This window comes from Bradyrhizobium sp. (assembly GCF_004799445.1).
GTDB lineage: Bacteria > Pseudomonadota > Alphaproteobacteria > Rhizobiales > Xanthobacteraceae > Bradyrhizobium.
Map to the genome: position 1 here is coordinate 1 of NZ_SSNA01000158.1, position 40,542 is coordinate 40,542.

Consider the following 40,542-nt stretch of genomic DNA (forward strand, 5'->3'; position numbering starts at 1 on the left):
CTAGTGGCGTTGCGCGGCGCGGTCCGAGCGGCTGTAATGCCGGGTCATGAGCACCAAGTCTCGCCACTCGATCTATGGCGGCCGGATCAGGGGCGCGGAAATCCGCGCCAGGAGCGCACGGGAGGCCGCCAAAAACGCCGCTCGCGAGGCCAACCGCGCCGAAGCCGAAGCCTGGTCGATCCGGATGGAAGGCTATGGCGGGCCGGCGCAGCCGTCGCCGACCATCGCGCAATGTCTGCATGGCGGGCTCGGCTGGCTCGAGGTCGAATGCAACCGCTGCAACACGCGCGCGAGCCTGCCGCTCGACGCCATCCGCCGCCCGCGCGACACGCCGCTGTGGAAACTCGAGGCATCGCTGAAATGCCGGTCGTGCCGCAAGGGGCGTTACGCGCCGCCGGTGCACATGATCAAGCTGACCGAGACGCGCGAGATCGCGCCTTATGTCTGGGTGCATCCGGATGAGGAGCGGTGAGCATCCGCGTCACACCTTCGAAGCCGCCAATTGCATCAACTCAGCCCTTTGCATTGCACACCCCGCATCGCGCTCGAACATAATAATAATTTTAGCCGTCCGGCTGGGCCTTCGCCGCAACCACCCGGCCGTGGCCGCCGTTGGTTCGTCAGCCAATTTTGGTGAACCACAGAGTTGAGGAGGATCTTATGAGGAAACAGTTTCTCGCAAGCGCGATGGCCGTCGCTCTGGCAACGGGAATGACGACCAGTGCGATGGCCTTCGGGCACGGCGGCGGCGGGTTCCACGGCGGCGGTGGCTTCCATGGCGGCATGGCTGGCGTACATGGCGGCGGCTTCCGCGGCAGCTTCGGTGCAATGCATGGTGGCAACTTTGCCGGCATGCGCGGCTTTTCCGGACGCGGCTTTCATGGTGGCTGGGGCGGCCGGCGCTTCGTCGGCGGCTACGGATATGGCGGCTATGGTTACGGCCCCTCCTACGATGATGGCTATTATGGCGGCCTCGGCCTGGTAGGCTTGGGCCTCGGGCTGGCCGGGCTCGGCTCTTGCTCGCCCTATGACTACGGCTACGGCTACGGCTATTGCGGACCGGGCGTCGTCGGCTGGTAAGTAGCCGCGCCGTCGTGACAGGTTGATATCGCATGGGCTGCCCGGTACCGGGCAGCCCTGATAATATAATTTACCTGTTCTGCTGCGCCTTCGCTGCAACCATCCGCGTGCGGCTGCCGTTGGTTCAGCAGCCGATATTGGTGAACGATCGGGTGCAGGAGGTTCTCATGAGAAAACAGCTTCTCGCGGGCGCGATGGTCGTGGCTCTCGCAACAGGTATGACGACCAGTGCGATGGCCTTCGACCGCGGTGGCGCCGGTGGCTTCCACGACGGTGGTTTCCATCGCGGCGGTTTCCATGGCCATGGCCGCCATGCCGGAATCCGCGGCTTCGGGCATGGCCGGCATCCTGGCTGGAGCGGCCCGCGCGTCGTCGGCGGCCATGGCGGCTGGGATTACGGCCCCAGTCATTATGAAGGCGTTGCCCCCTTCGGCCGTCTTGTCGGGCCGCCCGCCACGGGCGGATCGACTTTCTCCGTCGGCTTGTAAATGACGCCGGCATCGCGGCGCGGTGATCACGGCATTTCACAACCGTTCGCGGCACGGTGATCTCACGACGATCCCCTTACGGTCATCTACGGCTGCTCTGTTCGGGCAGCCCTTTTTTATGCGGCTATGCCCGGTGCCCGACGTGAAGACGAAGCGCCATCTGTCTTTTTCAGGTGAACGCGCATCGACGCGCCGGAGAATCTTCAAATGGGACGAGCGAGCACAGACGCCGCGCAGCTCGCCTCTTTAAACATTTATTTAATCAAACATTTTTTTGACCGCGGCCTTCGCCTCACTAAACATTTCTTTAATTCGGTTGGCGGTCGACCTGAGGTAAAGCTCAATCATCGGCTGGGGCCCCCAGCGCATTTGTGGACTACCAACACCTCAGCCGCAGCCCTTTTGCCAAGAGGGGATTGGCTAGGAATCCAACGGTCCATCTTGCGTCGTTCCAGTTGATGCACCAACAGCGGCGAGGTGCCGTGTCCTGCCAAGAGCGCGGAACCTCGCCGAAGTTGTTTTGGCTTTGCCGAGTCGCGATCGCGCGAAATTCTACTGCCGCGGCAACAGCCGCTCGTCCGGCGGCGCGATCTCGGTGACGAGATCGCGAACAAGCGCCTTCTTCGGCAACGGCGCCAGCGCGGTGACGCCTTCCTTCAGCCGCACCGTGCAGGCGTAATCGACCTTGCCGTCGATCAGCATCATGCATTCCTTGCAGGCGTTGGCATTGATGCAGGAGAATCGAAACGCCAGCGACGGGTCGGCCTCGCAGCGGAGCGCGCGCAGGCCGTCGAGCACGGACTGACCTGGCTCGAAGGCAACCTCAAAACTTTCGACGCGCGGCACTTCGCCGGGCGCGCCGCGCTGGATCGCGAGGGTTGCCTTCACGCCGCCGCCCTCCCGCTTGACGGCGCGGCGCGGCGGAGCTCCAGCGCGCTATCGCCCGACAGCGCGACGATCTGATTGACGCACCAGCCGTCGTCGAGACCCGGATGATCCTCACGCTGATGCGCGCCGCGGCTCTCGGTGCGCGCCAGCGCCGGCACCGCGACCGATTGCGCCACCAGCAGCATGTTGCGAAGATCCAGCCAGTCGACCAGCACGGGATCGAACGCGGAGGCGGAGGAAAACGGCACCTCGCCGATCTCGCTTGTCATGCGCGCGATCCCAGCCAGCGCCGATTGCAGTTTCGCTTCGGTGCGGAACGGCCCGACCTGATCGGCCATCAGCGCCTTCAGGTCCCTCACCAGCGCCGCCGCATTGGGCGCGTCGCGCCGCTCCGCGCTACGCAACAGATCGAGCGCGGGACGGGCGGCCTGCGCGGACCAGCGCGAGGAATTGCGCTGCGCATGGCGCGCGGCGTTGCGGCCGGCGCTTGCGCCGAATACCAGCGCCTCGGTGATCGCGTTGCCCGAAAGCCGGTTGGCGCCGTTGGCGCCGCCGACCGCCTCGCCGCTGGCGTAAAGACCGGGCACCGCCGTCCGCAGCGTGTCGTCGACCCGCACGCCGCCCATGTGGTAATGCGCGATCGGCGCGACTTCGACCGGCCGCTTGGTCAGATCGATGCCGTTGGCGGCGAGCCGGTCCACCACCGGGCCGAAGGCGCTGCGGATCTCGGCCTCGGGCAAATGCTGGAAACTGAGATAGGCGCCGCCGGCGGGGCTGCCGCGGCCGGCCTCGACTTCCCGGGTGATGGCGTAGGTGGCGAGATCCCGCGTCAGCACGTAACGGCCGTCGCTGCGGGTGTCCAGCGTCGCATAGTCCTGCTCGAATTCACGCATCTCGGCGTTGAGCAGCTTGCCGCCGAGCTTGTAGCGGAACGGATCCCACATGATCGGGTCCATGCCGACCAGCCTCGGCGCGAGGTGACCGATCGGAAAGAACTGCACGAACTCCATGTCGATGAGTTCGGCGCCGGCGCGCAGCGCCAGCGCATAGCCGTCGCCGCCCATGTTGGACGAGGCGCTGTTGCGCCGGTAAAGCCCGGTCAGGCCGCCGGTCGCGATCACCACGGCCTTGGCCGCGAGCGTGACGGCCTCTCCGCTCGGCAGATGCAGCGCGGTCGCGCCACAGGCCACCCCGTCATGAAGGGCGATATCGACGATCATCAGTTCGCCGATCCGGCGGATGCCGCGCGACAGGTTGAGCTGCGCGCGCAGCGCGCGCGACACCGCAGGCCCGGTGGAGAGAAAATCGACATAGGCGCAGCGCGGCCGGTCATGGCCCGGGGCCTGCGCCTGCTTGATGTGGCCGTCCTCGCGCGCCCAGCCGACCTTCCAGCCGTCCATCTCGCGCAGCCGATGCGGTCCGTCCTCGCACAACAAGGCGGCCAGCCGCTCGTCGCACAGGCCGCGGCCGGCCGCGAGCGTATCGGCCAGATGATGCTCCCAGTGATCCGGCGTCTGCTCGGCAAGCGCGGCGGCGACCGTCATCTGCGCCATCACGGTGGCGCCGCCCCGCCCGATCAGGCTGCGGTCCGCCAGCACGACCGAGGCGCCCGCCTTCGCGGCCTCGAGCGCGGCATACATGCCGGCGCCACCGGCTCCGATCACCAGCACGTCGGTCTCGATATGCGCCGGCGCGGCGCCTTTATTTGCTTGAGCGGTCATAATGGTTCCAGTGTCGGATCGCTCACGCTTCTAATGCACATCCCGGGGATAGACCACTTCCATAGCGGTTGGCTGCCATTCCAGCGGCAGAGGTCATCGCGATTTCAGCGCTGATGGAGCAGGCTGCGGCTGTTCAATTATTCAGCACCGCTGTCGCCGAGGCTCTGCAACTGTCGCGCTCTCTTTCAATCAGGAGCTGCGCCGCGACCCCTGCCGCGATGATGCTGGGCTCCTTGTCCCTGATGCCGGGCAGACCGATCGGGCAGACCAGCCGCGCAATCTGTTGCTCGGAGATGCCGAGTTTCTGAGCCTGGCCTGCGAACCGCGCCCGCTTGGTGGCGGACCCGATCAAGCCGACAAAGCCGAGGTCAGGGCGGCGCAGCGCCGCCGCCGCGATGGAATAGTCGAGCGGGTGAGAATGGGTCATGATCACGGCGAAGGCGCCGGGAGGCGCGGCATCGAGCTCGCGCTCGGGCGCGTCGGTGCGGATCGTGGTCACGTTGGCCGGCACATAGTCCGGAAAATGACCCTCCCTTGTGTCGATCCAGCGCACCGAAAACGGCAGCTGCGACAGCGCAAGCACGACCGCGCGGCCGACATGGCCGGCGCCGAACAGCAGGACCGTCTTCCGCACCTCACCGAACCGCTCGACGAAGCGCTGCTCGATCGGGCCTTTTGCGGCTTCCGCGCCGTCGACATCCCGGATCTCGCGCGCGATCCGGCCCTGCCCGGTCATGCGGCTGATGGTGGCAAAGACTCCAGCCTCCTCCGCGGCCGCGAGTTCGCCAACGCGGTCGAGATCGCCAGCATCGAAGGTCTCAATCAGGGTGGTGACCGATCCGCCGCAGCATTGGCCGAGATTCGGACCCAGTGGCCATACCCGCACCGACGCGGAAGGGGTTTCCGCCGACAGCGCGGCCTCCGCCACCGCGAGCGTCTCGTATTCGAGCCGGCCGCCGCCGATGGTTCCGAAAAAGCCGGCGCCCGGTTCAACCACCATGCGCGCGCCGACCTCGCGCGGCGCCGAGCCATCGACCTTGATCACGCTGATCAGGGCCGCGCGACGATGCTGCTCAAGCGATTGCCGGATTCGTCGCCACACCAACTGCATTCAGGTCGGTCCGCTGCCGGGGATGCCGTGACCGGGGAGACCATGGCCGTTCGCCAGCGCCGCCGCGGCGTCGAAGTCTCCCACCGCCTTGAGGATCGCTTCCGGCGTCGCCGGCGCGTCCAGCAGCACCGGCTTTCCGGGGTTGACCGAATGGATCGCGTCCGCGATCGCGGCGAACACCGAGGTCGCCAGCATCAGCGGCGGCTCGCCGACGGCCTTGGAACGGTAGATGGTCGGCTCGTGGTTTTCGTTGTCGAACAATGCAACGCGAAAATCATCCGGCACGTCGGAAGCGACCGGAATCTTGTAGGTCGACGGCGCGTGCGTCAGCAGCCGGCCGTCTTCGCCATAGACGAGTTCTTCGGTGGTCAGCCAGCCCATGCCTTGCACGAAGCCGCCCTCGATCTGGCCGATGTCGATCGCCGGATTCAGCGAACGGCCGACATCGTGCAGGATATCGACGCGCTCGACCTTCATCTCGCCGGTGGTGACGTCGACGATCACCTCGCTGCAGGCAGCACCATGGGCATAATAAAGGAACGGCCTGCCCTTTCCTTTGGCGCGGTCCCAATGCAGCTTCGGGGTCTTGTAGAAGCCGGCTGCGGACAGATGGATCCGTGCGCCGTAGGCTTTCCTGGCAAGCTCGCCGAACGAGACGCTCTCATTGCCGATGAACACCTGGTCGTCGCGGAATTCGACGATTTCCTCCGGCACGTTCCAGCTAGTGGCGGCAAACTTCGCCATCCGCGCCTTGATCTCGCGGCAGGCGATCTGCACCGCCATGCCGTTCAGGTCGGTTCCGGCGGAAGCGGCCGTCGGCGAGGTGTTCGGCACCTTGTCGGTCGATGTCGCCGTGATGCGCACGCGCTCAAGCCCGATGCCGAATTCCTCGGCGGCGATCTGCGCCACTTTCTGAAACAGGCCCTGCCCCATTTCGGTGCCGCCATGGTTGAGATGCACCGAGCCGTCCTGATAGACGTGAACCAGCGCGCCGGCCTGATTGAGCACCGCGAGCGTGAAGGAGATGCCGAACTTCACCGGCGTCAGCGCGATGCCGCGCTTGAGGATCGGCGAGGAAGCGTTGAACGTCTCGATCGCGTTGCGGCGGCGGCGATAGTCCGAGGTCCGCTCCAGCTGCGCGATCAGCCGGTGGATCACCTCGTGATCTTCGACGGTCTGGCCGTAGGGCGTGACGTCGCCACCGCTGCGGTAGAAATTGGCCTTGCGCACATCGAGCGGATCGAGGCCGAGCTGCCGGGCGATCGCATCGATGACGCGCTCGATCGCCAGCACGCCCTGCGGCCCGCCGAAGCCGCGAAACGCCGTGTTGGAGACGGTGTTGGTCTTGACCCGCCTGGAGAGGATCCGGAACGCGGGCAGGAAATAGGCATTGTCGGAATGAAACATCGCGCGGTCGACGACGCCGGCGCTGAGGTCGGCGGAACATCCGCAGCGCGCGGCAAGCTCGAGGTTCACCGCTTTGATGCGGCCTGCCGCATCAAAACCGGCCGACCAGTCGACCCGAAAATCATGCCGCTTGCCGGTCATCGTCATGTCGTCGTCGCGGTCGAGACGAAGCTTGCACGGCCGGCCGGTGGCGTGCGCCGCCAGTGCTGCGATCACGGCCCATTGGGTCGCCTGGGTTTCCTTGCCGCCAAAGCCGCCGCCCATGCGCCGCACCTCGCAGGTCACGTAGGAGTCGGCGACCCCAAGCACGCGGGCGACCACGTGCTGGACTTCGGAAGGATGCTGAGTCGATGAATAGACCAGCATGTCACGGTCCTCGCCCGGCACCGCGAACGCGACCTGGCCCTCCAGATAGAAATGCTCCTGGCCGCCGATATGGAAAACGCCCTGCAAGCGGTGCGGCGCGCGGGCGATGACTGCGTCGGCGTCGCCGCCGACAAAAGCGTAATCGGGCAGCACGGTCTCCCCGGAAGCCAGCCCCTGCTCGACCGTGACATTGGGCGGCTCGCGGGCGATATCGATGACCGCCAGCGTCGCCGCGCGCCGCGCGACGTCGCGCGTGGTGGCGATGACGGCGAAAATCGGCTGGCCATGGAACATCACGCGTTCAGCGGCAAACGCCGGTTCGTCGGCTCTGGCGGGTGAAATATCGTTCTTGCCGGGAACATCGTGGGCGGTAATGACCGCATGGACGCCGGGGAACGCGCGCACCTTCGCGAGATCCAGCCGCACGATGCGGCCCCGCGCGACTGGCGCGCCGCCGATCGCCACGTGCAGCGTTCCCTCGGGTTCGCGGATGTCGTCGATGTAGTCGGCAGCACCCTGCACGTGCTTGAACGCGCTGTCATGCGGCATCGCCCGATGCACGTGACGCAAGGACGGGTTGGGTGGTTCAATCCGCGACATCGACAGCCTCCCGGGAATCGAGGATGCGGGTCACGGGGCTGGATACGCCGGCGATCTCGGCCAGCGCCTTGATCACGATATTCCGCGCCACATTGAGGCGATATTCCGCGCTGGCGCGCATGTCGGTCAGCGGCGTGAAATCATCGCTGATCCGCTCGGCCGCCAGCCGCCAGGTGCCGGCATCGTGCAGCGCCGCGCCGACCAACTGATTTTCGACCGCCGTTGCCCGTTTCGGCGTTGCGGCCATGCCGCCGAAGGCGATGCGCGCCGAGGCGATGCGGCCGCCATCGACCCCGATGCGGAACGCGCCGAGCACGGTGGTGATATCCTCGTCGAACCGCTTGCTGACCTTGAAGGCCCGGAACAATGTGCCGGCAGACAGTTTTGGAACGATCAAGCGCCGGATGAATTCGCCGGGCTCGCGGTCCTGTTTGCCGTAGCCGATGAAGAACTGCTCAAGCGGCAGCGCGCGTACCGCGTCGCCCTTGCGCAGTTCGATATGGCCGCCGAGCGCGATCAACAGCGGCGCCAGATCCCCGATCGGCGACGCGTTGGCGATGCTTCCGCCGACGGTGCCAGCCGCCCGCACCTGGACCGAACCAAACCGCCGCAGGATTTCCGCGATGTCCGGATCGATCGAGGCCAGCGGCGGCGTCGCGCGCGCCAAGGTGACCGACGCACCGATATGCCAGGCATCGGCGGTTTGCTCGATTGCATCGAGGCCGGCCCGGCCGAGATGAATGATCTTGTCGAGGACCGCGAGCTTCTTGGTGATCCACAGCCCGACATCGGTTGCGCCACCGATGATCCTGGCATCGGGATGGCGCTGATAGAGCGAAGCCAGCGCGGCCTCGCTGGCGGGTGCTGCGAAGAAGCTGGCCTCGTTACCGACGAAAACGTCGGCATGGTCGTCCAACTGGCGCAACGCGGCGATGGTGCCGGGCTCGTTGGCGACAAAACTATCCGCCACGGGTCCGGCGCAGGCTTCGCGGGCGGCGTCGACGATCGACCGGTAGCCGGTGCAGCGGCACAGATTGCCCGCGAGGCAATCGTTGATCCCAGCGCGATCGGTTCGCTCGCCGTCGCCATGGAAATGCGCGAACAGGCTCATGACGATCCCGGGCGTGCAAAAGCCGCATTGCGACCCGTGGCCCGCGGCCATCGCGGTCTGCACCGGATGCAGGTTTCCCTCCTGCGCGAGGTCCTCCACCGTGATGAGCTCGCCGCCGTCGAGCTGGCCGAGCGTGGCGATGCAGGCGTTCACCGGTTCATATACCAGGCGGCCGTCGTGCTCCCTGGCGATCACCACGGTGCAGGCGCCGCAATCGCCCTCGGCGCAACCTTCCTTGGTTCCGGTCGCGCGCTCATCCAGCCGCAGCCAGTCGAGCACCGTGGCTTGCGGCACAAACCGGTCGAGCCGAATTGTCCGGCCTTTGCTGCGGAACTGGATGCAGTTTCTGGTCATGTGGGCTCCGGACTCGGGTGCGACAGAAGTATCAGCAGGCTCACGGGTATGCCCGGCAACATGATTCGAGGCATTATTTCAGGCCTGATTTAAGGCTTGGCGATCGAAAGACGTCACGACCGCCGATCCAGACCCGCGCGATATTCGACTTCGACGCAGTATAGATGATCTTTTGCAAGATGTTCTCGCCGGAATCGAGGTCGTCCCACAGCCGGATCGTGCCGCCCGGCGCGGCCGTATCGATCACCATCGCGTCGAACTGATAGCCCGGCGAGAAATGTCCGACCGGCAGGTCAAGCGCGATGGCGCCGCCGGTGGTGGCCAGATAGAAGGCGTCGCGAAAGTCGATCCAGACGCCGGACTGAGCGCTACGCTTCGCCGGCGGGAGGCTGGGGTCAACGCCACTTTCCAGCAGACGCGCGACGAACAGCGCGCTGCGCATATTGTCGAACAGCGACGCGCTCGGGCCGCCTGAAATATCGGTGCCGAGCCCGACATGCAGTCCCTTCTCGAGCGCCGCCTTCAGCGGAAACACCGCACTGGAAAAATAGGCGTTGGACAGCGGACAATGCGCAATGCCCGAGCCGCGGGCGCGGATGGTGTCCATATTGCGCGGCGTGATCAGGTTCGAATGCGCCAGCACGGTGTGGCGGCCAAGCAATCCGAAGCGATCCAGGCTTTCGGTGTCGGTGATGCCGTGACGGTCGAGCACATAGCCATGTTCCCAATCGCTTTCCGAACAATGGGTCTGGACATGACAGCCGCAACTCTTTGCCAGCGCGCCAAGTCCCTCCAGCGTCGCGTCGGTGCAGGAGGGAATGAAACGCGGCGTCACGACCGGCTTGACCAGCGCCGCAGCGTTGGCCGGGTGGCTGCGGATGTAACCGATCAGCTCTTCGGTACCGCGCAGCGCCGCCTCCGGCGACGCGTCACGGTAGAAATCGGGACACTCATCGACATTGTCCATCGCCACCTTGCCGATCAGCGCACGCTGGCCGGCCTCAAGGCAGATATCGGCGAGAATGCGCGTGGCCTCCTGGTGAATGGTCGCAAAATAAAGCGCCGTGGTGGTGCCATTGGCGATGAGGTCATCGACCAGCAGGCGATAGCTTTTTCGGGCAAAGGCCGCGTCGGCGTAGCGGGCCTCCAGCGGAAAGGTGTATTTCTGCAGCCAGACCTCAAGCGGGACGTCGAGCGCGCTGCCGAGTTGCGGGTATTGCGGTGCATGAATGTGCAGATCGATAAAGCCCGGCAGCAGATAGGCGCCTTCCGGCAGGGTCACCAGCTTGCCCGCGGCCTTCTGGCTGTCCTTCTGCTCATTATAATTGTCGTCGTGCGGTCGAAGCACGGAAGCAATGGCGCCGTCATCGCCGATGGAAATCAGCGCGTTCTGAAAATGATCGATGTCGCCGCGTTTGGTGGTATGGAAGCCCGATGCAATGATGGTCTTGCCGCACAAGTGGTCCATGAAGAGTTCTGCGCCTCGCCTTGTCGGTGGGACTATATTGAGTTTGCGGCACCAAGTCGCGGCCGAATCCGGAGCTCGATGAAGGCTGCGCGGTCTGCCTCCAGACAGCTCCAGAGAGCCCCATTTCCGACAGGCCGGGCATGACGGCGCGACCCGAATGATGCTACGACAGCATCACATCCGGCCTATTCATGCCCAATCGGAAACCGCATGCGGACGATTTCGACGACATTATTTCTGCTCACCGCCGTTTTGCTGGCGATGCCGTGCGAGCCGGCGTCGGCCCAATCGGTCGCGCCGCTCGGCCAGCCCATGGTGGCCCCGGCCAGACCACCCGCGGTTCCCTCGTCGCGCGCGGCCGCCTGCCACAACGGCGCAAGCTTCGATCGCTTCCTCGCTGATTTGAAGCAGCAGGCCGTCGCTGCCGGCGTGTCGCAGCGCGCGATCGCGGAAGCCGCGCCCTATCTCGTCTACGACCAGGGCATCGTCAACCGCGATCGCGGCCAGCGCGTGTTCGGGCAGGTGTTCACCGAATTCGCCGGCCGCATGGCCGCGCCCTACCGGATGCAGCAGGGCCAGGCGCGGATCAAGACCTACGCGGCGGCGTTCGCGCGCGCGGAGAAGGAATATGGCGTGCCCCCGGCCGTGATCGCCGCGTTCTGGGGCCTCGAAAGCGATTTCGGCGCCAACATGGGCAATCTGCCGACGCTGCGCTCGCTGGTGTCGCTGGCCTATGACTGCCGCCGCTCCGAGCGGTTTGCCGGCGAGACCATCGCCGCGCTGAAGATCGTCGACCGCGGCGATCTTGCGCCCGAGGAAATGATCGGCTCCTGGGCCGGCGAACTCGGCCAGACCCAATTCCTGCCGACGCATTATTTCAACTATGCGGTGGATTACGGTGGCCGCCGCAATCTCTTGCGCAGCCCGGAGGACGTGATCGGCTCGACCGCGAACTACATCGCCAACGGGTTGAAATGGCGGCGCGGCGAACCCTGGCTGCAGGAAGTGCGTGTGACGGCGACGTCAAATTTTCCCTGGGACCAGGCCGACCTCACGATCCAGCTGCCGCGTTCGAAATGGACGCAGCTCGGCGTGACTTATCCGGACGGCAAGCCGTTGCCGAACGACGACATGCCGGCCTCGCTGCTGCTGCCAATGGGCCGCATGGGGCCGGCCTTCCTCGCCTATGCCAATTTCGCCGCCTACACCGAATGGAACAACTCGCTGATCTATTCGACCACCGCCGGCTATCTCGCGACCCGCATCGCGGGCGCGCCGCCGATGCAGCGCCCCGCCGCGCGGGTGGCGCAACTGCCCTTCAACGAGTTGCGCGAGCTGCAGCAACTCTTGGTGCGCGCGGGCTTCAATGTCGGCAAGGTCGACGGCGTGATGGGCCAGCAGAGCCGCAGCGCGGTGAAGGCGATGCAGATCAAATACGGCCTGCCGGCGGATTCCTGGCCTACGGCCGAACTGCTGGCGCGAATGCGCGGGCCGCGCACGCAACCGGCAGCCGCCGCGGCGTTGCCGCCTCCGCGATAGTCCCCATATGTCCCCGGCCTAAGTCCGCCAACCGAAAAGAGCATCAGATGTCCTTCTACGACTCGACCGTTCCCGCCTTCCTGCAGATTCTCGGCAGCCTCTCCGGCCTGCTCAAAAAGGCCGAGGCCTATTGCGAGGTGAAGAAGGTCCAGCCCGAGGTGCTGCTCGGCGCGCGGCTTTATCCGGACATGCTGCCGCTGTCGAAGCAGATCCAGATCGCCTGCGATTTCGCCGCCAAGAGCTGCGCGCGGCTGACGGGGAGCGAGGTGCCGACCACGCCCGACACCGAAAAGAGCTTCGAGGAATTGGGCCAGCGGCTGGCGAAGACCAGCGACTATCTGAAGACGTTCAAGCCCGCGCAGTTCGAAGGCGCCGACGCAAAGGACGTGACCTTCCCGGCAGGACCGAACACCAACATCACGCTGAAGGGCCAGGAGTTCGTCAACCGCTTCGCGTTTCCGAACTTCTACTTCCACGCCGCGACCGCGCACGGCATCCTCCGGCACAACGGCGTGGAAATCGGCAAACGCGATTTTCTCGGGGTGAGCTGATTGCTCTCCCGTCATTGCGAGGAGCGAAGCGACGAAGCAATCCATGCTTCTCGCGCGGAGGGATGGATTGCTTCGATTCGCTCGCAATGACGATCCAGTTACGGTAAGTTCGACTGCCAAGGCGGATGTCCTCAGGCCATCTCTGCTCCCCAGCCTGCCATTTCAAACAAATCATCCTACGCGCGCCCTTCTGGCCACTGCGCAGCAAGCCCCGTGGTGTCTCGCGGGGCTTGCTTGCGATATCGTGATAGCTGGCTGCTTGCCGCGGGCGGCTGGAAGGCACACATCAGTGTTTCCCGCCTGTCCTGCCATTCACCGAGAGCCACAAAAATGAGTACGCCATCCAAACTTTTCGAACCCTACAAGCTTGGCCCGATCACGCTTCCCAACCGCCTTGTGATGGCGCCGCTGACCCGCAACCGCGCGGTCGAAGGCCTGGTGCCCAGTCCGCTGGCGATCGAATATTACGGGCAGCGCGCCTCCGCCGGCCTCTTGATCACCGAAGCGAGCCAGGTTTCGCAGCAGGGCCAGGGCTATCAGGACACGCCCGGCATCTATTCGAAGGAACAGGTCGCCGGCTGGCGCAAGGTCACCGACCGCGTGCACGCACGTGGCGGCCGCATCTTCATCCAGCTCTGGCATGTCGGCCGCGTCTCGCACACCTCGCTGCAGGTGAATGGCGGCGCGCCGGTGGCGCCGTCCGCGATCCGCGCCAAGGGCAAGACCTTTGTCAATGGCACCTTCACCGACATCTCCGAGCCGCGCGCGCTCGAGCTTTCGGAAATTCCCGGCATTATCGAAAGTTTCAGGCGCGGCGCCGCGAACGCGCTGGCGGCCGGCTTCGACGGCGTCGAGATCCATGGCGCCAACGGTTATCTGCTGGATCAGTTCGCCAAGGACGGCGCCAACAAGCGCACCGACGCCTATGGCGGCTCGATCGAGAACCGCGCCAGACTGATGCTCGAAGTCTCAAAGGTGGTGGCCGCGGAAGCCGGGGCTGAGAAAACCGGCATCCGGATTTCGCCGGTGACGCCGGCCAACGACATCTCCGACTCGAACCCGCAGCCGCTGTTCGACTACATTGTCGATCACCTCAGCACGCTGAAGCTGGCCTACATCCATGTCATCGAGGGTGCGACCGGCGGTCCGCGCGACATCGCGCCGTTCGACTACGCAAGCCTGCGCAGGCGTTTCAAGGGCGCCTATATCGCCAACAACGGCTATGATTTCGAACTCGCCAACAAGGTGCTGGCCGCCAACCAGGCCGACCTGATCGCGTTCGGAAAGCTGTTCATCGCCAATCCCGATCTGGTCGAGCGCCTGAAGAAGGGTGCCCCGCTCAATGCACCCGACAAGGCCACGTTCTATGGCGGCGGCGCCAAGGGCTATACGGATTATCCGACGCTGGAGGCCGCTGACGCGGCGGAGTAAGGACGCACGCCTCACCTTCGTTGAAAAGGCCGGGATCGCTCCCGGCCTTTTCCCTTTCGTCATGCCCCGCGCAGGGCGGGGCATCCAGTAATCGCCGCCGTCCACGATGGAATCGAGAAGCCGCGGCGTACTGGATCGTCCGCTTTCGCGGACGATGACAGCCGGTTGCAGGCTCGCCTCGTTGCTCTAATGTGCTGGACATGATCCAGCCCACGCCAGAGGAAACCATTCGTCGCGCCACGGCCGCGTTCAATGCGGGCCGGGCGGATGAAGCGCGGCAACTCTGCGAACAGGGTTTGATCCGGCAGCCCGGTGAACCCATGCTCGGCCATCTCTTGGCCGCCGTGCTGTTTTCCAAAGGCGAGATCGAGGCGGCGCGCGGTCATATCGCGACCAGCCTGGCACGACGGCCCGACAACCCGGCCGCGCGGCTGCTGGCGGCGCGCATTGCCCGCGCTATCGGCGATTTTGACGGTGCATTGTCGCATCTCGACCGGGCGATCGCGATCGCGCCACAGCGGGAGATATTTCTCGAAAAGGCGCGGACGCTCGATCAGGCCGGCCTTCGGCCGCAGGCGCGGCAGGCATGGCGGGCGATCCTGGACGTCATTCCCGAGAACATCGAGGCCGCGGCCCGGCTGGGGCGGCTGGCGTGGGAGGATGGCGATCATGCCACCGCCGTTTCCTTGCTGGAACGCGCGGCGCAACATGAGGCTCCCGCATCGGTCTGGTTCGATCTTGGCCTCGCCCGCCAGGATGGGCGCGACCCTGACGGCGCCGCACAGGCCTACCGCAAGGCGATCGAGATCAAACCCGACCACGCCGAAGCCGCGCTCAATCTCGGCGTCGTGCTGCAGGAATTAGGCGATCTCGATGGCGCCCTGCGCGCCTACCGCGTTGCCTATCGGCTGCGCCCCGAAAGCTTCGGCACCATCGCGATGGCGCTGACCTCGGCGCCGCACGGCCGGCTGTGGCTCGATGAGGCGTCGTTATACCAATCACTCGGCGGTGGTTAGCCGGCCACGCCGCGCGCGAAAATGTTTGCGGTACACATTGGGCGCAGCCAACACCTCGGCGACGGTCTTTGCGTAGGCCTCCTTGTGAACCGCGTCAAAGCTCTCGAACACGAGCTGCGGCGCCGCGCGCGGCACCGCGAAGACCTGCGCCACCGGCGTGCCCTTCGGCAGCACGCCGGAAAAATCCGGCTGCATCCAGACGGCCGGAAAATTGATCCCGCCGTCGTGAAAGCGATCGGCGTCGACCAGTCCGGTGACCAGGCGAAACGGCAGGTCGTCGCGATTGACCGGATGGGTGGCGAACAGCGACCAGCCGGGCTCAAGCTCGATGGTCCAAAAGCTGTTGAACTTGATCGCGGCCTGCCCGCCCTTGGCAAAGGGCGCACCGGCAAACTGCGCCGCGACGTGAAAGCTCAGGGGCGCCCGGGGATGCCCTGGGGTCGATGGCTCCGGAATGTTCCAGGCCCACGAAAACGAACCGCGATCGACCGTCACGTCGCAGGGCAGCAGGATGAGAACCCCGTAGGCCATCGCGTCGACAAAGGGCGGGCACTGCTTGACGGTGCGAATCTCCCGTCCGTGGATTTCCGAAGCCGCCTTCGCCGGCATCGCCCGCAGCCAATCGGGCAGCGCGCCGCGCGCCGGCACCGGCCGCGGCAGATGGTCCGATAAGGCCGGATCGCAACGAAAGATCATGCGCATGGCCAAACTCCTGTCGCGTGCGGCGCGATACTGCTGATTATATCGTCATTGCGAGCGAAGCGAAGCAATCCGTGGGACCGCAAGCGGAAATGTGGATTGCTTCGTCGCTTCGCTCCTCGCAATGACGATAAGAAGGGCCAGGAGCGCTCCCTCTCCCCGCGTGCGGGGCCGAGACGAGCGAAGCTCGCTCTTAGAGGGTTGGGGTGAGGGGTACTCTCCACAGACTCGGACTCGTGGAGACTCCCCCTCACCCGCCGCGCATAAGCGCGGCGACCTCTCCCCGCAAGCGGGGCGAGGTAACAGAACCGCTCGCACAATGGAAAAAAGGCCGGGATCGCTCCCGGCCTTTGGTTGTTCTCTGGCCGTCATGCCCCGCGCAGGCGGGGCATCCAGTAATCCGTGGACGCCAACGATCAGATCGAGAAGCCGCGGCGTACTGGATCGTCCGGTCAAGCCGGACGATGACAGCAAAGCGCCCTCAGTTCAGCGAGGCGCGCTTCGGCGGCGTTGCCGGCCACGACTTGATCAGCGTGTCGTAGTCGATGGTTTCGCCCTTCGGCTTCTCGTTCGCCAGCTTGCGCTGGGGCGCGATATTGCCGTCCTTGGCCGACTTCGCGAACCAGTGCTCAGCCGTCTCCTTCTTGTTCATCTTCGGCCCGCAGGCGCCCTGCACGCCAGATTTCTCCAGCCGCTCCATCACCGAGTCCTGCGCTGCCGCCAGCGAATCCATCGCGGCTTGCGGCGTTTTCGCACCGGACGACGCATCGCCGATGTTCTGCCACCACAATTGCGCCAGCTTCGGATAATCCGGCACGTTGTTGCCGGTCGGGGTCCACTGCACGCGCGCCGGCGAGCGGTAGAACTCGATCAGCCCGCCGAGCTTCGGCGCGCGTTCGGTAAAGGACTTGTCCCAGATGTCGGACTCGCGGATGAAGGTGAGACCGACATGGCTCTTCTTCAGGGACACCGTCTTGGAGACGATGAACTGCAGGTAGAGCCAGGCCGCCTTGCGGCGATCCACCGGCGTCGACTTCAAGAGCGTCGCAGAGCCGACGTCCTGATAGCCGAGCTTCATGCCGTCCTTCCAGTAGGCGCCATGCGGCGACGGCGCCATCCGCCACTTCGGCGTGCCGTCCGCATTCATCACCGGCAGGCCGGGCTTCACCATGTCGGCGGTGAAGGCGGTATACCAGAAGATCTGCTGGGCGATGTTGCCCTGCGACGGCACCGGTCCCGATTCGGAGAAGGTCATGCCTTGCGCCTGCGGCGGGGCATATTTCTTCATCCAGTCGAGATATTTGACGATCGAATAGACCGCCGCCGGACCGTTGACGTCGCCGCCGCGCTCGACCGAGGAGCCGACCGGACGGCAGCCTTCCATACGGATGCCCCATTCGTCGACCGGAAGTCCGTTCGGGATGCCCTTGTCGCCGTTGCCGGCCATCGACAGCCACGCGTCGGTGAAACGCCAGCCCAGCGACGGATCCTTCTTGCCGTAGTCCATGTGGCCATAGACCCTGACACCGTTGATTTCCTTGACGTCGTTGGTGAAGAATTCGGCGATATCCTCGTAAGCCGACCAGTTCACGGGGACGCCGAGGTCGTAGCCATACTTGGCCTTGAACTTGGCCTTGTATTCCGGATTGGAGAACCAGTCGTAGCGGAACCAGTAGAGGTTCGCGAACTGCTGGTCGGGCAACTGGTAGAGGTGGCCGTTCGGCGCCGTGGTGAACGACTTGCCGATGAAGTCGTTGACGTCGAGCCCCGGATTGGTCACGTCCTTGCCCTCCCCGGCCGTCCATTCCGTCAGATCGACGGCCTGACCGTAACGGAAATGCGTTCCGATGAAGTCGGAATCGTTGATCCAGCCGTCGTAGACGTTCTTGCCCGATTGCATCTGGGTCTGAATCTTCTCCACGACATCGCCCTCCTGGATGATGTCGTGTTTCACCTTGATGCCGGTGATCTCCTCGAACGCCTTGGCCAGCGTCTTCGATTCATATTCGTGCACCGTCAGGGTTTCGGAGACCGCGTTGATCTCCATCCCCTTGAAGGGGGCAGCGGCCTTGATGAACCACTGCATTTCCTTCATCTGATCGTCCTTCGACAGCGTCGACGGCTGAAATTCGGCGTCGATCCATTTTTTGGCGGCAGCCTCGTCCGCGAACGCGGGCGCGGTGATCGCAGATGATGCCGCCATCAGTGCGAGCGCGCTGGTCATCATCAGGATGCGTGTCCTTCTCGCAGGACCTTTGCTCATCTCCAAGTGTCGCATGGTGGTTCCTCCGTTGCAGCGACAGACATATTCAGGCCCGGGTTGGTCCCGGATCTGCTCTTTTTCGCTTGCCTCAGACGGTGCGGAATATTGCAACCGCCGAAACAAGCGAAATCACGGTGGCGAGCCAAAGGCTCGACAATTCAATTCCTTCACCGACCGGCAGCGTCGCGACGGTGTCGGTGCCGGCGAAGCCTATCCACAACAGATGGATCACGGCGGCCATGATCAGCGAAATGAACAGGCGGTCTCCGCGCGTGGTCGGAATCCGCAAGATGCCGACGCGCTCGGCTTCCGGATAGGCGATCGCCAGCCAGGTCATGACCGCGAGCGTTGCCGCCAGCAGCACGAAAAAGATCGCGGTCGGCAGCGTCCAGGCCATCCATGCGATGCTCTCCATGGCGCCCTCCTAGACCCTGCCGAGCGCGAAGCCGCGCGCGATGTAATTGCGGACGAACCAGATCACCAACGCGCCGGGAATGATGGTCAGCACGCCGGCGGCCGCCAGCAGGCCCCAGTCCATGCCGGCTGCGGAGACGGTGCGGGTCATCACGGCCGCGATCGGCTTGGCGTTGACCGAGGTCAGCGTGCGCGCCAGCAGCAATTCGACCCATGAAAACATGAAGCAGAAGAACGCCGCGACGCCGATCCCGCTGGCGATCAGCGGCACCAATATCTTCACGAAGAACCGCGGGAACGAATAGCCGTCCAGGAACGCGGTCTCGTCGATCTCGCGCGGCACGCCGGAGACGAATCCTTCCAGGATCCAGACCGCGAGCGGCACATTGAAGATGCAGTGCGCCAGCGCCACCGCCCATGGCGTATCGAACAGGTCGATCGCCGAATAGAGATTGAAGAACGGCAGCGCATAGACCGCCGCCGGCGCCATCCGGTTCGACAGCAGCCAGAAGAACAGATGCTTGTCGCCGAGGAAGCGGTAGCGCGAAAACGCGTAGGCCGCCGGCAGGGCCACGGAAATCGAGATCACCGTATTGATCACCACATATTTCAGCGAATTGATGTAGCCGGAATACCAGCTCTCGTCGGTGAAGATGCGCACGTAATGGGCGATGGTCGGCTGATGCGGCCACAGCGTCATGGTCGAGACGATCTCGCCGTTGGTCTTGAAACTCATATTGACCAGCCAGTAGATCGGCAGCAGCAGGAAGATCAGAAACAGCGAGAGGATGAGGCGGCGGCCGGGAATCGAATGCATCACGCGACTCCCTTGTCGGGGCGCCGCTCGGTGCCGGCATTGGTCATCACGGTGTAGAAGATCCAGCACACGATGATGATGATCAGGTTGTAGACCAGCGACAGCGCGGCGGCCTTGCCGAGGTCGAACTGCCCGAGCGCGATCTTGACCAGTTCGATGGAAATGAAGGTGGTCGAGTTGCCCGGCCCGCCACCGGTGACCACGAACGGCTCGGTGTAGATCATGAAACTGTCCATGAAGCGCAGCAGCACCGCGATCAGCAGCACGCGGTTCATCTTCGGCAGCTGGATGGCGGTGAACACCGCCCAGCGCGAGGCGCCGTCAATCTGCGCCGCCTGATAATAGGCTTCGGGTATCGACTTCAGCCCGGCGTAGCACAACAGCGCCACCAGGCTGGTCCAGTGCCAGACGTCCATCACGATGACGGTGGCCCAGGCGTCGAAATCGTTGGAGACGTAGTTGTAGTTGATGCCGATGCTGTTCAGCGCATAGCCGAGCAGGCCGATGTCGGGCCGGCCGAAGATCTGCCAGATCGTGCCGACCACGTTCCACGGAATCAGCAGCGGCAGCGCCAGGATCACGAGGCAGGCCGCCACGCTCCAGCCCTGCCGCGGCATCGACAGCGCGACCACGATGCCCAAGGGAACCTCGATCGCGAGGATCACGGCGGAGAAAAACAGGTTGCGCCACAGTGAAGCGAAAAACCGCTCGCCGAGATCGGTCGACGGATCGAGCAGTTCCTTGAACCAGCCGACGCCGTTCCAGAAAAACTGGTTGTTGCCGAAGGTGTCCTGCATCGAGTAGTTCACCACCGTCATCAGCGGCAGGATCGCCGAGAACGCCACCACCAGGAACACCGGCAGCACCAGGAACCAGGCCTTCTGGTTGACGGTCTTGTCCATCAGGCCGTCCCCTCGACCAAGAGGCTGTCGGCGTAAACGTGAACGTGCGATGGATCGAACACCAGGCCGGCGGCGTTGCCAGCAACGGAAAATCCCGGCGGCACTTTCGCGGAGAATTTCGCCTCGCCGATCCGCACCCGCGCGAAACGGACGCGGCCAAGGTCATCGATGCGCTCGATGTCGGCCGCGAGCAGACCCGGCGCCGGCGGCGCGACATCGACGAATTCCGGCCGCACGCCGATCTCGATTTTCGCCCCCGGTGGCAGGCGGTCATAGCTGCGGTTCAGCGCGATGGTGTGGCCGTCGATGCGCGCCTCGCGACCGCTGACCTCGGCGGGCACGATATTCATGCCGGGCGAGCCGATGAAATAGCCGACGAAGGTATGCGCGGGTTTGTCGAACAATTCCGCCGGCGTGCCGCTCTGCACCACGCGGCCGTCATGCATCACGACCACGGTGTCGGCGAAGGTCAGCGCCTCGGTCTGGTCGTGGGTGACATAGATCATGGTCAAATCGAGCGCGCGATGCAGCGCCTTGAGTTTCGACCGCAATTGCCATTTCAGTTCGGGATCGATCACCGTCAGCGGCTCATCGAACAGGATCGCCGCGACATCGGAGCGGACCAGTCCGCGGCCGAGCGAGATCTTCTGCTTGGCGTCCGCGGTCAGCCGCTGCGCCTTGCGCGCAAGAAAAGGCGTGAGGTCGAGCAGCCGCGCGATCTCGGCGACGCGCGCTTCGATCTCCACCTTTGGCACGCCGCGGTTCTTGAGCGGGAATGCCAGATTTTGCCCGACCGTCATGGTGTCGTAGATCACCGGAAACTGGAACACCTGGGCGATATTGCGCTTCTGCGTCGACAGCGGCGTGATGTCGACGCCATCGAACAGAATCTTGCCGCGCGACGGCGTGACGATGCCCGAGATCAAATTGAGCAGCGTAGTCTTGCCGCAGCCCGACGGCCCGAGCAGCGCATAGGCGCCGCCCTGCCGCCAGGTCATCGTGACCGGCTTCAGCGCGAAGGATTCCGCGGCGGCGGCATTGCCGCTGTAGGAATGCGCAAGATCGACCAGGTCAATGCGGGCCATGCTGCATGTCCCTCACGTCGCGCCCGGCGCGGCGACCAGCCGGCCGGCGGCGTCGAACACGAACACGTTGTCCGGATCGAGCACGGCGTCGAGCAGGTGTCCGGGCGGATATTCGTGCACCCCCTGCAACACCGCGACCCAGTTGGAGGCGTCGCGGTTGAGATGCACAAAACTTTCCGAGCCGGTGATTTCGGTCACCGTCACCGTGGCATGAAACGCATGGCGGCCGGCGATTCCGTTGGCGACCTCCAACTGGTGGGCGCGGAAGCCGACCCGGTAGGCGCCATCGTCGAGCTTTGCATAGAGTCCGGCGGCCGGCGCCTGCACGCCGCCGGCATATTGCACCGAGCCGTTTTTCTTTTCAATGCCGACGATGTTGAGCGGCGGGTCGGAAAACACCTGGGCGACGCGCAACGTGTCGGGATGGCGGTAGACGTTCGGCGTCGGACCGGCCTGCAGCACCTCGCCTTCCCACATGCAGATGGTGCGGCCGCCCAGCAACAGCGCCTCGGAGGGCTCGGTGGTGGCATAGACGAAGATCGCGCCGGAAGCCTCGAAAATGCGCGGCAATTCCGTGCGCAATTCCTCGCGCAGCTTGTAGTCGAGATTGGCGAGCGGCTCGTCGAGCAGCACCAGATCGGCGCCCTTCACCAGCGCGCGGGCGATCGCGGTGCGCTGCTGCTGGCCGCCGGACAATTGCAGCGGCGTGCGGTTCAGATACGGCTCGAGCTTCAGCAGCCTCGCCGCCTCCTGGACGCGCTTTTCGATCTCCGCGCGCGGCTTGCCCTGCACCCGCAGCGGCGAAGCGATGTTTTCATAGACGGTCAGCGAGGGGTAGTTGATGAACTGCTGATAGACCATCGCCACCGAACGCCGCCGCACGTCGGCGCCGGTGACATCCTTGCCGTCGACCAGGACGCGGCCTGATGTCGGTTTGTCGAGTCCGGCCAAAAGCCGCATGATCGATGTCTTGCCCGACAGCGTCGGGCCGAGCAACACGCTCAGGGTGCCGCGCTCGAGCGTCAACGAAACGTCGCGAATCGCCGCAATGCCGTCGACCGATCGCCAGACGTGCTCCAGCTCAACGCTCATGGCCGCCCTCCCGCTTCACGCAAGGGGCTCTCGGGAGAGACGCGATGGGCTGATATCCAGTCGTCAAGGGCGGCAATTTCCGAAGACGTCAGTCGCAATCCGAGCTTGGACCGCCGCCATACAACGTCTTCGGCGGTGCAAGCCCATTCGGTTTGCATCAGGTACCTGACTTCGGCCTCCGTCAAGCTGGCGCCGAACGACCGGCCGAGATCGCCAAGGGATTTCGCGGTGCCGAGCAGCTTGCCGGCGCGCGTGCCGTAGGCATGCGCCAGCCGGTTGGCATGGGATGCCGTCAGGAATGGATAGTTGCGCACCAGTTCCGCCGAAAGCGCCGGGACCGCCGAGACATCCATGTCGCCGCCGGGCAGCGGCGCCTTGCCGGTCCAGCCTTCGCGCGCCTTGCTGCCGTTCAGATAGGGGCCAAGCTTTTCGAGCGCCTCTTCGGCGAGGCGCCGATGGGTGGTGATCTTGCCGCCGTAGATCGACAGCAGCGGCGCGCCGCCGGGCGTGTCGAGTTCGAAGACGTATTCGCGGGTAGCGGCCTTGGCATCGCTGGCGCCATCATCATAGAGCGGGCGAACCCCGGCATAGGTCCAGACCACATCCGAAGGCTTGACCGGGTTTGCCAGGTATTCGCTGACGGAATCGCAGAGATACTGGATCTCCTCGGCCGAGGCTTTCACCTTGGCGGGGTCGCCGTCGTAATCGCGATCGGTGGTGCCGATCAGCGTGAAGTCGTCCTGGTAGGGAATCACGAAGACGATCCGGCCGTCGCTGTTCTGGAACATGTAGGCGCGGTCGTGTTGGTAGAGTTTGCGCACGACGATGTGGGAGCCCTGCACCAGCCGCACCTTGGCGCGCGCGTTGACGCCGGAGCCCGCCGCCAGCACCTGTTCGACCCACGGACCGCCGGCATTGACGAGCACGCGGGCACGGATGGTCGAGCGCTCGCCGCCAAAAGTGTTCTCGACCGTGACCTGCCAGATGCCATCGGTCTGCCGGATCTCGACCGCGCGGCTGCGGGTGCGGATTTCCGCGCCGCGGTCGGCGGCATCGCGCGCGGTGAGAACCACAAGCCGCGCGTCGTCGACGAAACAGTCGGAATATTCGAAGCCTTTGGTGAAGCGATGCGGCACCAGCGGCTTGCCGACTTCGTCGCGGGTCAGATCAACCGAACGTGTCGGCGGCAGCAAATGCCGGCCGCCGATATGGTCGTAAAGGAACAGCCCGAGCCGCAACAGCCAGGCCGGCCGCAAGCCGTCATGGTGCGGCAGCACGAAGCGAAGCGGGCGGATGATGTGCGGCGCGATGCCCCAGAGGATTTCACGCTCGATCAGCGCCTCCCGCACCAGGCGGAACTCGTAGTATTCGAGATAGCGCAGCCCGCCATGCACGAGCTTGGTCGACCAGGACGACGTCCCGCTCGCCAAATCATTCATTTCACACAGGAAAACAGAATTTCCCCGGCCGGCCGCGTCGCGCGCGATGCCGCAGCCGTTGACGCCGCCCCCAATGATTGCGAGGTCGAAAATCCGCTCCAAACGACGCTTCCCCCGGCGACTCGCCTTCGCTTCGGCGATTTCGCTTTCGGTTTGGATTAAATCACAACCAAATGTGAAAGCAACGACAAAGTGCCGATGGCCCCTCGGTTTGCGGGACGGAAAGTTGCGCGATCGTTCAGCGGCGAAGCAGCCGGCCATCCATCATGACCAGGCTGGTCATGATCAATATCATCCCGAACAGCTCGAACGGCTTCAGCCTTTCACCAAGAAACACGGCGCCGAGCATGATCGCACTGAGAGGCACCAGCAGCGTGACCAGGGATGCGTTCGTTGCCCCCGCAGAGGCGATGAGATTGAAATACAGAACGCGAATGCCGTGGTGAAGACCGCGAGCACGAGGATCGCCGTCCATATGGGAATGCTCGAAGTGACGATCTGCTCCGGGCTGTAGAGAAAAAGGACGATCGGCGCCATGAGTATTGCTGCGACCGTAAGTTGGCCGGTTGCGACGACGGTCGGCTTGATATCCTTGAAGCGCTTGGCGTAGACGACGGCAAAAGCATACGAGATGGCGGCCCCGATGACCGCGAGCTTCGCCCATGCCGGGCCGCCAAGTCCGGATAGAAGTCCGGGACCGATCATGATGGCCGCTCCGGCCATCCCAAGCGCCACGCCGGCGAGTTTCGCGGCCGAGAGCTTTTCGTCTGATGTCAGCAGGTTCGCAACGAGGATCGTCCAAAGCGGCGTGGTCGCGTAAAACACGGATGCGAGGCCCGCGCCGATTTGCGTTTGTCCGCTGAAAATCAGGGAAAACGGAATCACATTGTTGAGCAGGGCCAGCACCAGGAACGAGCCGGGCCGGTCGAGAACGGGCGCGAAGGAAATGCCGCGCAGCCCCAACCAAAGATGCAGGACCAGCGCTGCGATCGAGACGCGATAGAGGACCAGGGCCAACGGCGGAATCTCGGCGACGGCAATGCGGGCGAAGAAGAAGGAGCCGCCCCAGAGAAAGCCGAGCAGCACAAGCTGCCCCCAATCGCCCACCGACATCGACCGCGACAAGACCGCCGTACGCAACGCTTTTCCTATCGCATCAGATGGAGACCGACTGCGTCGTGTGCAGTTCTATGGCAATAATGTCGGTTATTCTTGCTGAAATTTCTGCCATACATGGAAGGTCTTTTCACGTTCCGGCGAGCGGAAAGAATTTCCGCCGGGATGTCATATCCTGGACCCATGCGGGCGCACGCACGCAGGCCGGATGAGGCTATCGCAATCGGACCAGGGACGACGGAGCGCTTGTCGCGTCGGGGGCTTCGCTATCAGGCGTATCGGAATCATCGCCCGCATGGGGCATCGCCTCGATCACCTGGATGCCTCTGCTGTGGCAGATATTGGCAAGCCCGGCCGGCAGCGCGGCGTCGGTGACGAAGGTCTGGATCTGGCTGATATCGGCGATACGCACCGGTGCACTGCGCGTGAATTTCGTTGAATCGGCCACCAGCATCACGCTGCGCGCGTTGGCGATGATGGCTTGGGCGGCCTGCACCTCGCGATAATCGAAATCGAGCAGCGCCCCCTCTTCGTCGATCGCGGAAGCGCCGATGATGGCGAAGTCGACCTTGAACTGGCCGATCAGGCCGATCGCGGTCGAGCCGATCACCGCGCCGTCGGCGCGGCGCACCGCGCCACCGGCCACGATCACCTCGATACGCGGGTGCCGGTATAGCAGCATCGCGACGTTGAGGTTGTTGGTGATGACCAGCAGATCCTCATGCGAAGTCAGCGCGCTGGCGACCTCTTCGGTGGTGGTGCCGATGTTGATGAACAGCGAGCAGCCGTTCGGGATCAGCGCCGCGGCCGCAGCCCCAATCGCCTTCTTTTCCTCGGCGGCGACGAAACGGCGCGCCTCATAGGCGAGGTTCTCGACGCCGGAAGCAATGATGGCGCCGCCATGAATCCGCGTCAGCGAGCGGTGATCGCAGAGATCGTTGAGATCCTTGCGGATGGTCTGGGCCGAAACCTCGAAACGCCGGGCCAGATCCTCCACCATCACGCGGCCATGGGCGCGGGCGATATTGAGGATTTCAGTTTGGCGGTGAGAAAGGACGGTCACAGCGCACCTTGAGGAGACGAGGCTGTCCCATGGTGCGGCCGTTCCGTCGTCCGGTCAACGCGGCAGATTTGCCTGCCCGGCACCGTTCCACTCGAAAGCCGTTTTACGGTTAAGGCCAGCGCCCGGCATCGCGATGGCGGCGTCGCGCGGGTGACGGGCCTTATGTGACCAGCGTCAATCCGCCGTTTGCAAGCCGGATCGCGGCCCGCTCGGCCTCGCGGGCGTTGCGAAACAGCTCACCTTCTATCCGGTTGAAGCGGTGCGAGGCGGCGAAAAACCGGTAGCCGCCGGTATCGCGCACGACGATTCCCGCCGCCTGCGAGCCGACTTCGATGATGTAAGTGTCTGACATTTCCCATCCCGCGCCTCTCGCTTTCCGAGGGCGCGCATACAACGGCGCCGGTGGGAAAAGGTTCCGCGCTGCCGGCAGCCGGCTTCGCCACCCACACAATCGGCAACAATCACAAATCTGCGACTGCCCGGGAATGTTTGTTGGGGCGCGGTGTGACATCAGATGGGCATCGCCACAGGATTGCCCTAACCACATCGGGAGAGGCGCATGAGAAAATTCGCGATAGGGCTTTTGACACTGGCCGTCTATGCGACGTCGCTGGTGGCGGTTCCCATGGTCACACCAGCCAGGGCGGCGGCGGACAGCAGCAAGCAAATGAAGAAGCACAAGAAGATCCACAGAAGCCCCGGGATCGCCAATGCCAGGTCACCCGCGGCCAACCCGTTTCCGCCGATGGACGAGGATCCCGATCGAAAGGCTGGCGGTGGCGGCGGCTATTGAGCCCGAGCTGCGAATGTTGGGTCTCGCGCGCTGCTAAGCCACGCTGTGCCAAAGCCAGATCGTGAGCAAGCCCGAACGGCCCCGAATCCGGGTTTCGCTCGGCCCGACCAAAACACCGGATTGAAACAAGGCGCAGTCCCGGCCAGCCGCACGGAGCAATTCGTCGCTTAGCGCAAGCTTCGCGCCATGGCTGGCCGCTACTTCCATCAGGCGGCTCGCCACGTTGACGGTGTCGCCGGTCGCCGTGATGTGCTGGTAGCTTCCGCCGCCAAGCCTGGAGGCAACGATTGCCCCAAAGTGCGCGCCGACTTTGAATCCAAGTCTTGACGCTGTCGACGGCGGCAGCGAGGCCAGCCACCGCTCGCTGCTGGTGCAAAGCCCAAGAGCGCAATCCGCCGCCCGCGATGCATCTTCCGTCGCTGCCACCGGCAGGCCGAACAGAATCATGGCGCCATCACCCAGGAAACTGGTGATCATGCCGCCGCAGGCGACCGCTTCCTTGTCGACCAGGGCGTGAAAATCCTTCAACAGCTCACGTATGCTGTCCGGTCCAAGCTCTTCGCTCAGGGATGTAAATCCGGACAGATCGATAAAGACGACTGCCGCATTTTGGCGGACAGGTTCAGCAAGAAAATTCGGATCCCGGGTCAGCCATTGCTGCATGGCCGGCGCCTGAAACTGTTCGAGCAACCCGCTCCTCATGGCGAAATACTGCGCCCGCCGCCCGCCCGACCACAGTTGAAAGGCTCCGAACAAAACCACCGGCGGCGCCGCGGCGGCGACCGGCACGGCCGCGCTCAACCATATTCCCGACGAGAACGCCAGGAAGATCGTCACCGTCCAGATCACGACGACGGCCGCAGCCGCAACAAGGCCCACCGCACTTCGGCGCCACGCCAGCAGACCCACGAGAACTGCCGGCAGCAAGACCGCAGTCACGCCGTCGGCAATGCGCACGGACTGCCCCCGCAATGCGCCATCCCCGGCCATCAGGTGCGTGATGGCCGTGGAAATGACTTCCACTCCTGGCAATCGCGCCTCGAACGGGCTGGAGAAAAAATCCCCGCCGCCAGTAGCGGTAGCACCGATGACGACGATTCGATCTCGAATAGCGTCGGGAGCAATATCGCCGGCAAGCACCGAGGCCGCGCTGATCGTGAGGATGGTCCGGCGCGGCCCGTAAAACGTGATCGGCAGGGCATGATCGACATCGGTGGTGACCGATCGCTGATCCAGCAGCAGATGGTTCGGCTCGATCACAGGTTCCTTTCCGGTCGCCAGCGCGGCAACACGGAGCGGAAACGACAACTCGACCATGTCGCTGGTTCGAAACAGCATCGGGATCGATCGAGGTGTACCGGATGGATCGGTCGCCACGTTGGCGATGCCAACTTGCGCGCGATCCGCGAATTTCTTCAGCGGCAGCAGAAATCTCTCGGCCCTTGGAAGGCGAGCGAGTGGACCCTGGTCATTTTCGGCAAAAATCGACTGACTGGCTTCCGGGAATACTGCGGCGGCCGCAATTACGGCGGGGCGCGCCGCGAGCGACTTCGCCAGGGCGTCATCGGCATCATCGGCGCCGTTGTCGACCAGGAGGAGATCGACCGCAATGACTTTCGGCTCCAGCCGCGCGATCACCTCCACGATCCTCGCAAGATCAATCCGGGGCAGCGGGTAGACGCCCTTCAGCTTCACGATGGCGTCGTCGATCGCGACAATGGTCACGATATCCGGCGGCACCCTCACGCCGCGAACAAGCGTTCGAAGATCGCTCGTCGTGGATTCGACGCGATCAAGAAATCGCAGGTGACCCCGATCGTGTTCGAAATAGATACCGAATCCCCAGATCGCCGCCAAAGCGACAGCGAATATGGCCTGGAGATAGCGACCGCTCATTCGTGGGCTTACTGTCCGAGACGCGCCATCAAGGCAGACACCCGCGGTGAAGGCCAACGCTTCACCGTCAAGGGGCCGGCATCTTCAACATCAACACCTTCGCCGGCTCCCAGGGTCACGCCATGACCGCCCGCGCGTCGTCCAACGGCGACCCGCCCGTCGACGACAAAGACGGACGTCTTGTTTTCGGCGGCATCAACCGCCCATTTCGTGCCGCGCACCGCAGCGATCGCCTGAGGTGTAATGACCTCAAACTTATTTCCACCCGGTTTTTTCGGAACCTCGACCAGCACGGCCCCACCGGTCAGTTCGACCGCATCCACGCGGCCTTTGCCGTTGCGATCCCGCAGCGTATATCGGGCGCCATTTTCGGCGATGATGGTCACCCCGCCCTCGCAATGCAATGTTTGCGCGACAATCGAATTTTCCGACGAGCATCCCTTGTTGGCGGGTTGCGCCGCGGCGATCTCGATTGAGGTAAGCGCGCATGCGAGCAGAACACATCCCGCCTGGAATACCGCTTTCATGACAAAGCCTCCCTACTCTCGCTTGATGAAACATGGGATCACGAGACCCATTTTGCAACGTTGCCGGGCCTAGGGGAACGGAAAGCATCACGGGCGATGCGGCGGAGCAGCGCAGAAGACAAAAGCGATGATGATCGTCATGCCGAAATCGGCGGCGGGTCCTGCTTGATGCGCGAATGCATATCTTGCGCGCTGCTAGAGCCCCGTTTCGCTTGAATTGAAACGGGGCTCCAGATTCTTGATTTGACGCATTTTCTTGACGTGAACCGGTCGGCACTTCGCTTGAAAACGCGTTAAGCCACCTCGATCAGGATTTCGACCAACCGGTCGGGCATGTCGACCATGACGTCGTGGCCCGACGATACCTCATAGGTCTTCCAGCCTGGCGCGGTTTTCAACCTTGCCAGGGTCTGATCGAACACCGGACTGTCGAAGCCCGAGGCCCGGATGTAGGTCTTGCGGGCAATCTTCTCGCGGGCTGCGGCGCCGGTGATCTTCTCGACCACCGCGGCAAGCGGGTGGGCCGTGCATTTGGCATCCACCCAGGCCCGGTCCTTCTCGTTGACCTTGAACGCCGCGGCCGGAACCGGCTTCGCCACCAGATCACCACGGGCCACCGCATCCTCGAGCGCCTTCCTGGGGCCGGGATTGGCGAGCGATATCAGGTTATCGCCGGGCTGCGGAACGAAGGCGTCGAGATAGACGATGGAGGCTACGGATGGGCCGATCTGCTCGGCGGCCTCAGTGATCACGAACCCCGCGGATGAGTGGCCGACCAGGACGACGTCCTTCAAGTCCTCCCATTTCACCAGATTGACGACGTCGCTGACATGGGTGGTCAGATTGACATCCCTGGTCAGGAGATGTGAGCGGTCGGCCAATCCGGTCAATGACGGCGCATAAACCTTGTGCCCCTTCTTCTCGAGCGCGTCCGCGACCCGGCGCCAACACCAGCCGCCGTGCCAGGTGCCGTGAACCAGCACGAAGGTCTTTTGGACGCCTTGAGCCTGCGCCAACTGTGGCAGGCCGCCTGCCGCTACGGCACCGAACCCGGCTATCGCGCCGAGCGCCGCCCTGCGCGTCGTCTGCGTGGCTGTTCTTGAATCTTGCTTTGACATCGGGGATCTCCTCGGCTCGAGCCGTTTCCTCAGGGCAGCACAGGCCGTGATGGCCGGCCGCGACAAATATCGTCACGCCGAAATCGGCGGCGGGTCCTGCTTGATTGCTTGCGGATGTCCCTGCTCGTCGATCGAGACATAGGTAAAATTGCCGTCGGTCACCAGGATCGACTGCATCTCCTTGCGGCGCAGGACCCAGGCCTCGATATGGACGGTGATCGATGTCCTGCCGATCTTGACCAGGTTGGCGTGCACGGAAACGAGATCGCCGACATAGACCGGCTTGCGGAAATTCATTGCCTCGATCGCTACCGTCACGGTGCGCGATTTGGCGAGCTTGGAGGCGCAGACGCCGCCGCCGATGTCCATCTGGCTCAGCAGCCAGCCGCCGAAAATGTCGCCGTTCTGGTTGGTGTCGGCCGGCATCGCCAGCGTGCGGGTGCAGAGATCTCCGCAGGGTTCGGTTTCCGCGAGCGGCGGGGTGTGAACGGCCTGGGTGTCGGTCATGTCCTGAAAAGTCCCCGTCGAATCGATGCGGTGCTACTTGAAACTATCCCAGCCGGCATCCGGCGTGAACCGGCCGCCGAACTTGGTAGCGAGCGCGCGCAACGTCGCCACCACATCCTCCGCACCCCGGCTTCGCGCGTAGTTCAGCGGACCGCCGCGGAACGGCGCATAGCCGGTGCCGAAGATCATCGCGCCGTCGACCATGTCGGGATTGTCGACGATGCCCTCGCGCAGGCACTCGACGCAGACATTCGACATCGGCAGCACCAGCCGGTCGATCATTTGCGGCGTCGGCTGCGCTGCGACCGACGAAGCCGGCGCCTTGTCGGCCTTGCCGTCCTTCCAGACATAGAACCCCTTGCCGGTCTTGCGGCCGAGCTCGCCCTTTGCCACTTTCTCACGCAGCCAGGCCGGCGTCGGCGGCAGCAGATCACCGAATTTCGAGCGCAGCATGTCGCCGACGGCAAGGCAGATATCGAGGCCGACCTGATCGGCAAGCTCGATCGGACCCATCGGCATGCCGAATTTTTCCGCCGCCGCGTCGATGGTGGCCTTGTCGATGTTCTCGTCCAGCATCACCATCGCTTCCAACATGTAGGGCGTCAGCGCGCGGTTGACGACAAAGCCCGGCGAACTCTTGACCGGCAGCGGCAGGCGGTCGATGGCGCCGACAAAGGCCAGCGCCTGCTTCAGCAGTTGCGGATCGCTGCCGTCATGGCTGACGACCTCGACCAGTTGCAGCCGCGAGACCGGATTGAAGAAGTGCAGTCCGACCAGCCGCTCCGGCGCCTTCAATGTCGCCCGCAAGTCCTGCAGCGGAATGCTCGAGGTGTTGGTGGCGAGGATCGCGCCTGCCTTCATCTTCGGCTCGAGGCCGGCATAGACCTTCTGCTTCAGCTCGAGTTTTTCCGGCACCGCTTCGATGATCAGATCGGCGGTGCGGACGCCCTCGCCTTCGAGATCGGGCATCAGCCGGTCCAGCGCGTCACGGATATCGGTGCGCTTGCGCATGATCTTGCCGAACAGATCGGCGGCGCGCTTCACGGCGCCCGCGATCGGCTCGGGCTTCATGTCGGCGAGCGTTACCTTGAGCCCCTGATTGGCGCACCAGGCCGCGATGTCGCCGCCCATCGCGCCGGCGCCGATGACGTGAACGTGGCTGATCGTGTTGCCGCTGCCGGCAAGCTTCTTCATCTGCTCGCGCAGGAAGAACACCCGGATCAGGTTTTGCGCGGTCGGCGTCACCATCAGATGGGCGAACGAGCTCTTTTCGGCGGCCAGCATCGCGGCCTTGTCGCCGCCGTGCTTTTCCCAGAGATCGATCAGGCCGAAAGGCGCGGGATAATGCTCGGGCGACGCCGCCTTGGCGGCTTCACTGCGCATCCGCGAGGCGAGAAAACCTCTTGCCGGGCCTGAATTCAGGACGGTGTTGAGAAGTCCGGGGCGGGCGCGTTTCAGGTGGCCGAACACCGCGTCCTTGACGGCATTGCGAACATGCCGCTCCTGCGTCACGGCATCGACCAGCCCGAGCGATTTCGCCCGCCGAGCGTCGATGGTCTTGCCGGTCAGCATCAAGGTCATCGCCTGCATCGGATTGACCAGATGGGTGAAGCGCGCGGTGCCGCCGAGACCGGGGTGCAGGCCAAGCATTACTTCGGGAAAGCCAAAGCGCGCGCCGTCGATCGCAATCCGCGACTGACAGGCCAGTGCCACTTCCAGCCCGCCGCCGAGGCAAAAGCCGTGGATCACGGCCACGCTCGGAACCTTCAAGGCTTCGAGGCGGTCGATCACCGCGTGCGCCCGGCCGATGGCGGTCTCAACCGGGTGCGGATCGGCGGCGCCGCGGAATTCGTTGACGTCGGCGCCGGCGATGAAGCCGGAGGTCTTCGCCGAGCGAATAACCAGTCCGGTGGGCCGCTCGCTTTCCAGCGCCGCGAGCACGGTGTCGAGTTCCGCGATCACGTCGGCCGACAGCGTGTTGGCACTGGTCCCGGCGCGATCGAACAATAGCCAGGCGATGCCGTCGGCATCCCGCGTCAGCTTGAAATTCCGATAGGGACCGTTCGCATCCGGCTGCGGCCCGAGCTCGAGCACCCGATCTTTGAGGACGTCCATGATTCTGCTGTCCATGGCGTTCCCTATACCGTCTCGATCAACATCGCGCCGCCCAGCCCGCCGCCGATGCATTCGGTGGCGATGCCGCGTTTGGTGCCGAGCCGCTTCATCGCGTTTACCAGATGCAGCACGATGCGGTTGCCGCTGCAGCCGACGGGATGGCCGAGGCTGATGGCGCCGCCATCGACATTCAGTTTCGCGCGGTCGATCTGCCCCGCGGCCCCATCAAGGCCCAAGATCTCGCGGCAGAACTTTTCGTCGTCCCACGCCGCGAGACATCCCAGCACCTGGGTGGCGAACGCTTCGTTCAATTCCCAGGTCTCGATGTCGCCGAGCGACAATTTGTTGCGCTTCAAAAGTTCGGTCGCCGACAGCACCGGGCCGAGCCCCATGATCGAGGGATCGAGCGCCGACCACTGGCTGTCGACGATGACGGCTTTCGGTGTCAGGCCATGCTTTTTGACCGCATCTTCCGAAGCCAGGATGGTCCAGCATGCGCCGTCGGTGATCTGCGAGGAGTTGCCGGCGGTGACCTGGCCCCAGGGCCGCTCGAACACCGGCTTCAATCCCGCCAGTTTCTCCGGCGTGGAATCCGGCCGCACGCCATCATCGTGATCGTAGAATTGGCCGTCGCGGGCGAACGCGGTCTCGACCTCGCCTTTGAGAAAGCCTTGCGCTTGCGCATTCGCCAGCCGCTTGTGGCTTTCGGCGGCATAGGCGTCGGACTGCGCGCGCGTGATGCCGAAGAGATGACCGACCACCTCGGCGGTCTGACCCATGTTGAGCTCGGTGATCGGGTCGGTCAGGCCGCGCTCCAGGCCGATGATCGGCTTGAAATAGGCCGGACGCGCCTTGGCGATCGCGGCCAACTTGGCGAGAACGCCCTTGGCGCCGGCTAACCTCGCGAACCAGCGCACCCCCTGCTGCGGCCACACCAAGGGCGCATAGCTCAAGGCTTCCGCGCCGCCTGCCAAAATCAGATCGGAATTACCCTCGCGGATATAGCGATACCCGGTGTCGATCGACTGCATGCCGGAGCCGCAATTGATCTGCACCGTGAACGCCACCATCGCTTCGCTCATGCCGAGCCGAAGGGCCGCGACCCGGGCCGGGTTCATCTCGTCGGCAATGACATTGACGCAGCCGAGGATGACCTGATCGAACGCCGTCGGCGCGAAGGGTTGCCGGGCGAGCAGTGGCCGGCCGCACTGGACGGCGAGGTCGACCGGCGTGAAAGGTCCCGGCCCGCTGCGCGCCTTGAGGAACGGCGTCCGGCTGCCGTCGATAATAAAGACCGGTCGCGTCATCAGCTCGCCACCCTGGTATCACCGAGCTCCTGAAAGAACTGGTGCACGTCGGCCGGCTTCTTGTAGATCGGCGACAGCGCCTCCGGTGCGAAATCATCGACCTCGATCACCTTTGCGGCGGCTTCGTGGGCCGCGGCGAGCTGGTCGGCCTCCGCCTGGGTAATGACGCCTTTGGTCACCGCTTCCTTCAGGTCGTGAAGACGCGCGGCATGCATTCGCTTGGCGATATCCTCAGCGGCGGTGACGAGCAGGAAGGCCTTCTCCAGCCGCGCGACGCCGCGGTCATCCTCGACATGCGACAGATCCGCGGTCAGCCGATCACGCGCCGCCGACGGCTCCAGCACCAGCTGCGCGCATTGATGCACCACAAGGTCCGACGGGCCGAGCACGCGGGCACCGAACGGCTGGATCAGGAACTTGAGGACGACGGCGACGAACCTGTTCGGCAAATTCGCCAGGATTTCCGCGAAACGATTCTCGATGGTGCGGAAGCCGCTTTCCATGCACCATTCAAGCGCGGCAAAGTCGGCCGCCTGGCGTCCCTCGTCCTGCCAGCGCTTGAGCACGGCCGAGAGCAGATACAATTCGGACAGGATGTCGCCGAACCGCGCCGAGAGCATTTCCTTGCGCTTGAGCGCGCCGCCCAGCGTCAACAGCGCCATGTCGGCGCACAGCGCGAAGGCCGACGAGTAACGCGAGAGCTGGCGGTAAAATCCGCTCGCCTCGCCGGCGTCCGGCGCCGGCGCGAACATTCCAAAGGTCCAGCTGCGACCCCAGGCTCGGAACATGGTCGTAAAACTGTGGCCGACATGCTTCCAGAATGCCGTGTCGAAATCGTCCAGCCCCTTGGCGCGGTCCTGCTCGCCAAGCGCGTTCATTTCCAGCAACAAATAAGGATGCGCGCGGATCGCGCCCTGCCCGAACACGATCAGATTGCGGGTCAGGATATTGGCGCCCTCGACCGTGATGCCGACCGGCACCGAGCGATAAAGATTTCCCAGGTAATTCTGCGGACCGTCGATCACGGCCTTGCCGCCGTGGATATCCATCGCGTCGTCGATCGCGATCCGCATCCGCTCGGTGGCCTGCAGCTTCATGATCCCGGAAATCACCGCCGGATGATGACCCTGATTGAGCGCGGCACAGGTCAGCCGCCGCGCCGCATCGAGCAGATAGGCGGTGCCGGCGATGCGGGCGAGCGGCTCCTCGATGCCTTCGAATTTGCCGATGGAGATGCCGAACTGCTCGCGAATCCGCGCATAGGCGCCGGTGGTTCGCGCCGCATAGGCCGCACCCGCCGCCGACAGCGACGGCAGCGAGATGCCGCGTCCGGCGGCGAGCGCCGTCATCAGCATCTTCCAGCCCTGGCCGAGACGTTCTTGCCCGCCGATGATGTAATCCATCGGAATGAAGACGTCCTTGCCCCAGTTCGGACCGTTCTGGAACACCTGCATCGCCGGCAGGTGACGCTGCCCAATCGAAACGCCGGGAAGATGGGTCGGAATCAGCGCCACGGTGATGCCGAGGTCGTCCGCGGTCCCGACCAGATGATCCGGATCATAGGCCTTGAAGGCCAGCCCCAACAGCGTCGCGACCGGACCCAGCGTAATGTAACGCTTGTGCCAGTTGAGGCGCAGTCCCAGCACTTCGCGGCCCTCGAACGTGCCCTTGCAGATCACGCCGCTATCGATCATCGACGCGGCATCGGAGCCGGCCTCCGGGCTGGTCAGTCCGAAGCAGGGAATGTCGCGGCCATCGGCCAGGCGCGGCAGCCATTGCTGCTGCTGCTCCTTGGTGCCAAAGCGCATCAACAGTTCGCCCGGCCCCAGCGAGTTCGGCACCATCACGGTGACGGCGGCGGTCAGCGAACGCGACGAAAGCTTGCGCACCACTTCCGAATGCGCGTAGGGCGAGAAGCCGAGCCCGCCATGTTCCTTCGGGATAATCATGCCGAAGAATTTGTTGCGCTTGATGAAGGCCCAGACCTCGGCCGGCAGGTCGCGCCATTCCCAGTTGATCTTCCAGTCGTCGAGCATCGCGCAGAGCTCGTCGACCGGGCCGTTGAGGAAGGCTTTCTCCTCGGCCGTCAGCGTCGCCGGCGCCGTGGCGAGCAGTTTCGACCAGTCGGGATTGCCGGTGAAGAGGTCGGCGTCCCACCAGACATCGCCGGCCTCCAGCGCCTCGCGCTCAGTGTCCGACATCGCCGGCAACACGCCGCGGGCCCAGGAAAAGATTGGCTTGGTGATGAAGTCGCGGCGGAAGGAGCTCATGGGCTGTGTCCTTAAGGGTCGGCGCAGCGGCGCGATGCGGCAACTACACTTATGCCAACGGGCGACTCACTCTAGCGAAATGCGTGAGCTTTGGTTGATACTTCGCCCTTGAATAAAATGAAATTGATGCCGGCACGGGTCGGGTGGATAACGGCGGGCGGCCGCAACAGTTCCGAAACGCGATCAGTCACTTAGCGTCAATACGGCTTTAATCCGGCCGCGGCATCTCGAACATGGCATCCTGCCTGATTTCAAAATAGTCGCCCTTGCGGCCGGCACGCACGATGGGCCGCGCCAGCGCGGTCTGATAGACGCCGTCCTTGATGAGGGCCTTGTCGATGTGGACGGCGACGACCTCGCCGAGCACGAGCCAGGCCTGCGCCTTCCTGCCGTCGGCACCCTGCAACTGAACGATCTGCGACAATTTGCATTCAAACGACACCGGGCTTTCCGCAACCCGGGGCACGCCGACGAGCTTGCAGGGCGCCTCCGTCAGCCGGGCGATTTCAAATTCGCTGACGTCTTGGGGGACATGCGCGGCGGTCAGGTTCATCTGCTTCGCCAGATCCCGGGTCGCGAGATTCCAGACGAATTCCCCGGTCTCCTCGATATTGCCGACGCTGTCCTTCCAGGCGGTCGATGAAAATCCGATGATCGGAGGCGTGTAGCAGAACCCGTTGAAGAAGCTGTAGGGCGCGAGATTGACGTGGCCCCTGGTGTCGCGCGACGAGATCCAGCCGATCGGGCGCGGGGCAATGATGGCATTGAACGGGTCGTGCCTGAGGCCATGGCCATTGCGCGGCTCGTAATAATGCAGGTCTTTCGGGCTTGATGCGTCCACGGTCGTATCTTTCTTCAGGTTTGGCCGTCATTGCGAGGAGGCAACGGGTCGCGCGAATGCGCGCCCGATGACAGGCTCCGCGACGAAGCAATCCATACGCGCGTTAGGTGCTCCATGGATTGCTTCGCTCCGCTCGCAATGACGGGATAGATTCTCTCGTTTTCAACTTTTCGCGGTATCAACGTGCGGCGCCAGCCCGGCGAGAACGAAATCGATCATCTGGTCGATCGATGGTCCCGGCTTGTTCATGGATTGCGCAATCATCTGGGGATGGAAGAACCTGACCATCGCCGTGCAGGTGCACAACGCCGCCAGCAGCACGTCTTTCTTCTCGAATTCACCCGACGCCATCCCCTGCCCGATCACCGCACCAATGCTCTCGGTGACGCGCTGGATGTGGGCCACGCAGACCTCCCAGCTTTCCTCCATCGCGATCTCGACCATCTCATGGAGCTTGGAATCACCGACATAGCGCTCCCGGTTCATGCGATGAACGGTGGTCAGCAGCTCGCGCAGGCGGGGCGCCGCCGGACCCGGCGCGTTGGCGATCCGCTGCGCCTCGATCTCGACCTCGCCCATCAGGCTGCGGGCGACGCTTTCGTGGATCGCCTTCTTCGAATCGAAGAAGCGGTAGACGTTGGCCGGGCTCATGTGCAGTTCTTTGGCGATGTCGGCGACCGTGGTCTTCTGGTAACCGATCTGGCGAAACAGACGCTCCGCCACCACGAGAATGCGTTCCCTTGTATCCGGCTCGATATGTTCGGCGATCAGCGTCATTTCGGCACTCGATTCAGTCTATTCGGTTCTTTGTTTCAGCATGACCTTTTCAGGAAAAAGGTACCCGGATCATGCTGCAATGTTCAATTATTCCGCCGCCGCAGCAAGCGGAAATGCGGGTTCGGCGATGCCTGGATGTTGCGGCGCAAGGCCCACATGTTGGCTGCCGCCGCTTTCTTCAAGGCTGTTGCGGAACCAAAGCGCATAGAGGCCCGGCAGGTACAGCAGGGTGAGGAAGGTGGCGACAAACAGGCCGCCCATGATGGTGATCGCCATCGGGCCCCAGAACGCCGAGCGCGACAGCGGTATCATCGCCAGGATGGCCGCGAGCGCCGTCAGCACCACCGGGCGGGCCCGCCGGACGGTGGCTTCCACGATGGCTTCCTTCCGCGTCAGGCCGTGGGCGACGTCGGTCTCGATCTGGTCGACCAAAATCACCGCATTGCGCATGATCATGCCGGCCAGTGCGATCAACCCGAGCAGCGCCACGAAGCCGAACGGCTGGTTCGCGACGTTCAGCCCGAGCGAGGCGCCGACGATGCCGAGCGGCGCGGTGAGGAACACCAGGATCAGCCGCGAAAAACTCTGCAGCTGGATCATCAGCAGGGTCAGCATCACGATCACCATCAGCGGAAACAGCACGAAGATCGAGGCGTTGCCCTTGGCGGATTCCTCGAACGCACCGCCCGGCTCGATCCGGTAGGCCGGCGGCAGGCTGTCGCGGATCTCCTGCAGTTTGGGCCAGATCTGGTTGGTCACGTCAGGGGCCTGCACGCCGTCAGCGACGTCGGCGCGCACCGTGATCGCCATGTCGCGGTTGCGCCGCCAGATGATCGGCTCCTCATGGGCGTATTCGATCCTGGCGATCTGCTGCAGCGGCACCGCCACGCCGTTGCGCGACGTCACGGTGAGGTCGCCGACATGGCCGAGATCGAGCCGCTCGGACGGCACCGCGCGAGCCACCACATCGACCTTCTCGATGCCGTCGCGCATGGTCGTCACCGGCACGCCCGAGATCAGCATGCTCAGCGCCTGCGAGACGTCCTGCGGGGTGAGGCCGAGCGCGCGGGCGCGGTCCTGGTCGACCACGAGCTTGAGGTAGGGCGACTGCTCGTTCCAGTCGAGCTGCGGATCCCTGATGCTTTCATTCTGCCTGACGACGTCGCGCACCTTGTAGGCGATGTCGCGGACGGTCTGGGCATCCGGGCCGATCACGCGAAACTGGACCGGAAAGCCGACCGGCGGTCCGAAGTTGAAGCGATCGACGCGCACGCGCGCCTCGGTCAATGTCCCGCCTTCGACCTCCTTCTCGATGCGCGCCTTGATCCGCTCGCGCGCCGCCACGTTCTTGGCGACGATCACGATCTCGGCGAAGGCCTCGTTCGGCAGCTGCGGGTTGAGCCCGAGCCAGAAGCGCGGCGAGCCCTGGCCGACATAGGAGGTGTAGGTCGCGATGTCCTGGTCGTCTTTCAGCAGCGCTTCCGCCTTCTTGACGGACTTTTCGGTGACGTTGAACGCGGTGCCTTCGGGCAGTCGCAGCTGCAGGAACAATTCAGGCCGCTCCGACAGCGGGAAGAACTGCTGCTGGACGTGGCCGAACGCCACGATCGAGAGCGCGAAGACGCCGACGGTCGCCAGCACCACCTTGATGCGGTGGTTGACGCACCATTGAATCATGCCGCGCAGGATCCGGTAGACGCGGGTTTCGTACACCGCATGCGGATCGTGGTTGTGGCTGACCGTGATGTTCGGCAACAGCTTGACGCCGATATAGGGCGTGAAGATCACCGCCACGAACCAGGACGCGACTAGCGCGATCGCCACGATCCAGAAGATGCCGCCGGCATATTCGCCGACGGCCGAATTAGCAAAGCCGATCGGCAGGAAACCGGCCGCGGTGACCAGCGTTCCCGTCAGCATCGGAAACGCGGTGGATTCCCAGGCAAACGACGCCGCGCGGACGCGGTCCCAGCCCTGCTCCATCTTCACCACCATCATCTCGACCGCGATGATGGCGTCGTCGACCAATAGCCCGAGCGCGATGATCAGGGCGCCGAGCGTAATGCGGTGCAGATCGAGCGACATCGCATTCATGACGATAAAGACGATCGCCAGCACCAGCGGCACCGACAGCGCCACCACGATGCCGGTGCGCCAGCCCAGCGCGACAAAGGAGACGAACAGCACGATCGCGAGCGCCTCAATGAAGGAGTGAACGAATTCGGAGACCGCGTGCTCGACGACCTCCGGCTGGTCGGCGATGCGGTCGACATTGATGCCCAGCGGCACCGCCTTCATGAATTCCGCGGTGGCGGCGGCCACGTCCTTGCCGAGCTCCAGAATGTTGGCGCCCTTGGCCGTGACGACGCC

General features: G+C 64.1%; 34 protein-coding genes and 1 pseudogene. 8 read left to right on the plus strand and 27 right to left on the minus strand.

Features of this window, described 5'->3' with window-relative positions; translation table 11 throughout:
* Positions 1-46 precede the first annotated feature (46 nt).
* From E8A46_RS20815 to E8A46_RS20825, 3 genes are all read left to right on the plus strand, one after another.
* On the plus strand, positions 47-472 hold the full coding sequence (locus tag E8A46_RS20815) for a hypothetical protein (protein ID WP_291565291.1): 426 nt from the start codon (positions 47-49) through the stop codon (positions 470-472).
* A gap of 188 nt (positions 473-660) precedes the next feature.
* Positions 661-1,080, plus strand: coding sequence for a hypothetical protein (locus tag E8A46_RS20820; protein ID WP_291565294.1), 420 nt, complete (start codon positions 661-663; stop codon positions 1,078-1,080).
* Positions 1,081-1,247: 167 nt separating this feature from the next.
* A complete protein-coding gene (locus E8A46_RS20825) occupies positions 1,248-1,568 on the plus strand; it encodes a hypothetical protein (protein ID WP_291565297.1) in 321 nt (106 codons plus the stop codon).
* A 552-nt stretch (positions 1,569-2,120) separates the two neighbouring features.
* Here the strand turns inward: E8A46_RS20825 and E8A46_RS20830 are convergent.
* The 6 genes from E8A46_RS20830 to guaD all read right to left on the minus strand — a co-directional run bounded on the left by E8A46_RS20830 (position 2,121) and on the right by guaD (position 10,594).
* Complete coding sequence (locus E8A46_RS20830) at positions 2,121-2,456, minus strand: 2Fe-2S iron-sulfur cluster-binding protein (protein ID WP_291565300.1); 336 nt, start codon at positions 2,454-2,456, stop codon at positions 2,121-2,123.
* A complete protein-coding gene (locus E8A46_RS20835) occupies positions 2,453-4,177 on the minus strand; it encodes an FAD-binding protein (RefSeq protein ID WP_291565303.1) in 1,725 nt (574 codons plus the stop codon). The genes E8A46_RS20830 and E8A46_RS20835 overlap by 4 nt, the downstream gene beginning before the upstream one ends.
* Positions 4,178-4,310: 133 nt before the next feature.
* Positions 4,311-5,279 carry a xanthine dehydrogenase accessory protein XdhC gene (xdhC, locus tag E8A46_RS20840; protein WP_291565306.1) on the minus strand — a complete coding sequence of 323 codons (969 nt, stop codon included), beginning with the start codon at positions 5,277-5,279 and terminating at the stop codon, positions 4,311-4,313.
* Between the two features lie 9 nt (positions 5,280-5,288).
* Positions 5,289-7,661: a xanthine dehydrogenase molybdopterin binding subunit gene (gene xdhB, locus E8A46_RS20845; protein WP_291565310.1), complete on the minus strand. Its 2,373-nt coding sequence runs from the start codon at positions 7,659-7,661 to the stop codon at positions 5,289-5,291.
* Entirely contained in the window at positions 7,648-9,126 is a 1,479-nt protein-coding gene (gene xdhA / locus E8A46_RS20850) for a xanthine dehydrogenase small subunit (protein WP_291565313.1), read from the minus strand. The genes xdhB and xdhA overlap by 14 nt, the downstream gene beginning before the upstream one ends.
* Positions 9,127-9,199: 73 nt before the next feature.
* Positions 9,200-10,594: a guanine deaminase gene (gene guaD, locus E8A46_RS20855; RefSeq protein ID WP_291565316.1), complete on the minus strand. Its 1,395-nt coding sequence runs from the start codon at positions 10,592-10,594 to the stop codon at positions 9,200-9,202.
* Between the two features lie 261 nt (positions 10,595-10,855).
* On the opposite strand from guaD, the gene E8A46_RS20860 reads away from it, so the two are divergent.
* The 4 genes from E8A46_RS20860 to E8A46_RS20875 all read left to right on the plus strand — a co-directional run bounded on the left by E8A46_RS20860 (position 10,856) and on the right by E8A46_RS20875 (position 15,131).
* Positions 10,856-12,133, plus strand: coding sequence for a lytic murein transglycosylase (locus E8A46_RS20860; RefSeq protein WP_291565376.1), 1,278 nt, complete (start codon positions 10,856-10,858; stop codon positions 12,131-12,133).
* A 47-nt stretch (positions 12,134-12,180) separates the two neighbouring features.
* Positions 12,181-12,684 (plus strand): DUF1993 domain-containing protein, encoded by a 504-nt coding sequence (locus tag E8A46_RS20865; RefSeq protein ID WP_291565319.1) that lies wholly within the window; start codon positions 12,181-12,183, stop codon positions 12,682-12,684.
* Between the two features lie 330 nt (positions 12,685-13,014).
* Positions 13,015-14,115 carry an alkene reductase gene (locus E8A46_RS20870; protein WP_291565322.1) on the plus strand — a complete coding sequence of 367 codons (1,101 nt, stop codon included), beginning with the start codon at positions 13,015-13,017 and terminating at the stop codon, positions 14,113-14,115.
* Between the two features lie 200 nt (positions 14,116-14,315).
* Positions 14,316-15,131: a tetratricopeptide repeat protein gene (locus E8A46_RS20875; RefSeq protein WP_291565325.1), complete on the plus strand. Its 816-nt coding sequence runs from the start codon at positions 14,316-14,318 to the stop codon at positions 15,129-15,131.
* On the opposite strand, the gene E8A46_RS20880 is transcribed toward E8A46_RS20875, so the two are convergent.
* The 11 genes and pseudogenes from E8A46_RS20880 to E8A46_RS20930 form a co-directional block, all read right to left on the minus strand.
* Positions 15,114-15,833 carry a hypothetical protein gene (locus E8A46_RS20880; RefSeq protein ID WP_291565328.1) on the minus strand — a complete coding sequence of 240 codons (720 nt, stop codon included), beginning with the start codon at positions 15,831-15,833 and terminating at the stop codon, positions 15,114-15,116. The two genes, E8A46_RS20875 and E8A46_RS20880, sit on opposite strands and share 18 nt — an antisense overlap.
* Positions 15,834-16,311: 478 nt before the next feature.
* Positions 16,312-18,108 carry an ABC transporter substrate-binding protein gene (locus tag E8A46_RS20885; protein ID WP_291565331.1) on the minus strand — a complete coding sequence of 599 codons (1,797 nt, stop codon included), beginning with the start codon at positions 18,106-18,108 and terminating at the stop codon, positions 16,312-16,314.
* A 73-nt stretch (positions 18,109-18,181) separates the two neighbouring features.
* Positions 18,182-18,508, minus strand: a complete 327-nt coding sequence (locus E8A46_RS20890) for a DUF2160 domain-containing protein (protein ID WP_291565334.1) — start codon at positions 18,506-18,508, stop codon at positions 18,182-18,184.
* Positions 18,509-18,517: 9 nt separating this feature from the next.
* Complete coding sequence (locus E8A46_RS20895; protein WP_291565338.1) at positions 18,518-19,324, minus strand: carbohydrate ABC transporter permease; 807 nt, start codon at positions 19,322-19,324, stop codon at positions 18,518-18,520.
* Positions 19,324-20,226: a sugar ABC transporter permease gene (locus E8A46_RS20900; protein ID WP_291565341.1), complete on the minus strand. Its 903-nt coding sequence runs from the start codon at positions 20,224-20,226 to the stop codon at positions 19,324-19,326. Before E8A46_RS20900 ends, E8A46_RS20895 begins: the two co-directional genes overlap by 1 nt.
* Positions 20,226-21,311 carry an ABC transporter ATP-binding protein gene (locus E8A46_RS20905; protein ID WP_291565343.1) on the minus strand — a complete coding sequence of 362 codons (1,086 nt, stop codon included), beginning with the start codon at positions 21,309-21,311 and terminating at the stop codon, positions 20,226-20,228. The genes E8A46_RS20900 and E8A46_RS20905 overlap by 1 nt, the downstream gene beginning before the upstream one ends.
* Before the next feature lie 12 nt (positions 21,312-21,323).
* The gene (locus E8A46_RS20910; protein WP_291565345.1) at positions 21,324-22,403 is read right to left on the minus strand and encodes an ABC transporter ATP-binding protein; all 1,080 of its coding nucleotides are present in this window, start codon (positions 22,401-22,403) and stop codon (positions 21,324-21,326) included.
* Positions 22,400-23,944, minus strand: coding sequence for a glycerol-3-phosphate dehydrogenase (gene glpD / locus E8A46_RS20915; RefSeq protein WP_291565347.1), 1,545 nt, complete (start codon positions 23,942-23,944; stop codon positions 22,400-22,402). Before glpD ends, E8A46_RS20910 begins: the two co-directional genes overlap by 4 nt.
* A gap of 136 nt (positions 23,945-24,080) precedes the next feature.
* A pseudogene (locus tag E8A46_RS20920) lies at positions 24,081-24,955 on the minus strand (DMT family transporter).
* Between the two features lie 217 nt (positions 24,956-25,172).
* Positions 25,173-26,021 carry a DeoR/GlpR family DNA-binding transcription regulator gene (locus tag E8A46_RS20925; RefSeq protein WP_291565349.1) on the minus strand — a complete coding sequence of 283 codons (849 nt, stop codon included), beginning with the start codon at positions 26,019-26,021 and terminating at the stop codon, positions 25,173-25,175.
* A 160-nt stretch (positions 26,022-26,181) separates the two neighbouring features.
* A complete protein-coding gene (locus tag E8A46_RS20930) occupies positions 26,182-26,373 on the minus strand; it encodes a hypothetical protein (RefSeq protein ID WP_291565350.1) in 192 nt (63 codons plus the stop codon).
* 207 nt (positions 26,374-26,580) lie between these two features.
* Between E8A46_RS20930 and E8A46_RS20935 the strand changes: the two genes are divergently transcribed.
* Positions 26,581-26,814: a hypothetical protein gene (locus E8A46_RS20935; RefSeq protein WP_291565352.1), complete on the plus strand. Its 234-nt coding sequence runs from the start codon at positions 26,581-26,583 to the stop codon at positions 26,812-26,814.
* A gap of 33 nt (positions 26,815-26,847) precedes the next feature.
* Here E8A46_RS20935 and E8A46_RS20940 read toward each other — a convergent pair whose 3' ends face one another.
* The 10 genes from E8A46_RS20940 to E8A46_RS20985 form a co-directional block, all read right to left on the minus strand.
* Entirely contained in the window at positions 26,848-28,710 is a 1,863-nt protein-coding gene (locus E8A46_RS20940) for an adenylate/guanylate cyclase domain-containing protein (RefSeq protein WP_291565354.1), read from the minus strand.
* 8 nt (positions 28,711-28,718) lie between these two features.
* Positions 28,719-29,237: a FecR family protein gene (locus E8A46_RS20945; protein ID WP_291565356.1), complete on the minus strand. Its 519-nt coding sequence runs from the start codon at positions 29,235-29,237 to the stop codon at positions 28,719-28,721.
* Between the two features lie 293 nt (positions 29,238-29,530).
* On the minus strand, positions 29,531-30,355 hold the full coding sequence (locus E8A46_RS20950) for an alpha/beta hydrolase family protein (RefSeq protein WP_291565359.1): 825 nt from the start codon (positions 30,353-30,355) through the stop codon (positions 29,531-29,533).
* 72 nt (positions 30,356-30,427) lie between these two features.
* The gene (locus E8A46_RS20955) at positions 30,428-30,862 is read right to left on the minus strand and encodes an acyl-CoA thioesterase (RefSeq protein ID WP_291565360.1); all 435 of its coding nucleotides are present in this window, start codon (positions 30,860-30,862) and stop codon (positions 30,428-30,430) included.
* A gap of 33 nt (positions 30,863-30,895) precedes the next feature.
* Positions 30,896-32,992: a 3-hydroxyacyl-CoA dehydrogenase NAD-binding domain-containing protein gene (locus E8A46_RS20960; RefSeq protein WP_291565362.1), complete on the minus strand. Its 2,097-nt coding sequence runs from the start codon at positions 32,990-32,992 to the stop codon at positions 30,896-30,898.
* 8 nt (positions 32,993-33,000) lie between these two features.
* Complete coding sequence (locus tag E8A46_RS20965) at positions 33,001-34,284, minus strand: acetyl-CoA C-acetyltransferase (RefSeq protein ID WP_291565364.1); 1,284 nt, start codon at positions 34,282-34,284, stop codon at positions 33,001-33,003.
* Entirely contained in the window at positions 34,284-36,554 is a 2,271-nt protein-coding gene (locus E8A46_RS20970) for an acyl-CoA dehydrogenase (RefSeq protein ID WP_291565366.1), read from the minus strand. The genes E8A46_RS20965 and E8A46_RS20970 overlap by 1 nt, the downstream gene beginning before the upstream one ends.
* A gap of 208 nt (positions 36,555-36,762) precedes the next feature.
* Positions 36,763-37,395 carry a flavin reductase family protein gene (locus E8A46_RS20975; RefSeq protein ID WP_291565368.1) on the minus strand — a complete coding sequence of 211 codons (633 nt, stop codon included), beginning with the start codon at positions 37,393-37,395 and terminating at the stop codon, positions 36,763-36,765.
* A gap of 162 nt (positions 37,396-37,557) precedes the next feature.
* Positions 37,558-38,172: a TetR family transcriptional regulator gene (locus E8A46_RS20980; protein WP_291565370.1), complete on the minus strand. Its 615-nt coding sequence runs from the start codon at positions 38,170-38,172 to the stop codon at positions 37,558-37,560.
* Between the two features lie 87 nt (positions 38,173-38,259).
* The coding region (locus E8A46_RS20985) for an efflux RND transporter permease subunit (protein ID WP_291565373.1) at positions 38,260-40,542 on the minus strand (2,283 nt) is incomplete at its 5' end.

Coding starts and splice junctions, on each gene's coding strand:
- E8A46_RS20815 (WP_291565291.1), top strand. CDS start 47: ATGAGCACCAAGTCTCGCCACTCGATCTATGGCGGCCGGATCAGGGGC.
- E8A46_RS20820 (WP_291565294.1), top strand. CDS start 661: ATGAGGAAACAGTTTCTCGCAAGCGCGATGGCCGTCGCTCTGGCAACG.
- E8A46_RS20825 (WP_291565297.1), top strand. CDS start 1,248: ATGAGAAAACAGCTTCTCGCGGGCGCGATGGTCGTGGCTCTCGCAACA.
- E8A46_RS20835 (WP_291565303.1), bottom strand. CDS start 4,177: ATGACCGCTCAAGCAAATAAAGGCGCCGCGCCGGCGCATATCGAGACC.
- xdhB (WP_291565310.1), bottom strand. CDS start 7,661: ATGTCGCGGATTGAACCACCCAACCCGTCCTTGCGTCACGTGCATCGG.
- xdhA (WP_291565313.1), bottom strand. CDS start 9,126: ATGACCAGAAACTGCATCCAGTTCCGCAGCAAAGGCCGGACAATTCGG.
- guaD (WP_291565316.1), bottom strand. CDS start 10,594: ATGGACCACTTGTGCGGCAAGACCATCATTGCATCGGGCTTCCATACC.
- E8A46_RS20860 (WP_291565376.1), top strand. CDS start 10,856: ATGCCGTGCGAGCCGGCGTCGGCCCAATCGGTCGCGCCGCTCGGCCAG.
- E8A46_RS20865 (WP_291565319.1), top strand. CDS start 12,181: ATGTCCTTCTACGACTCGACCGTTCCCGCCTTCCTGCAGATTCTCGGC.
- E8A46_RS20870 (WP_291565322.1), top strand. CDS start 13,015: ATGAGTACGCCATCCAAACTTTTCGAACCCTACAAGCTTGGCCCGATC.
- E8A46_RS20875 (WP_291565325.1), top strand. CDS start 14,316: ATGATCCAGCCCACGCCAGAGGAAACCATTCGTCGCGCCACGGCCGCG.
- E8A46_RS20880 (WP_291565328.1), bottom strand. CDS start 15,833: ATGCGCATGATCTTTCGTTGCGATCCGGCCTTATCGGACCATCTGCCG.
- E8A46_RS20885 (WP_291565331.1), bottom strand. CDS start 18,108: ATGCGACACTTGGAGATGAGCAAAGGTCCTGCGAGAAGGACACGCATC.
- E8A46_RS20890 (WP_291565334.1), bottom strand. CDS start 18,508: ATGGAGAGCATCGCATGGATGGCCTGGACGCTGCCGACCGCGATCTTT.
- E8A46_RS20895 (WP_291565338.1), bottom strand. CDS start 19,324: ATGCATTCGATTCCCGGCCGCCGCCTCATCCTCTCGCTGTTTCTGATC.
- E8A46_RS20900 (WP_291565341.1), bottom strand. CDS start 20,226: ATGGACAAGACCGTCAACCAGAAGGCCTGGTTCCTGGTGCTGCCGGTG.
- E8A46_RS20905 (WP_291565343.1), bottom strand. CDS start 21,311: ATGGCCCGCATTGACCTGGTCGATCTTGCGCATTCCTACAGCGGCAAT.
- E8A46_RS20910 (WP_291565345.1), bottom strand. CDS start 22,403: ATGAGCGTTGAGCTGGAGCACGTCTGGCGATCGGTCGACGGCATTGCG.
- E8A46_RS20930 (WP_291565350.1), bottom strand. CDS start 26,373: ATGTCAGACACTTACATCATCGAAGTCGGCTCGCAGGCGGCGGGAATC.
- E8A46_RS20935 (WP_291565352.1), top strand. CDS start 26,581: ATGAGAAAATTCGCGATAGGGCTTTTGACACTGGCCGTCTATGCGACG.
- E8A46_RS20940 (WP_291565354.1), bottom strand. CDS start 28,710: ATGAGCGGTCGCTATCTCCAGGCCATATTCGCTGTCGCTTTGGCGGCG.
- E8A46_RS20945 (WP_291565356.1), bottom strand. CDS start 29,237: ATGAAAGCGGTATTCCAGGCGGGATGTGTTCTGCTCGCATGCGCGCTT.
- E8A46_RS20950 (WP_291565359.1), bottom strand. CDS start 30,355: ATGTCAAAGCAAGATTCAAGAACAGCCACGCAGACGACGCGCAGGGCG.
- E8A46_RS20955 (WP_291565360.1), bottom strand. CDS start 30,862: ATGACCGACACCCAGGCCGTTCACACCCCGCCGCTCGCGGAAACCGAA.
- E8A46_RS20960 (WP_291565362.1), bottom strand. CDS start 32,992: ATGGACAGCAGAATCATGGACGTCCTCAAAGATCGGGTGCTCGAGCTC.
- E8A46_RS20965 (WP_291565364.1), bottom strand. CDS start 34,284: ATGACGCGACCGGTCTTTATTATCGACGGCAGCCGGACGCCGTTCCTC.
- E8A46_RS20970 (WP_291565366.1), bottom strand. CDS start 36,554: ATGAGCTCCTTCCGCCGCGACTTCATCACCAAGCCAATCTTTTCCTGG.
- E8A46_RS20980 (WP_291565370.1), bottom strand. CDS start 38,172: ATGACGCTGATCGCCGAACATATCGAGCCGGATACAAGGGAACGCATT.